The following is a 57,671-nucleotide window of genomic DNA, read 5'->3' as shown; positions in this document are numbered from 1 at the left end:
GTTTGACGTTGTTGCTGCGGCGATAATTCGTTCGTGATTGCGGTCAATTTCCTTTATACAGCGTGACGCTAAACGGGTCAGTACCGATGGATTGCCCTGCACGACATGTCGTGCATCACGTTGGGCTACGGTGCAAACGCGAGAGCCGACAAGCGCGCGTGCTTCGGTACGGTGTGGGCGAGATTCGAGAAAAGACCGAAACCCAATGATTTCCCCCGGATACGCCAGCCGCATCAAAGTTGATGTTCCGTCATGGTGTTGGGTGCGTAGCGCAATTAAACCTTTGGAGACGCAGAACACACCACGGTTGTCGTCGTCTTGATAATACAGGGGTTGTCCTGCGGTGAGATCCCTGCGCAAAAATCCTCGCGACAGAACGGATACGCAACTGGATGACACTGGCTGCCATATGCTGTCCTTGTAAAATGCGCAGTTTCCACAAGGGTGTGAACGATTTGATTGGTCCAGCATCCCGCTCCTCGGATCAGATATCATACAGCTGAATAGGCATAACTGCCTGACCTGTGTTTGATGCTGGTCAATAACACCTGCGGTTCGGCCTGATTTTGATAAGAAAACCAGCCACCGAGCCAAGATTTTGATGATCGTCAATTACAAAACCCAGAGGCCAAGGGAAAATCGTCCAACTTTGACCATTTGCACAATCGGGGAAACCGAATTGCTGGACCATGATTTGATCGGACTGCCAGATGTACCGCCTAAGCCTGCGTCACGACAGGGTCGGGTCTCTCTCTGGACCTATTTCCGGCAATTCAAAAAGGACATTCTGTCGTCCCAGCCTGCGCATTTGTATCGCGCCTGGATGGCTGAAATGCGAACGCCGTTCTTTCGATCATACTTGTGCAATGATCCGGCATTGGTCGATCTTGTTCTGAAACAACGTGCGCAAGATTTTCCAAAATCCGAACGTATCCGGGTTGGTTTGAAGCCGCTGTTGGGGGAATCGGTTTTCATTTCGAATGGTGAGACGTGGGCGCGTCAGCGTCGGATCATAGATCCCGCATTTGAAGGAGGTCGAATTCGCAAGGTGTTCCCGTCGATGTGGGACAGCGGCGTTGCGGCTGTTCAACGGCTGAAGCCCTTGGCGGATGGCTCCCCGGTGGAAATTGAGGCTCAGGCCAGTCACCTCGCAATGGATGTGATCTTTCGCACCTTGTTTTCGGTGCCCATTGAACATGAAGTTGCAAACGCAGCGTTTGAGGCCTTTCGCCAGCATCAGGCGGCACAACCGGTTGCCAATGTTGCGGCGATACTACCGCTGCCGCAGTGGTTTCCTCGTTTCCATTCACGCGAAACCAAGGAAACGGCCCGTAGAATCCGTGCGCTGATTGGACAACTGACCCAGCAGCGTGCCCGCGACATTGCCGATGGTACCGCCCCAGATGACTTGGCAACCAAGATCATGACCACCCCGGACCCCGAAACGGGAAAGGTGTTTGAAACCGAAGAGATGATTGACCAAGTCGCGATTTTCTTTCTTGCCGGGCATGAAACCTCGGCTGCTGCACTGGCCTGGGCGCTGTATCTGTTAGCGCGCTATCCTGAGTGGCAGAATAAACTGGCGGCGGAGGCACTTGAGACGATGGAGCCCGAGAAAATTTATTTCTCAACGCTGTCCAAACTCCGCCATTCTCGTTCTGTCTTTCGCGAAGCAATGCGTCTGTACCCCCCAGTGCCGATGTATGTCCGCGAAGCGGCCTGTCCGGAACAGTTTCGCGGCCGTGAAGTCAAGCGCGGCTCTCAGGTTATTCTTAGCCCATGGCATCTGCATCGTCATGAACGGCTGTGGGAGCGACCTGATGAATTTGATCCGGGCAGGTTTGATACCCCTAACGGCAAGGAATGCATGCGGTCGGCCTACATCCCGTTTTCAGCAGGCCCCAGGGTTTGCCCCGGTTCGGCCTTTGCGATGGCGGAAGGTGTGTTGCTTCTGTCGATGCTGGTGCGGGCCTATCGGTTTGAGCTGGTCGAGGGGGATACGCCAATACCTGCCGCTCAGCTTACCGTGCGTTCGGCCAATGGTATTCGGTTGCGCCTGACCCGACGGGCGGAAAAGATCAACAAGGAGAGCGGCACATGACACTGTCCACAACTGATGGCAAGGGACGGCTAAACGCCTGGCCCTATTGGATGACACTCACCTTTGTTCCACTGGTGGTTCTGGCGGTTCTGTTTGGGGGGTGGACCATCCTTCTGATCCCAATCTATGGCTGGGTGCTGATGCCTTTGCTGGATGCTGTGGTGGGTAAGGACCTGCGCAACCCAGACCCAGAGACCCCGGACGCCGAATTGTTTTGGTTTCGTTTGCTCACCTACATTTGGTTTCCAGTACAATTCGCCTTGGTATTTGGAACGCTCTATTACCTTACGCGCGTCGGCCAGTATTCAACATTGGAAACGCTGGGCATCATGTTTGGCATTGGCGTCACCACTGGCACCGTTGGCATAGTCTATGCACATGAGCTGTTCCACAAATCCAACCGGGTCGAGCGCGGGTTGGGGGACCTGTTGATGGCACTGGTGCTATATGGGCATTTCCGAACCGAACACCTGTTGGTCCATCATCCTTATGTTGGCACACCGCGTGACACTGTGACAGCCCGCTATAACGAGGGGTTTCACCGGGCCTACGCGCGTATCTTGCTGACAGGCTTCGGATCGGCATGGCGTGCGGAAAAGGCGATGTTGGCCCGGCGCAAACGGTCTCCATGGCATCTGTCCAATCCTATTTGGAAATATCTCGGGCTACAGTCAACGTTTCTAGCCATCGCATTTGGTATTGGCGGTTGGGCCGGTGTGGGTCTGTTTGTTTTTCAGGCTTTTGTTGCGATTTGGCAGTTGGAGCTGACCAACTATGTCGAACACTATGGGCTGACGCGCAAACATCTGGGTGATGGAAAATATGAGCCTGTACGGCCGCATCATTCCTGGGATTCAGCGCACCGTGTTTCAGGGTTGCTGTTGATCAATCTGCAACGTCATGCTGACCACCATGTTCATCCAATGCGGCGTTTTCCGCTGTTGCAGGTCTATGACGAAAGCGAAGTTCCGATGTTGCCAACTGGTTATCCGCCGATGACAGCACTGGCAATGATCCCGCCTCTGTGGCGCCGAGTGTTCAACCCGCGCGTCCGGGCTTGGCGCAAAAAGTTCTATCCCGAGATCGAAGATTGGAGCGCATACAAAAACGGCACGTTACCGAAACCGAAGGGTGCCGGGTGATCAAACATTGGCGATCAACCCACGGGGATCGCGTTTTCCATTGAGCCAGTTCAAATCACTGTCGCGGCTTAGGTGATGGTAGGTGAGTGGCTGTAGGATGTTTTTTTCCCACTCAACACTGGTCGAACAACAGGTCCACAAATTGCAGGAAGAAACCCGGCGATAAAGACGCCCCAACTTAGGCACCAGAGCATTGCGGCGATGGTCAAGATTGTATGTGAGTTGTGTGGAGCAAGAGGAGCTGCCAGTCGGACACAGGTGGTGACCCACATCATCAAGGCGCCAAGCATAAAGCCTTTGCCGGCTTGCATGTCGCCATTGCCCTGATGAGCGGCCGCGCGTCCTGCAATTGCCATGATCAGACCAGACATCGCGCCTATGGTAAGGGTATGAAGGGTAGTCGTCAGTGGATAGATCTCGGGGAAGAACCACAAGATTGCGATGGCGATCTGGCCGACAGGCAGCCAGAGAAACGCCAGATGCTGTGCCGCCAAAAGCGGGTTGCGCAATGAGGTAGCGGTTCGCCATCCGCTCATGATCCACAAAAGGGTCAACGCGGCACAGATCAGTGCCCCATAAGCCAGATCGAACTGCGTGAGCGTCATTCCGAGCATCGCCAGTACCATCAGCCCCGTTGTCAGGTTGCGCGCGGCGGGCATCGCTGGGATCAAAAGTTCAGTGCGCCCGCAGCGCATAAACCAGTTGTTGGTGAAGGCGGGAATGGCCTGTGATCCGATAACTGTCATCAAAAGGGTGATCCCGATCACCGCCGTACGGGCCAGATCGAGACTGGCTGAATGAGACCTTTCCAGTGCGGTATGCAAAAACAGGGCCTCGGCATATCCGATGGCTAAAACAACCACCAATATCCAGCTCTTATGAAAGCGTCTCGCCAACAGGAACTGGTGACAGAGCACTCCCGCTAGCAAAAGGAAAAAGCCGGTGTTGAATATGTGAAGCAACCAAAGAGGCAGATGGTCGGCCAGTGCGATTGTCAATCTAGACACCAGCCAGAACAGCAACAACAACTTTAAGGTTGCCCTGCGCAGCAGAGGCAAGCCCGTCCAATTGGGCAGGGCGGTGAGCAAATAGCCGGCCATAGCAGCGGCCACAAAACCGAAAACCAATTCGTGGACGTGCCACAAGACCACAGGTTCAAACTGCGGGGCAGGCAATCCAAGGCTCACTCCCAAAGGCCACCATGCTATAGTAGCCAATGCGCAAAAGAATGCGGCCAGGAACAACGGCCGGTGCGGGGCCTCCCAGAAATGGCTAAGGTCCCAGTCCGTGCTCGCTGTGGGCATCATATCCGTAGCGTAGGCTGCGCTTGTTCACCTGACCAATCCACTCCACGGTTGCCAGTCAGGAACCCATCGGAAAGCCGGACATTATCATCCATACGGGTGAGGGTTTCGACGGCATCCGCGCCGCTGATATCCTTATCCAACACTTGCCGGTACAGCTTACAAAGCTCAATGAACCCATTGGATTGTGGCGACAGGCGAAGCGCCGACACCCCGGCCTCGCTGAGTGTATCAATTTGATGGAGGGCGGTGGCATAAGTGTCGGACAGGGTCTGCACCCCATTCATGGCCAAAAAGGGTTTGCCCTCTAGGGTGGTCACGTCCAAGCCATCAGGGTCATCTTCGCAGGCGAACTGGCAGTTGTCTTTGGTTCGTTTGTGTAGACGAGCATGATAGCATCGACCGGAAATCGCCAAGGGCAGACGCCCGTGGCCCCAAATTTCGATTTCAACGCCTAGGTCAGCTCCTGCAAAGGCTAGGGTTCTAACGGATGCTAGGGGCAGTTCCGGTGTCAGGCAAATACGTCTCACCCCTTGGGAGGCAAGCCAGACCAGAGTGCCTTCGTTATAGACATTGACCAGTGGCCCAACTGAGAGTTTTGCCCCCTTGGGAAGGTGGGGCAGGGCGGTCAGGTCATTGATCTCAACCTCGACACCCATCTCTGCCAGTTCCGCCGTTTGCTTGCGCTCGCGTTTTAGGGTGATCAGGGCAAGACTGGTCAGGGCCACTTCTTTGCCAGCCTCAATTAGGGTGGAAACTGCTTCGGGAATCCGATCCTGATAGAAGGGCAGCCGCTTGGAACACACGAGCTCGCCTAAAACCACCCGGTTCACCGGCGTACTGGCTAGGTCGTCATAGAACTCTGTCCAGCGATCCGCTGACCAGAAAAACTGATTTGGTCCAACAGTCAGTTCCATCTAGTTATCTCCACGTCTTTTTATAGGCGCCGGTTGTCATTGCCTGACCTTCGGAAAGACGTGCCAGCATGCCTTCGGGCATTGGCCGCCCTGCCTCCAGCGCATCGACGGCGGTTCGGAAGTTGCGCACAACCTGTGTTACATAAGACCGCGATCTTTGGCGGCCTTCGATCTTGAGCGCGGTGACACCAGCTTTTTGCAATTGCGGGATCAATTGTTCAGCGTTCAGGCTGACTGGATCTTCAAACAGATGACCGCGTTTGTCGCTGGCGCCAAAGCATCCTTTGCACAGGGTTGGGTAGGGGGCGGGCTCGTTTTGGCCGACGCGGTGAATGGTATAGCCGCCCAAACGGGCATCAAGTACGCCTTTATCCTCACGGTATTCGACGTGGCTCGCAGGAGAGCAGACACCATTCATGTTGGGTGACAGCCCAGTGGCATAAGACGAAAGCGAGCAGCGTCCCTCGGCCATCACGCACAGGCCGCCAAAAACAAAGACTTCGGTTTCTACCTCGGTTTCTGCGTTGATCGCAGCAATTTCCTGCACTGACAGTACCCGTGGCAGGACAACACGTTTCACGTCAAAGGTCCGGGCGTAGAAGTTTATGACATCGGCGTTTGCTGCCGCCGCCTGAACCGAGAGGTGGCGGCGCAGGCCAGGATGGTTGCGGGCCGCATAGTCCAGCAGGCCCAGATCCGCCAGGATCACCGCATCAACGTGACAAGACTCTGCGTCCGCTACAGCGCGGTGCCAAATGGCTTCATTGCCAGCCCTTGGGAAGGTGTTGATCGCAATCAGAACCTTAGAACCATGCGCGTGGGCAAAGGCGATCCCCTCGCGCATTTCTTGCCGGTCAAAGTTCAGGCCTGGGAAATTTCGGGCATTGGTTTCGTCATTAAATCCACAATAGACGGTGTGGGCTCCGGCTTTGACTGCTGCACGCAAAGCCGCCGGTGTCCCAGCCGGGCAAACGATTTCCATCACCATGCTTCGGCCTCTTCTGGTCGGGTCAGATAAACTTGGGTGTGCCGCTGGATAAATGCAGTCAGGTGTAGCAGAGGGCCTGAAAAGGGGCCTGATATTGCTGCAATCTCCTGTGCCAGATCAAGTTCGGCATCATCAATCGCGTTGCGTAGGGCAAGGGCTGCCCCGGTATCGCCTTCAACCACCAGATCGCGGGAGAAAAAGAGCGCGTCGCCGTCATATGCGCCATGGACCAAGCCAATCAATGCGGCAAGTGGGCCGGAAATCCGTGCTACTCCGTCTCCTTTTCCCCGAGTCACTGTCACACGCGGCACGCCGCCATTTGGAGCTAGACAGATCACAAAGGGCAGATCGACCGGGTCCAGTACAAACTTAACATGGTCAAACTCACCAAGACGCCGAAACAGGCTGGGATGGGTTTTTGCGATCTTTCGACTATAGGCCGTCAGCGATAATGACAGCGGCGCAAGGGGGATCACCCTGAGCACACGCGCAAGGCCCGGTGGAAACAGCGGGATTAAGGCCTGGGATTGGGACACATGAGTTTCCTGTAGTCTCGATCTTTATTTCTCTGAGGCCTTCGTAAGAGCTTTTTGGGTGTCGGAAATTGACGGGTGTCAATTTTTCAAACGATTTTGTTGCTAAGGGCTGCGAGCCTTAAGTCTGGAACCGTCCCATTCGAGCTTTACCTTCATATCCCAGCCTCCGTAGTTTCCTGGATTGGTGTGCCGCATCTGACCAATTTCAGCGAGTGCCAGACCCGGTCTCGGTGACCCATCAAATGACCGCTGTGCATCGTGCAGTGCTGGAACGTCGGGGACCGGTTCTGCAGTTTGACCACCCGGTGCTGCCAGGGGGGGCTAAGTCGACAGTTCCCGTGGTGGTGAACCTGTTTGGCACACCCGAGCGGGTTGCCGCCGGGTTGGGCGTGACATTGGACGGATTGGACGATCTGGGGGCTTTTCTGGCGGCACTTAGGGCACCTACGCCACCAGATGGATTGCGGGATGCATTGGCGCGTTGGCCGATGCTTAAGGCGGCATTGGCGACGCGCCCTAAGATCGTCAAATCTGCGCAGGTGCAGAGTGTTGTCTCAAAAGGTGATGACGTAGATCTGATGGCCCTGCCGATCCAGACGCATTGGCCACAAGATGCAGGGCCGCTGATAACCTGGCCAGTGGTTGTGACGCGCCCCTACGGAACCGAGGCCGCAGAGGTCGGGACCTATAACGCGGGTGTCTACCGGGCGCAGGTTCTGGACCACAACAGGTTGATCATGCGCTGGTTGCCGCATCGTGGCGGTGCGGCGCATCACCAAAGCTGGGCGCGGCAAGGGGAAAAGATGCCCGTTGCTGTGGTCTTGGGTGCCGGTCCTGCGACGTTGCTCTCGGCTGCACTTCCCTTGCCCGAATCCGTGTCCGAGCTGACATTTGCAGGCGCGTTGACTGGCAGTCGCCCCCGTTTGGTGCCTGCAAAAACAGTTCCCCTAATGGTGCCCGCCGACGCAGAAATCGTGCTGGAGGGATGGGTCTCACCTAGTGAACTTGCTCCGGAAGGACCGTTTGGCGACCACACCGGATATTACAACCCGGCAGAGTCTTTTCCGGTTATGGAGGTGAGTGCAATCACCCATCGCAAACACCCTGTTTACCTGTCCACCTATACCGGGCGCCCCCCAGATGAACCGGCGATTATCGGAGAAGTGTTCAATACACTGGCCCTGCCAACCATCCGCGCGCAGATCCCGGAAATTCATGATCTGTGGTTGCCACCAGCGGCGTGCTCCTATCGCATGGCCGTTGTCAGTATCTGCAAACGCTATCCGGGCCAGGCGCGCCGTGTGATGATGGCACTGTGGGGGATGTTGCCACAATTCAGCTATACCAAGATGATTGTGGTTGTTGACGAAGATATCGACCCCAGAAACTGGGATGACATTGCTTGGGCCCTGGCCACCCGGATGGACCCGGCGCGTGATGTGATGCTGCTAGATAACACACCGATGGATTATCTTGATTTTGCCTCTCCGCAACCGGGTCTGGCTGGGAAGATTGGCATTGATGCCACCACCAAAATTGACAGTGAAACATCCAGAGAATGGGGTACGGTTATGAGAACGTCAGAGGAAGACGCAGGTTTTGCCGCTGATTTAGTTGCGCGCCTGATGCCGGGGGCAAGGGGATGAGCGAGGCACGTGTTGTTCTTGGCGTGGCGGGGGCCTCGGGCGCAGCATTGGGGTTGTCGGTTGCGAGGCAACTGTCAGATATGCAGGTCGAAATTGATCTGGTCACCAGTACCGCAGCAGAGCGCACCCTCGACGCAGAATGTGGCGCGCAGGCGCTTGCCACTTTGCACGGCTTAGTCACACGCTGCCATGCCATCGATGATATCGGGGCCAGCATTGCCTCAGGTTCGGTTCCCGTTGCAGGCATGATCGTGGCCCCCTGTTCGATGCGGTCGCTGGCGGCAATTGCACATGGCTTGGACGATAACCTTTTGACCCGCGCGGCGAGCGTACAGCTCAAGGAACGTCGACGTCTGATCTTGTTGACCCGTGAAGCCCCGCTAACACTGGCACATCTGCGAAACATGACGGCCGCAACAGAATTAGGCGCCGTCATTCTGCCACCCGTGCCGGCTTTTTATTTAAAACCCCAAAATGTAGCGGACATCGTTGACCAAATTGCAGCCCGGGCGATTGATATGCTGAACGTGGCTGCGCCAGTTGCACAACGGTGGAGAGCAACAGGCTAAACGTGAATGCCAGAGCGGGTTGTAACTGTAAGTCGGGAAACAGTCCGACTGTGGGCCAATCGGTTTGGTTGACACTTTGCAGATTGCATCCGACGGAACAAGTCTAGACCGAGCGACAAGTTACACAACGCCTTCACACTGATCTGACACCCCCGTCAGATGTCTTTGATTAAAATTGCCCTGGCGCACATCCAAAGGCCCGCCTGAACTGACGATTGAAATAGGAAACGTCGTTGAAACCACTGGCGTAGGCAATTGTGGATACAAGCTGAGTTCCGGGCTTTGAATGGCGCGCGAGCAACAGCTGGCAGGCGTGTTCTAACCGTTTTTGGATCAGGTAATCCGTTGGCGTGGTGCCAATAAGCGCAAAGCTGCGCTGCAGTTGTCGCATCGAGGTGCCCAAGTGATCCGCAACCTGAGGAATTGTGAGTTCATTGTTAGAGAAACACTGATCAATAAAATTCAATCCCCCCTTCAGGGTCTGCGCACCGGAAACATCCGCATCAATCCCAGCGGCATTGGGAACACTGGCCTGTTCAAACAGCATTGCCCCAATCAGACCAAACAGCGCCTCGCGCAGGTAGTTTGATTGCATTTCATTGGAATTATGCGCAAATGCCTTTGAGACAACCGCGCTTAGGGCTTGCGCAGTTTGGTCGTTCTGAGTGAGAAATTTGCCGCCGTGAATAAGTTCGCCAAATCGCTCTGACATCTCTTGCCGAGGGAGGTGAAGTGAGAGCTGGCGTTGAAATTTGCCAAAAAAGGTGAACTCAGAGGGTTTCGCGCTATCGATCAGGATCAGATCGCCAGGCTGTAGCATACAGGTTGTGTCATTCTGCGACATCAACGCGCGGCCCTCTTCCTGGAAAATCAGGAAGAAATTTTCGCCGTCGTCCTGCCGGACATCCCGGTTTGAGCGGCGGATCGCGTGTATGTCTGTCGCGACATGTGCAAATTCCAAACCAAAGCGTTCTTCGACCTGAAGCGCCCCCCGGTGTTCGGTTTGTTGCTCCATCGCCTGAGTTTGAAAGGCCCCACAGATGTCGCGCAATTCAGTGTTGAACTGTTCGACCGGCAGTTTGGAGTGAGCGATGTTTGCAAGCATAGTGGCCTAGGATGCAGATAAATTGGATTCGCGCCAACTATTTCTGAACGCCGCTTTGGTCGTCGCCAGAGTCCAAGTTTTTTGTCGCCAGCCCCCAAGACCTCACCACAATTCGGTCCTTAACTTGTAAAGGAGACAAGTTTCTTGGGAGGGAAACATGCCGGACTTTGGTATGATGATTAACGGCCAATCAGTATTTACAGCTGCAAATTTCAGCGTGGAAAATCCATCCACGGGTGACGTGGTGGGGCGTGTCCCCAACGCCAGTCTGGGGGATTTGAACCGTGCGGTAACAGCAGCCAAAACCGCATTTGAGACTTGGTCAAAGCGTTCGGATGACGAGCTACAGGCAGCATGTGCGGCTGTAGCTGCAAAAATCGAAGAGCATGCAGAGGAATTGGCGCAGCTGGTTACACTGGAGCAGGGCAAGCCGTTGAATGGGCTTGGCTCAAGGTTTGAACTGGGCGGAGCGCAGGCTTGGGCCGGGTATACTGGCAGTTTGTCACTGCCGGTAAAGGTGCTGCAGGATAACGAAGAAGGCCGCGTTGAACTGCATCGTAATCCTATTGGGGTTGTCGGGTCGATCACCCCCTGGAATTTCCCGGTCATGATTGCAGTTTGGCATATTCTGCCAGCGCTGCGCACCGGCAACACAGTGGTGATCAAACCATCCCCTTATACCCCAATGTCGACGCTTCGCCTGATTGAACTAATGAACGAAGTTTTGCCTGCAGGGGTCGTAAACATTGTGACCTCAGATGATGTCTCGGACAATATTGGCGCGGCCATGGCGGCGCATCCTGACATCGGCAAGATGGTTTTTACCGGGTCCTGTGCAACAGGAAAAAAGGTGATGACCTCCTCGTCGGAGACAATGAAGCGCCTAACCCTAGAGATGGGTGGCAACGATGCAGGCATCGTGCTGCCGGACGTAGATCCAGCGGCGATTGCCGAAGGGTTGTTCTGGGGTAGCTTCATCAACAATGGGCAAACCTGTGCGGCAATGAAGCGGCTGTATGTTCATGAAGATGTCTATGAGGCTGTCTGTAGTGCGTTGGTCAACTACGCTCGCGATATCCCGGTTGGTGATGGCCAGGATGAAAGTGCGGTCTTGGGTCCGATTGGCAACCAAATGCAATTTGACAAGGTGGTACGACTTGTCGCTGATGCCAAAAGCAAGGGCCGTGTCCTGTTGGGGGGAGACCCCGGTGAAGGGCTGTTTTTCCCTCCTACAATCATTGCCGATCTTTCCAATGGGGACGCTCTGGTCGATGAAGAACAGTTTGGTCCGGCACTTCCGATCATCAAATATACTGACATCGATGAAGTCATTGTCGCTGCAAACAACAGCGAAAACGGTTTGGGCGGGTCGGTCTGGTCAAATGACGTTGAAAAAGCCCGCACCGTTGCGCGCCAGCTTCAATGCGGATCGGTCTGGATCAACAAACATGGTGCGATCCAGCCAAATGCACCCTTTGGCGGCGTGAAGTCCTCCGGTCTTGGTGTCGAATTCGGCGAAGAAGGTCTGGCGGAATACACCAACATTCAGGTTGTCTTTAGTTGAGGTAAGCCCATGGAAAAGTTTGATTACATCGTTGTCGGTGGTGGTTCGTCTGGCTGCGTGATGGCAAGCCGATTATCCGAAGATCCCGGGGCCCGGGTGTTGCTGATTGAAAGCGGGCGCCGTGACGATGCGGCTTTCATCAAAATCCCGGCCACCTTTTTCAAAGTAATCGAAAAGGGCAGGGATATCGTGGCCTATGTCGGTGAACCTGCTGAAGGGGTGAACGGACGGCCATCAGTTGTGTTGCAGGGCAATGTGATCGGCGGCGGATCTTCGGTGAATGCGATGCTGTATGTGCGCGGGCAGGCCGAAGATTACGATGGCTGGGCGCAGGATGGCAATCGTGGTTGGGGGTACTCTGATGTCTTGCCCGTATTCCGGGACCTTGAAACCAACATGGAGCATTCCGGTGAGTTTCACGGCACCGAGGGGGAATTGCATGTATCCGAGACCGGATTTCATCATCCGTTGAGCCGGGCATTTATTCGGGCGGCTCAGGAAACTGGGATCCCCTACAATCCAGACTTTAACGGCAGTGACCAGACTGGTGTGGGGTTCTATCAAACCACAACCCATAACGGGCGACGCTGGTCAGCGGCCGAGGCATTTTTGCGCAAGGCAGAAAAGCGTAAAAACCTGAAAATCATAACTGAGGCGCGGGTTGCACGGATCCTGTTTGAGGGCACCCGAGCGGTGGGGGTCACGCTTGAAGATGGGTCACGCTATGGGGCGGCTGGCGAAGTTGTTTTATGCGCTGGGGCAATTGAAACACCCCGGTTGATGCAACTGTCCGGCATCGGAAACGCCAAGCACCTGTCGGATCACGGTATAGAGGTGGTCGCGGATCTGCCGGGGGTAGGAGAAAACTATCAAGACCATCTGGAAACCACAGTACAGGGCGTCACCAAAGATCCAATCTCGTTCTATCGTCAGGACAAAGGTCTCCGGGGGGCATTGCATATGGCGCAGTACCTGGCGACGCGGACCGGCATGCTGGCGTCAAATGTGGTTGAAAGTGGTGGCTTTATCGATGTTTCGGACGTTGGGTTGCCGGATCTGCAGTTGCATGTCTTGCCCTTTATGGTGGGTTGGGCGGATAGAGAACCCATCGAAGAGCACGGCATTGCCATTGGCCCTTGCTTTTTACGCCCGAAGTCTCGCGGCTCGGTCAAGCTGAGATCAGCTGATTTCAAGGACGCGGCTCTTTTTGACGCCGGTAGCTTCTCACATAATGACGATCTCGAAATCCTTGTGCGGGGGGTAAAGAAATCAATCGAGATCCTTGAGGCCCCGTCGTTGGCCCGATTGATCAAACGGCGGGCCTTGCCAGAGCCGGGCATCGAAAACAGCGATGATGCGCTAAAGGATTTTGTTCGCCAGACAGCCAAGACCGTCTTTCATCCGGTTGGTACCGCCAAGATGGGCCCCGACAGTGATTCAATGGCAGTTGTCGATACAGAGCTACGGGTGCGCGGGGTTCAAGGTCTGCGGGTTGCGGATGCGTCGATTATGCCCCGGTTGGTCTCTGGCAATACCAATGCTCCAACGATGATGATCGCCGAGCGGGGAGCACGGTTCATCACGGGCAAAGAGACGCTGAATTGCTGATCCAGTTTTAGGTAGCAGGGGTGAAGGGAAAGCAATCGGTAACAAACCATTCGCTGTTGGGGATGCCTGTGGAGGGTCGTCAGCCAACTTGGACGCAGTGGCAGTGTTAAGCGCGAAACAACCGGCAATCAAAAAATTCTAGGGAGAAAATCATGAAGAAACTGAACATCATGTTGTCAGCAACGGTAGGATTCGTGGGCGTTGCCATGGCTGGCCAGGCTGCTGCGGCACCGTCTTGCGGCAGCAATACTGGCGAGGCAGCAACCGGTGAACCCATCATTGTTGGTGGTATCCACGGCAATGCCGCTCCCGGAGATTTCTCGGCGTCCACTGATGCCGCTGCGGCCTATTTCTCATGCGTCAATGACAATGGGGGGATCAACGGTCGTCCCATTGACTACCGGGTCGAGAATGACCAATGGAACCCGGAATTGGCATCACAAGCGGCTGCCAAGCTGGTTGATGATGCTGGCGCTGTGGCCTTGGTTGGCAATGGGTCGTTCATGGAAATGGCTGTAAACGCAGGCACCTATGCCAAGGCCAATGTCATGGTCATGGCATCGGCCTGCGCCATTTCGGAATGTTTTGAATCGTCCAACATTGTGTCGACCAACCAAGGTCCACTGCCGTCGAACCTCGGCGCAACACAATATGCGCAAGAAGAGCTGGGTGCGACCAATGTGGCCTGCATCGGTTTGAATATTCCCAACAACGGCCCTTGGTCTTGTCAGCCTTCGATCGACTTGATGAAGGCCCGCGGTGGTGATGGTTCGATGGCGCTGCTCAACCCTGGCGCTCCTGATGTGAACTCGGCTCTGTTGGAATCGATTGCGAATGGTGCGGACACAATCCTGATGAACCTGCCAGCGGGTCTGGCCATTGCGGTGCTGAAGGCCGCAGAAGAACAGGATCTGCGGGACTCGTACAACTGGATTGCGCCGACACCATTGTATGACCTGTCGGTCCCCGAAGCCTTGGGTGAGTATTGGGATGGCAAGGTTTGGGTGAATGCGGAACTTGCCCCCTTCCACCTGAATGGTGCGGATGCGCAAAACTGGCTTGCTGTTATGGATAGCTATGCCAACCCCAATGATCCGCGCGATACCTTTGCGCAGTCGGGTTATCTCTCGGCTCGCTTTTTCACAGACACAATGCTGGCCATGGACCCCGCAGAGGTTGGTGACCGTGCCAAGGTGACCGATGCGATCAAGTCCATCAAAGGCCTGACCTCGGACCTTATGTGTGGTCCCTATTACGTCGGTGACTCCGATTTCCACATGCCAAACCATGCGGGCTATATGCTTCAGATGGTTGGCGGCGGTTTCAAGGTTGTGCGCGACTGCTACGAATTCGACAGCGCCTATTTCGAACCCCATATCGCTTTGGAAAAAAAGCTGGGCCTGCGCTGACACCAAGCATTTGTGTATCACACCCGCCGATAGGTTCGGCGGGTGTTTTTTTGACCGGAAAGAACCGTTGTGATGAAGACTAAATACATCAACTGGCTGATCTATGCCGTGCTCATGGTGGTGGTTGTGACTTGGCTGGGCTGGGGCAAGCCAAACAAGATCATCGGGATGTTTTTCGTCTCTGGGCTGGCAGTGGGTTCGCTATATGCATTGGGCGGAATTGGTCTGGTGGTGCTTTTCCGTGCTACCGGCGTGTTGAACCTTGCCAATGGAGCGGCGGGTGCCGCCGGCGTGATGACGGCCTGGCAATTAGGCCAATGGGGGGTCTGGGCGCCTCTCACTTGGGCGGCCTGCATTCTTGTTGCTTTGCTCATTTCCTTGTTTTACGGCCGAATGATAGCGCCATTGCTAGCTTGGCGTGAACCGGTGGTTAAGGCCGTGGCCACGCTGGGTTTTGCACTGATCATCCTTGGCTTGGTCAGCTTTCTCTGGATTGATGACCCTCGCTCTATCTCGCTGCCAACTGACAAAATTGGGATCAAGCTCTTAGGGTTGCGTGTGACAGCCACCCGGATGATCGTGTTTTTGTCTACGATTGGGCTGGTCATCGCTATTTATCTGTTTTTGGGTCAGACCAAAATTGGTTTGAACATGCGGTCATTGGCCAATGACCGAGATCTTTCTGCCCTGATTGGCATTCCAATTCTTAAGGTCGAAACTATTGCCTGGGGTCTGTCAGGGCTGATTGCTGGCTTTACCGGGCTGATGTTCGGCGATCTGATCCGTCTGGAACCGACGGTTATCACGTTTATGGTGATACCTTCGATTGCTGCTGCCATCTGTGGCCGCCTGGACAACCTGATGGTTGTGCTTGTTGGTGGCCTGTCGATGGGGGTGATCGAAAGCCTGCTGACCCTGTCACCCGGCTTGAAAGGCGCGCGCCCCATTGCCCCATTTGTTATCGCCTCTTTGGTCTTGTTGTGGTCCCAGCGTGGTACACAACTCACCTTTGGCGGAAGGGATTGATTTAATGCTGCCAAAACTTTTTCATATCACGCCGTCGGGCGCTGCCGGGCTTCTGTTTGCGGTCTTCGCCTTTTTTGTTGTGCCTACTCTTGCTGGCAGCCTTTGGCTGAATGTCTTTACATCTATGGGGTGCTTTACGCTGGCAACTGCTGGGGTGGCCTTCATGTATGCCCGTCTGGGTATGGTTAGCTTGACTCAAGTTGGGCTTATGGGTGTTGGCGGTTGGGTCATGCTGCGATTAAACCATGGGTTTGCCCTGCCGTTTGAGGTCAACATGGTGATCGCTGGGTTTGCAACAATGGTACTGGGGTGGGTGTTGGCGCTGCCAGCCCTGCGGCTACGAGGGTTGTATCTTGCGCTAGTCACACTGATGGCAGCCGGTGGGTTGGAGATTATTCTCTCGACCTTTCAGTTTCCCAATGGTGGTTCCGGGTTTTGGGGTGTTCAGACAGGGTCGGGGGCAGCGTTCCGACGACCCGCGTTGGCACAAAGCCCCGAGGCCTATCTACGATATGTCGTTGCCATGGTGACCTCAGGTTTTCTATTCATCGAGTTGCACCGGCGACTGGCCCCGGGGCGGGCCTGGGCGCTTATCCGGCGGTCCGAGGCGGCGGCAATGGCGGCTGGCGTTAACGTCACCTTCTACAAGGCTTGGGCTTTTGGAATTTCGGGGCTGCTGGCTGGCGGGGCTGGTGCGCTGTTGGCGGGTAGTCTGGGATTGTTGGACGGTGGTACATTTAGGGCCAGCGAAAGTGTCATGCTTTTTGCTCTTGCTGTGGTCGGCGGTGCACGGTTCTGGTTGGGGGCTGTCATTGCTGCCGCGTTGTTCCGGGTTTTGCCAGCGTTGCTGAACAACTGGGGGGTGGATGCTGACCTGTCGTTTGTCATTTTTGGCGCAGGGTTGCTGCATGCTGTTATCGCGGCGCCAAACGGTATTGCCGGTCAAATCATGGAGCTTTTCGCCGGGTTAATTCAGAAGCTGAGCAACAAACTGGGCTTGGTCGCGTCTATCGTTATTGAGGGCAGTGCAGATGATTGAGGTTCAGAATGTAACTGTGCGCTTTGGCGGTGTGGTGGCCCTTGACGGGGTTGAGGCTCAGTTTGCCAACCCCGTGAGCGGCATTATTGGCCCAAACGGAGCGGGTAAGACCACACTGATGAATGTAGTTTCGGGGTTTGTAGCAGCACAAAACGGTCAGATAGTCAAAGACAATCAAAACTTGATGGGGCTAGCCCCATACAAACGTGCACATTGGGGTCTACGACGGTCTTTCCAAAAAGAAGAAATTGCGGATGACCTGACGGTTGCAGAAAATGTGCTTGTCCAGGTGGATCACTCGACACTGACCGCTGCGCACAAAAACAAAGACGTTGCCCACGTGTTAGAAATCGTAGGCATGGCTGATCAAGCTGATAGGCCCGGAGCGAGACTTAATTCATTTGAGCGGCGTTTGACCGATGTCGCCAAATGTCTGGTGGGCGATCCCAAATTGATCATGTTTGACGAACCGGCGGGGGGGCTGTCGGTGGAAGAGACGGCCCGTCTGGGTGATCTGATCCTAGATATCCATGCAAGAACCGGGGCGCAGACGCTGGTAATTGATCACGATGTCGATCTGATTGCGCGCATCTGTTCCGAAACATTGGTTTTGGATTTTGGTAGAAAAATCGCCTTTGGCCCAACAGCTGAAGTGCTGTCAGATCCCAAGGTCAAAGCAGCCTATCTTGGTACCGAGGATATTTGATCATGGCGTTGGAACTTAAAGATATTGTCGTCAAAGATGGGTCTCGTACATTGGTTTCGCAGGCCTGTCTGACTCTGGAACCTGGTCAGGTCACCGCAGTGCTGGGATCAAATGGGGCGGGTAAATCCGAATTGGTACTGGCCATCGCCGGAATGTTGCCAATCGCGTTCGGCACAATGATTGTTGATGGTGTTGCGATGACCGGGCGAGGCCCCGATATGATTAGAGCTGCTGGCGTTGCTGCGGTCCCTGAAGGTCACCGTGTTTTGACCAAGTTGTCCGTTGATGAAAACCTGCGGGCTGCTGGTGCGATTTTGCCCGAGGGGCTGAGGGAAACCCTGACCGATGTCTATCAATTGTTCCCTGAATTGGCAGAACGCAAAAGTCAGATCGCCGGAACTTTGTCTGGAGGGCAGCAGCAGATGGTGGCCTTGGGGCATGCGTTGATGTGCCGCCCGCGGTATATGTTGATCGATGAAATGTCGCTTGGTTTGGCGCCCTTGGTGGTGAAACGCCTGATGGGCGTAGTGAACAGTCTAAAAGCGCGGGGTGTTGGGTTGTTGCTGATAGAGCAGTTTACCGATCTTGCCCTAGGAGTCTCCGAGCAGGCAATGGTGCTGCGTGGCGGGCAAACAAGCTATAGCGGTTCGGCCGCTGCTTTGCAGACTGATCCTGTTCTATTAGAGACCGCCTATTTCGGAGCAGATCACGTGCAGACTGATCCCAATCGGACAACAATGGAAAATGGCGCCTCGATGCGGGGTAACTAAAGCCAGCAGAGGCAGGCACCGTTACCGCACAAGTGGATCAGAAACGGTGCCTATTCTCGCATTAGACATTCATACCGCCATCCACCAACAGCACAGTTCCAGTGGTATAACTGCTTTGATCTGACGCCAAATATAGAACTGATTGTGCAATTTCTTCGGGCTGACCGTGTCGCCCCATGGGAATGATCTCGTCAAAGAATTCGGTGCCATCACGACCGATTTCTTCGGATAATTCGTCCTCGACCCGCTGTTGAAAGCCGTTGTTGACGGGGCCAGGATTGATAGTGTTTACGCGAATTCCCTGAGGAGCCAGCTCCTTTGCCATCACCCGCATCAGACCGGTCTGCGCATGTTTGGCTGTGATGTAGGCATAAACACCGGGATCCCCCCGTAGCCCCGCAACACTGGAGGTGATGATAATGCTACTGCCACGGGTCATATGTGGCACCGCATATTTGGCTGCCAAAAATGCCCCGCGAACATGGACCGCATAAACAGCGTCAAAGGCCTCGGTCGGATAGTCCTGAATTGGAGCGATTGTGCCAAAGTTGCCTGCATTGCTGAACAACACATCAATTCTACCAAAGGCCTCGACCGTTGCATTTACATATTTCTCCGCGTCTGCCTCGACCGAAACATCAGCGGTCAAAAGCAACAGGTTGTCCGGCAAGCAATTCAATTTTTCTGCGGCTTTTTCCAGCGCCTCGGCATCACGGTCTACCAGTGCGACCCGTGCACCACTTTCAATCAAAGATTGAGCAGTTGCTAAACCAATCGATCCGGCGCCACCGGTAATCAAACACACTTTATTTTGCAATCCATACATCTTTACTCAGCCTTTGATTTTTAGGTGAATTGCTACACATGTGTATAGCTTGAACCAATTGAACTAGCTAACTTTTTGTTGAAAAAAACCACCCGATTCTGTTACAAGGTTTGGAGCTGTTATGTGAGTGACTTATCGTAGGTGATTATACGGCTATCGACTGATGAAATCTCCCGCATAACGGGCATAAGTAGGGTCGGAAATCGAAACACTTTTCCTGCGAGAAATGTACATTTCTGTATGAATGACATGCCGTTTCGCAATGTGATCAGAACGGACAAATTTAGATCCTGCTGCGCTGCAATGAAGATCATTGGCAATGCGGAAAATCACGAAACCAGTGACTGGTTAAACAAGTGATGTAATAATTCACATCGGCCGTTTCGACAGCGATAAGGGGTAAAGCATCGCTTGCATTGAATGCGGATCCGGTTGAAATTTTCGTCCATATAAATGTCCGATTTCAACCGCTTAAGTCAAAATGCAGTCTTTTGAAACGTGAGTATTTTGAGCTATCTAGAACCGCTGTTCGAATGGAGTTGTGTCATGTCGATGTGGGACAAAGGGCAGTGGTGTTGATTTAGTTAAGGCGAGTTCAAATAGGTCTGACAACACCACCAGCAAGGCCGAGGTTTTTTTGTACCGAGGCTTTAAGCAAAGAACTCAGTAAGTTTTACTGGAGGCTGCTCAAGCATTTTTTCCAGTCACTTTCGAACCGGGTTGCTTCCATATTGCTGTTTGATCGGTTGTTGCGACTGTTTTTGTCCAGGGTCTGGGTTGCTTGAATTATCGCCTGTTTCCACGCAGCAATACTATGATCATGAACATTGGTTGCGCCCGCCTGAATGTGGTCTTTCAGGCCGTCTGTCGTCGCAACAATGACCTTGCGACCGGCTGAACGGGCTTCGTGTGCAACCAGCCCATATGCTTCCCAGCGGGACGGCATCAACAAGGCATCAATGGAGCGCATGGGTTCCAGCGGATCGTCGCAATGGCCATGGAAGGTGATCCTGGGATCACAAAAGGCAAGCGCTTCCAGTTCTGACCGCAATGGACCATCGCCAAACACCATAAGTCGCAGATCTAGCCCGCTGCATTCGCGAAAGGCGCGGATCGCAATATCAAATCCTTTCTGTTCGTGTAGACGCCCTACCAGTCCAAAGATCCGAGGGCTGGTGGCAGGTTTGGGTAAGGTTTCAAATCCGGTCAGGTCGACCGAAGAATGGATGACTGACAACCTGTCTTCGTCGATCAGGTCGCGTCGGATCAGCCAGTCTTTTTGTGCATTGCTGACTGCGACCACGCGGTCGAACAGACAAAATGCGCTGCGCAGCATGGAAAAAAACCGATTTTTGTTCAGGACTTTCTGCGCCACGAAGCCCTGAGTGTAACTGTGTTCGACATGGATCATTGGTGTATCTGGGTACATTGCCCTGAGCCGAGCACGGGCTGCAAAATTGCGCCAGTTCAACGCTAAATGTGAAACAATAACATCAACGCCACCTTTGGGCAGTGTCAGCTTGCTGTTCTCAACAACTGCCATGCGGTGCTTGCCGGTCTTGGCAAGATATTTTGACGAAAGAATTGTGTCGATAACTCTCATGACGCCACCTGGCGTTGTATCGTCGGTTAAGTGCAGAATGGAAGCATGGCTCATTGTGGTCTCCTATGTTTGTTTCTGTTGACGCGGTTCTGTGGCTCCGCGCCGTAGCATCGCGGCAAATCGCATCGGGTCATATCCGGTCCTGGAGAGACACGCGGTAGCGACGAGTGTGGTTAGTGTTTTCAGTGGTTCCTCAAGCAGCGGAGAAAAAGAGGCCTTGAGGAATTCACGCGCATATTTTTTAGCTTTGAGTTCATCGCCTGCGCTAACAGCGCGGCGGGCGAGATAGCGCAACTGATATGCACGGGCCGCGGGTTCGTGTTTGGCAAAGAAAATTGGGGACAACGGGCGCAGTTTTTCGACCATGCGGTTCCAAGATGCCAACTGCTTGTTGGTGTTGGCCGACAAACCGCCGCCTGCAATCCGGTACATGGTCAGATGACCACGAATGCCTTCGATTTCCCAATCAGTGGTCAGTGCCAGACGCAACCAGCATTCGATATCTTCGGACTGGCGAAATGTTTCGTCAAAGAACCACTGCCGTGGCCGATCTTTCTGCGGGGTATAAGCTATGTCCATTAGCGCGGCGCGGCGAAAGATAGCCACCGAGCCGTTGCCCACTGGGTTTCTTTTGAACACCTCAGCAGCGGTTATCGCGTGCAGTCGTGGGGACTGTTTCAGGCCCAGAGGTTGGCCTTCACCATCAATCAGTATCGAGCCTGCATAGCTCAATCCGACGTCCGGTGATAAATCCAGATGCAGGATGTGACGCGCCAACTTGTCTGCTACCCAGAGATCATCCGAGTCACAAAAACCGATGTAGTAGCCTGCTGCTTCGGCAATTCCGGTGTTTCGTGCCCCTGCCAAGCCCCGGTTTGGTTGGTTGACGACATGAAACCGGCTATCTTTCAAGAATGGTTGGATGATGTCCACTGTGTGATCCGTGGACCCATCGTTCACCACGATTACTTCAAAATCGCGAAAAGTTTGGCTCTGGAGAGAACTCAGTGTCTCCGCGATAGTTGCAGAGGCATTAAAAGCGGGGACGACAATACTTGCTCTGGGCATCAGATACTCCTTTGGGAATTAGCGATTGAACAGAGAACGGCGCAGGGATTTGGGCAACAGCGGTGCACACAGCGAACCGATCGCTGTCAGCAATCCCCGGCGCAGCGGAAACAGAAATGCGCGCGGACTTTGCATAAGGCCTGAGAACGTTAGGTAGATGGCCGAAGACCCATAGTGACCCAACCGAAGGGCGCGGCGTGCCAGGTAGCGCATATAGATTGCTTCGGCGCGCCGGTCTGGTTGGAAGCCAAAGCTGCGTGCGGTTGCTAAAACCCGCTGTCGTGATCGGGACATGGCGACCAGATCAGACGACAACCCCTGTGGATTGGTGCGATACCAAACATGTAATTGATCAAGTCCATTGATGGATGCGCCGCTGCCAACAAGTCGGATCAGCCATTCCAAGTCTTCGTTATGGACCATATTGCTGTCGAAACCGCCACTTTGCAGAAAGACTTTGCGCCGCAGCGAGATATTGGAGGTAGTACAGACCGGATTTTCACCCAACAGCAAAGGTACAGACAGCGGCGCCTTGGGAACGGTTGAATGTGCGTCGGCTTTGCCGCGTCGGCGAAAAAAGGCAACGCGGCCGAACAGACCATCTGTACTGTCATCCAAAAAGGCCCGGTGCAGGGTTTCCAATTTGGATGGCACCCACAAATCATCAGCATCACAAAAGCAGAGTATTTCCCCGGTGGCGTGATGTGCCCCCATATTCCGTGCGGTGCTGGGCCCCTTGCCGATGTTGCGCAACATCTTGATACGCGGGTCAGCGTCCTCCCAACCCTTTAGCAGTTTGGGGGTATCATCTGTTGACCCGTCATCGATGCAGATCAACTCCCAATCTCTAATCGTCTGAGACAAAAGCGCTCCGATGGATTCATTCAATGTTTTTGCGGCGTTGAAACACGGCATGATGATTGTAAATTCTGGCATGGCTTAGACCTTTCTCAGTTCCTGGGGGGAGGGTTTCATCAGGTGCGGCAGGGCCGCAGCGATCAGTATGATGGTGGTGGTGAACACATAGGCGGTCGCCATGGTGCCCAATCCGTAGGGGGCGGCGATGATGGCCGAGATAACCAGCGCAATGGTCAGGATCAGGGTCACGATGAACTCGACCTTGGGGCGACCATTGACCCGCAGGCTGGCCGCAACGGCGGTCCAGATGGTCAGGGGCAGGGCGGCAAAACACAGCACTGCAACGGTGGGGGCAATATGGGCCCACTTTGCCCCCAATAGCAGGGGTACATAGATCGGAGCAAACAGGGACTGCAGTAGCACAAAGGGCAGAATACAGGCCAAGGATAGTTTCACGGTGCGGCGTAGGGCGGCCTGTTGATCAGCCTCTTGGCAGAGATGCGGGAACAACACGATGCTCAGCGCGGCGCAGAAAGACGTGGCCAGGCTCAGGCCCGCATTGAAGGCCAGGAAATAGATCCCCAGAGCTTTGGGGCCCAGCAGAGCACCAACCACAATCTTGTCGGCATGTAGCCGCAGTGCCTTGACCAATTCGATACCTGTCACGGGCAGACCGTAAGTCAGGAAAGGGTGCAGCGGAGCCAGCAGCGCGGTGTTTTTGCGCTGCCATGGGCGCAGATGGCGTACGGCGACCAACCAGACCGGCGCGGTCAAAATACGTGGCAGGATCAGCACTAGTGGCGAGGCCCAGGTGAAGGCCAATGCAACGGTGATCAGGTTTGCCCCCGACACCTGCGTGGCAGAAATCATTGCAACCCGCTTTAGTCGGTTCTCGCGCATGGCCAGTGCGACCTGCACCAGACCCGCCGGCATAAACAGATATTCGATGGCCATCAGCCCAACCAGTGCCCCAACAGTGGTTTGGCTTGATAAATAAAGCCCAAGACCGATGGCCATCTGGAGCAGCGCCAGTCCAACGCAATAGCCCCAAAACAAACGGTGTGCCGAATGGCATACCGCCTCAAGATTGTCTTTGTGCGCAGCGATGATCCGTTGGCCAATGCCGTTTTCGGTCAGCGACTTCAACACTTCACCTATGGCCAACGCGGCGGCGGCATAGCCAACGTTTTCTGCGCTCAAATTTCGTGAAATAGCGACAACAACCAACAGCCGAGTGGCCTTGGCCGAGATTTCCGATGCCCCAAAGGCCAGCAAGTTTGCTAGGAGGGAGGAGGGGCCTGAAGAGACGTGGGACATCGGAAACTCATCTGTTGTTTCCTCCAACCTAGCGACGCACGCCCGTCGAAGATGGACCCACAAACGGAGAGACCCGGGCAATTCTGGTGCGCAATTGACCCATTGGGATAGGAAAACGATCCACCTGCATAAGGCGAACTAGACTCAGGCTTGGTCTATTGTTTGATTAAGTGAAAAAAATAACGAGGTAGGGCACGTTTTGGTTGATCAGTGGATGAAACGTCTCAGCACGCTTTCTGTTGTGCTGCTTGCCAGCTGTGCAGCAACTGGCGACCCTGACAACATTGAAACCAAGTCAGGTGATTACGGCTATCAAGCGCAATACCGTGACATCGAGGTCAGCCGCGCTGATGCTGGGTTCCTTAAATCAGCTCGACTTAATTCAGAGATCTGCCTGCCTTATCGTGGCGGAGCCTATGGCACAAAGGTCAGTGGAGTCGCCAATACTCTGTTGGGTGAAAGACTGTCGCGTAATGATCTGGTCGAGGTCCGAATTGGTAATGATGAAGATCTTGGCGGCAACTACGTGGTCTCGCGCGATGGCACGCTGAAAATACCTTACTTACCGCCGATCCGGGCGCAGGGCCGCAGTACCGCTGATGTTGAACGGGATCTCAACACCATACTCGTAGAAAAACAGCTCTATGATACAGCCCCTTTGGTTTCGGTCCGGGTCATGGATGTTGCTTCGGCCCTGGTTGGGGTATCTGGCGCTGTGTTTGAACCGCATCAGGTTGAACTGGGTGGCATTGCTGGCGATCAGCGCGATGTCGGCCGACAAGAGGCGCTGGGCGCGTCAACCGAGGCCCGAAACCTGTCGGCAGCTCTGCGCGCAACTGGTGGGGTTCGCCCGGATGCTGATCTGTCTGCGGTGGAGTTGCGGCGCAATGGCAGGCTGTACACGCTGGATCTGCGTGGTGTTTTTCAGGGCCACAACATGGTGGATGTCATGTTGCTGACGGGTGATCAGGTTTTTGTGCCATCCCGCCAGTGTTTCCAGGATGATCTGATGCGACCCAGCCCAGTCAGCCCTCCGGGGGTGACTGTGTTTATGTCGAACCTGACCCAACCGGCAACCGGGAACGCCATTTCGGCCATTGGCCGTAACGTGCGGGAAATGCCTTATGGCACTCGGTACCTGCAGGCCATTTTGGATTTGAACTGCGTTGGCGGTGCGCGCGCCAGCAGCGCCCATCGGTCGGGGTTGTTATTGTCGCGCAACCCGATGACAGAAGTGTCGGTCGCTATCGAACGCGATATCGAGGACATGCTGCGCCGGGCGGATCGGGACGACTATGATCCCTATATCCTGCCGGGTGATGCGGTGGCCTGTTATGACAGCACCTTGACCAATGTTGCCGAGGTTGCCCGCGTGCTGGGGGTGATCGGCGTGGGCCTGTTGCTGAACGAGTAGCGCTTACTCGGCAACAGGCGCTGACGTGCGGTTTGGATCCAGCGTTTTGCGTGTTGCCGCCCACACATCAGATAGCTTGGCAATCTCGATCAAGCTAACCACCGTGTCTTCCTGCTTGGCGGCGGTCTCAATATGTCCAAGGCTGGTGGCAAAATCTGTGGCGCCAAACAGGCTGGCGGTGCTGCGTATCTGGTGGCACTTTGAAGCAATGGTCTCCAACCCCAGCGTTTCCAACGGCTCCTGCGCCAGTTCGGCCAACAACGCATCGCCTTCGGCCAGAAAGCGGCCCAGAAAGGTGTCATATTCGCTCTGGTCCAGCAGATCCTGAGCCATCGTTGCGTTCTCGTCCACTGAATTGGGCTGTGGGTTTTCCGGTGGGGCCGAGTTGATTGAAAGGGATTTCTCAAGCACCGCCTGCAGCGCCCGACGCAGCTCCGGCAATTGCAACGGCTTGCCAATAAACCCGTCCATACCACTGACGCGGAAATGGTCGGTCTGTTCGGGCAGCACATTTGCCGAGAATGCCAGTATTGGGATGTCACAGAAGGGCGATGGCGCATTTCGTATTTCCTGCGTGGCCTGAAGGCCATCCATGCCGGGCATGCTGATATCCATCAATATCACGTCAAACAGTTCGACTTTGGCCCTTGCGACAGCAGATAATCCATCGGTGACAATCGTCACTGTGTGGCCGTCCCGCTCCAACAGTCGGCGCGCAACAAAGGCGTTGGTTTCGATGTCCTCGGCAATCAAGATCGAAAGCGAGCGGTCAGAGGCTTTGACCTTTTCCTCGCCTCCGACGCTGGCGGGTTCTGCAACCGACAGGAAAGGCAGGCGCAGCCAGAAAACGCTGCCTTCGCCCGGTGTGCTTTCGACACCTATCTTGCCACCAAGCAGTTGAACCATGCGTCTGGCAATGCCCAGACCCAGCCCGGTTCCACTGCTGTCGCGGGTATAGGTTGAATCGCAGGTCTCGAAGTCTTCGAAAATTCTGGCTTGATCCGCTTCGGAGATGCCAATGCCGCTGTCGATGATCCGCAATTCCACATTGCAGTCGCCGTCATGTGGGGTCAGCTGCTCTACTTCAATACTGATGCGACCGGCATGGGTGAACTTGATCGCATTGCCCACAAGATTCAACAGGATCTGTTCGAGTATGGTTTGGTCAGCCTTGACCCAAGCCATACTAGACCCGAGCCATTCCCATTCGATGGTGGTTTGGTTGTGCCCCGCGTGACCGCTTTGGCTGTCGATAATTTCCTGCAGAAAACGTCCAAGATGAAAGACCGATTGAGTCACCGATGTTTTACCGGACTCGAACTTGGCAATATCCAAAATTGAATTAACGTGATGCATCAATTGCCGCCCAGATACCTCCATGTTACGTGTGAACGTCGTTTGATCCGCATCTAACTGAGTTTTGCTGATTAAAGTCAGGTTGCCCAGCAGGCCATTTAGGGGGGTACGAATTTCATGGCTCATTACTGCTAGGAAATTCGCCTTGGCTTTTTCACCGGCCAACGCTTGATCTCGTGCCTTGCGCAGTTCTGCCTCGGTATTTAACTGTTGAGAGATATCCCTGAGAAAACCAATAATCACATCGCCATCTTCAGTTTGGGCTGACTGCATGGCAAGGTCGACAGGAAAGCGCTTTCCATCGGCATTGCGGGCGTCAAGTCGAACACGGCCTGTTCCTATTAGCTGGCTTTTCCCGGTGCGTACCATGCGTTCAAATCCCATTCGGTGCGCTTGTTGTTGCTCAGCAGGGACTATCAAATCACCGATACTCTGGCCCTTGGCCTCAGCTAATGAGTAGCCGAATGTAGATTCTGCTGCAGTGTTCAAATCCACTACATTTCCCATGGTGTCGGCAACAATTACGGCCTCTTGTGTGGTAGAAAGGATCGTCCGCATCCGTGCGTTGGCGCGGGTCAATGCACGCCCTCGGGCCTGGATTTGAGCGTTGGCCATTAAAGAATAAATAAATAGCACCCCCAGTCCGACCAATATTGTGAGTGAAACAATCGCTAGCTGTGTCAGGGTTGAAAATACCTGTGACCGCTGCATGTCGGAATCACGGGCAAATCGCGCAAGCCCCAAAATAAACAGGCTTCGCACTTCTGGGCGCAACGTAGCAGTTTGTTGTAACAGACTTGGGATAGCTGAGCGCAGTGTGTCGTCTGGCCCATCTATAAAAGCAATGGTCTGATCCAGAAAGAGTTGTAATTTATCAACTGAGTTCAAAAAACTGTCAATTTCACGTACAGAGGCGAATAGTTTTCCGTTGGAAAGTATCCCCAAGCGGCTGTAAAGAATGTCAAAATCCTTTCGAACAACAGAGAGGTCAGCTCTTTGTGGATCACTGTTTCTTTCTAGCGTCAGCAAAAAGTCGAGATACTCGATCTCGACCTGCGACAATGTCCATTGAACTGAGTCGGTATCGGCTGACCGCAGCAATTTCAGATCCCGGTAAACCTCTTGGCCCAGCAAGACCAAAAGCGGCAGGCACAGGACAACCAGGGGTAGGAAAAACCAATTCTTGAGGAAGAGAAATAACCTAGGATAACGTGGCAAATTGCGATACTTTCTAACCGATGTCGTGATCCTACTATAGCATCATTCAATAATGTTTAATCGATTGAGCTGCCAAATGCTGCGGGAATAGACTGTTTCTGTTCGGAACTCAGGCGACTGATCGAAGGGGTATATGATCCACAGTGGGCCTTTTTCGCGTCTTGGGATCGGTTGCCCGTCGATAGCAAAGGCCACTATCGGCCCGCCTTCCCGCGCATCACTTATTGGGATGAATACAGAGTAATCGTTAAGTGCGATAGCTTCGATTGTGCTTCCTGTTACGTCTAGATGTTGAAGGAGCGCGTAAAGTGGCACACCAGAAAATTCATTTATCCCATCGGTCCAGATGGTTGATGTGATGATGTTCCGGACGGCAATGTCGCGAAGATCCTGAACACCCAGCGAGACAGGTTGATCAAGAAGTTGGCCTCCGGTTACTTCAAGCACTGGGGGTTCGGCAGCATCCGTCGTTCCTGCCGAACCCTGTGTTGCGACAATTGCAGCAAAAAACATCGCACGGGCGAAAGAGAATATTCCGTTGGTTTTCATGATGCACCTTTGTGTTTTCATCTTGAGTTTTGCACATTGCCTGCAGATCTTTCTGCCTCCCTCAAGTATCAGGACCTATCCGATCGGATAGGGGCAATGATGGCTGTTCGGGAAAAGTTGGCCGCAGGGCGAACCCCGCGACCGGGGGGGTCAGTAAGCTCCGCGACCTTTGAAAACCGCCTGAAACGTCACCGCGATCAGGATCAGATCCAACAGGATTGAGCGGGAGCGGGCATAGGCGATGTCCATATCCACCATGCGGTCGAAATCGATGTCCGCGCGACCAGAGACTTGCCAAATGCCGGTCAGTCCGGGTTTGACGCTAAGGCGGCGATGCGCGCGTCGGGAATACGCGGCAACTTCTTCGGGCAGCGCAGGGCGGGGGCCGACGATTGACATCTTACCGGACAGGATATTCACAATTTGCGGCAACTCGTCCAACGAGAACCGGCGCAGGAACCGGCCAACCCGTGTCACCCGCGGATCATTACGCGCTTTGAAACAGATGCCTCCGCGATCCGAAGTCGCTAGCAACTCTTGGCGGCGCGCACCGGCGTCAACATGCATGGAGCGGAATTTGTACAGGGTGAACGGTTTGCCATTTCGACCGACGCGTTTTTGGCTGAAAATCGCAGGACCGGGGCTTTCTAATCTGATGGCGGCACAAATCAACAACAGGAGCGGTGACAGTGCGGTCAGTGCCCCAAGGCTGAGCACGATGTCTAACACCCGTTTGTGGATAGCGTATTGGGAACTGGAGCGTACTGCATGTCGGGCTGCACGCCACATGAAGGCAAAGTTTCCAAGCAGGTAACGCTGTGCCAGTCGGCGTGGCTCCATTGCAAGCCGCCAAACCCACTCGCTTTTGAGTTGCCGCAACCACAGTGGCGCGCGTTTTACATTCCCGGCCCAAAAGTCAAACAGCCCGCCAACCGCCATCATGAGATCCGCGTCAAGCTTGTGCCCATGGCGGTCCAGCCACAACTCTTGCATTGGGACCCCCATGGCGACCAGCAAGATGTCGGCCCTCGAGGCATTGATGACAGAGATCGCAGCTTCTGCATCTTCAGCGCCGCCATACCCATCGCGAGTACCGGCAATGTGAAGCCCAGGAATGAGGGACTGAAGGTGAGTAGCAGCCTTTTGCGCCGTACCTGGTCGCCCGCCGAGCAGGAAAACACTTTTGTTTTGCTTTGCAGCTGACGCCAGAAGTGACGGTAGCAAGTCAGTGCCATTTAGGTTGGACGTCAGCGCATTACCGCGCATCCGAGCGGCCAGCTCTATGCCGATGCCGTCGGGCAGTATCAAATCAGCGCGCGTCAGTGCCTGCGCATAGTCTGCATCCGTGGCTCTCAGGTTCGCGCAATGGGCGTTGTAGAAAAAGACCCGGTTCCGTCCTGGCTGGAGTAAAGTGTCGATCACCGCTCCAGCTGTCGCATCGACCAGATCAACATTCATGACAGAGCATTGATCCAACTTAGGAAATACGGGTTTGGCCCCCTGGGCGAAAAACTTTTCAAGGCTGCTGGATCGATGCTGCATGGCGTGGCTCCTCGTGGCTTGCTTCACGAACAACTGTGCACGATCAATGGGGTTGGCAGTTCAGGGCATCAGGATTAAAGGTGAGACGAATGTGCCCAAACGGCGCGACCGGTTGTGAAATTACCCGCTTGCGGGGGAGGATTATCCATTTGGATAGAAATCTGGCCTAAATTTATACCTACCCCCTACCATTTGCTCTTAGAGTGATGGCTATAGAAGCTATATTTTGATGAGGTTTTGTAGTGCGAATTCTTATTGCAGATGACCATGAACTCCTGCGGGATGCGCTGGGTGCGTTCATGCAAAGCGAAGATGGAATTGAGTTGCACACAGCAGCCGATTTTGACGAAGCCTGTGCCCTGCTAAAGGGGGAGTGGACCTACGACCTAGTTCTCTTGGACTACAATATGCCAGGTATGAATGGTTTAGATGGCATTTCTGTCGCTAATGAAATCAACGGGGTCCACCGGGTCGCGCTAATGTCAGGCGAGGCCAGTCGCGAAATTGCTGAACAGGCACTTGAGATGGGCGCCATTGGATTCATCCCCAAAACACTGCCGGCGAAATCTCTGGTCAATGCGATCAAGTTCATGGCTATGGGTGAAAAATATGCGCCGCTGGATTTCATGACCGCAGAAGAGGATAAGGTCAGTCATCCCATTTTGGATAAATTGACCGAACGCGAACGACAAGTGTTGCATGGATTGACCGAGGGAAAATCCAATAAGGAAATCGCTCGCGATCTGGACTTGTCCGAGCCGACGATCAAACTGCATGTCAAAACGCTCTATCGAAAACTTGAGGTTGGCAACCGCACACAGGCGGCTCTTGTTGCAAGGGATGCGGGAATTTTTTGAGTTTAAGCTATCCCAACGGATAGGCCAGCATCCAACTGTGACAGGCGCAATGCGAATGGGATCGCCGATCCACACCTGACGCGCCGTATCATCCATTGAAACAGTTTTTCAGTGAGATGACATAATGGCGTATTTGGCTGCATCCAGCAAAATTTTCGGAAAAAACGAAGCGACCAAAGTACCACTGAAGCAAAACAAGGCGGTCAACAACGGCTATCCAAACGCCCAGTTTTTGCCACGCAAACCACGGAATTTCTTCTGGCGCTGCAGTCGCTACACGACGTTTTTCCTGATGTGGTGTGCTGGCATCTGGATGCCGATTTTTACCTATCTGACAACCACTCCACCCAAGTATACCTCCCAAATGGCGTTGATCCTGCCGGGATCAGGGGCTTCAGCCTCGGTCAATCTGGAAAGCATCGGTCAGGCCTCGTCTTATGCTTCGTCAGCCTTTGCAACAGATTCCGTCAGCCCCACCCAGACCTACAAACGGTTGATTACAGCCAACCGGATCAGATTGGCCGCAGCCCTTAGTCTGGATCTGCCGGTGACTGAATTACCGGCGCCAGTGATTGATCTGGTGGATCAAACCGGCCTGATCCGGGTTCAAATGAAAGGCCCCAGCGCACAAGAAGCACAGCTGCGGGCCGAGGCTATTCTGCAAGCCTTTCAAAGCGAACTAACCTTGCTTAGGAATGATGAGCTCAGCATGCGCGAGCAAAGCGCGGTGTCCGCGATTGAGGAATACCGGAGCTCAGTTGCGGCCACGCGTATTGATATTGACCGGCTGCAACAGGAAACCGGTTTTTTGTCCAAGGATCAGTTCTCCGCCCAGGTGCGCGACAATGATGCCCTGCGGGTTTTGACGGAAAATGCTCAGGCCCGGTTGTTGGAGAAGACCGCCTATGTCAGCGCGCTTGAGGCAACCTTAGGGCTGCCAGCAGCCAAGGCCGCAAGGGTTCTGAACCTCTATTCCGACAACAACTATCTCACTTATGTAAAAGATGCGTCAGACAAGGCGGCCCTGCTGACCGAAATGCGTTCGCACTATGGCTCCCAGCATCCGCGCGTACTCGAAGCCAAAGCGCAGCATGACCTCGCGCTGGGGACACTGGTGACAATTGCCGTGGCCCGTACCGGATTGACCGAGCCTGAAGTCATTGGGCTTGAGATGTCACAAAGGGGCGACCGCACGGCCCTGCTGGCAGATCTGGTGCGCGCCGAGGCTGAAAGGCAAGGGGCGAACGCTGAATATCAAACCTTGCACAAACGCTGTCTGGAAGAACGCCAGAAACTGGAAATCATTGCCCCCATGGCGGCGCGTCTGGAAGATCTACAACGCGATTTCCGCGTATCCGAGGCGGTCTTCACCTCAGCCATTGCACGGGGTCAGTCGTCCAAGATTGATGTCTATGCGTCTTATCCACTGGTACAGGTGCTCGAAGCCCCCTCGCTGCCGCTGAAACCGTCATCCCCCCGGCGCATGCTCACCATTGCAGCCGGTGTTGCCGCCACGCTTTGCGTCATGGTTGCGTTGGCACTGGGTTGGGCCCGCTTTGGAATGATCAACTGGTTGATTGCCCGCCGCGAAGAGCGCAGCGCATGAGCGATACTGCCCCCCAAAACCCGGCTGAAAACATCGTCTACAAAGCTTTGATCTGGACCTGGCCGTTCTATGCCGTAGGTGCTCTGTATATTGTTGGTCCGGTGCTGGGCTGGATGCTGGGTGGATTGGCCGCGCTGGTGGTCTATTTCGGGGCAGCGGTGCGCGAGGATCTGCGGTGTCACACGCCCATACCAGCCGTTGTCTGGGCCTGGATTATCGGTATGGCCGCCATGCTGATCATCCTTTGGGTTGGGTTGATCAATTTTGATTTCGGCACGAAAACGATTATCCGTTCGACCATCGGCTGGGCCAAGGGCTGGGCGTTGATGGCACTGTTCCCACTGGCCGGAGCTGTCTTGCCCATCCGGCGCGCAATTCTGGTTCGGGGTCAATGTGTTGTTGGCCTCTGGGTTCTTGTTCTTGCGCCCCTGATGCTGGTTGCGCCCTATATTGGCCTGCCTGAAAAGATTTTCACGTCGCCGCTCAAGGTGGTTGGAGGGCCGGGGCCCGAGTATTTCACCGTGTTCCTATATACTCTGGACCCCGCTAGCGGCACACCACGTTGGCAATTCTACGCGCCATGGTCGCCTTTTGCGGCCCTATTGGGGGTGTTGATGGTGCTGTTTGCGCTTGAAGAAAAATGTACGCGCTGGAAAGCCATCGGTGTGACGGCTGGTATTTTCCTGATCCTTGCCTCTAAATCGCGCATGGGACTGGTTGGGTTGATCGTCTGCCCGGCGATCCCACGTCTGTTACGTCTGTCTGCTCAATCCTGGGCCTGGCAGGGGTTGGCCGGTTGTTTGGTGCTGGCCTCGATGGTCGCTGACGGGCTGATCACCTCGGCCCAGTCTAGTGTCCGCGCCTTCAAATCTGCCCGTGCCGACAGCTCCCGCGTGCGCGCCACCCTGCAACGTATTGCAACTGAACGCTGGGAGAACGAAGCGGTGTGGTTTGGCCATGGCAGGGTCGCGCCGGGGTCTCACATCGTTGAATACATGCCCATCGGCAGCCACCACACCTGGTATGGGTTGCTCTTTGTAAAAGGCATCACCGGGTTTCTTGCCCTATTAATCCCACTGCTGTGGCAATTGGCGTTGGCGGTGACAGACACCATAAAATCGAACCGTGGCACACTGCCCTTTGGGATCATTCTGGTCTTTGTGTTGCTGTCCTTTGGTGAGAACATAGAGATCGAGGTCTATCTGCTTTGGCCAAGTCTCTTGCTCTTGGGAATACACGCCAAAGAACTGACGAAATGAGCAGAGCACACATTTCCACATGAGAATTTCAGCTTAGCCGCATCGCCATTCTCGCAGGCAGGGGCGGGGTGAGGGAGTACTATGCTGTCTTGTCGAAGTTGATTCGCGCCTGAAAGATTACATGCGCACTAATTGCAACGATCACCACGAAACAGTTCTGACATGCTAGGTATTCTGTTTCCAATCGATGAAATCAGCCCATTCGTTTCAGGGCTTCTATTGTCGAAACCGCGCCCTCAATTGGCGAAATAAGGCCTCTTTGCCCCATTTCGCCGCAATTTTACCTTAAATTGGATTGCCCGAACACGATTTTACGGGCACAAATGAACCGAAGCGAATGAAGGTGTTTTCCTGCCACGATGGGCCTTGCAGCGCTGGACCTCCCGGTCCTGATGAAGATTTTTCCCGAAAGCTGGCTGCACAGTTACTGGAAACGATCCCGCTGACTATGTGTATCGTGCCGCCTCTAATCGCACTGACTTAGGAGCTGCCCCTATGTGTACGAAGACCCATACGATTGCCAAATCTGGTCATAAAACCATTGATATGGTCGATAATACTGTGATGAAAATCATCCCAAAGGATGGCAAGCGCTTTACCAGCAATGTGCATGCATACAGAGAAGGCAATGATCTTGTGCTATGCTACGCGGATGGTACTGCCGTCACGATTGCCAATCTTTGACGGAAGCTTAGTTTTGGATTGAAATTCAAAAGGGCTCGTAGTGATACGGGCCTTTTTGCTGCGCATTCCTTAAGGAAGATGCTAGTCGATTGCCGGCCTATTAGATTGCTCGCGCAACGCTGGGTCGACCTGGCTGCGCGATGACCCAACTGCGAATTCGTCATAATACACGACCAGAGTTGGCTTGGGTTTTGCGCCATGTGTTTTTGTCCACCGTTCTGTGTAGCTGGAAAAAATGCCACGGCGATGGCCTGGTTTGTGCCCCTTGAGCAAGCTGTCGGGAGAGACAATTGCGCCGCTATAATTACACCGTAGCTCGCCGTTTACCCAAATCCGCAGGTAGCCGTCTTCATTGTCTGAAAAATTTGTATTCATGACCAGATCGACCCAACGGTTCTGCTGATCCTGCATCTCAAACAACCGGCATACATAGCCTTCATTCTTGTCTTTGCCCCAGCTAAAGGCACGGTTCATGTCCGCGAGCTGCACGACAATGTCGCCGTGTTTTATTGCTGACCCGGCACAGGTGGTGTTTTGGCAGGCCGCCCAATTGCCTTCGTCCATGCCCAATTGGATTAGCCGGATCGCAGGTGTTGCCCCACTAGGCATGCCCCATTGACCAAAGACAAGTCGCAATGAGTCTTCGCGTGTAAAACTGGGTACGCCGGAGTTTAAAAAGCTCCAGCCATACCAGATATCTTTACCGACGTTGGCAGGGTTAGACTTGGTCGGCATCTGAATTTCGGTGCGGTAGCGGGGATTGCCGCAGTCACTGCCACCACAATCACCGTCACGCAGTTCGAACCGCTCGCTGCGGATGCCTCGGCGGGTGGGTGCCTGGTGCTCAGCAAAGGCGTATCGGAAGTTGTGGTCGGCTGAACTGTAAAACCTTTCATAGCCGTTTCCAGGCGTAAACACTTCGTTGCTTCCGCTGGTCGAATTGGGAATCGCACCGGTGCAGCCGGTTAAGAAAACGCTGAGAAAAAGTGCATTCCGGGCCATTCCCTGCATTGGTCATCTCATTCTTCGTTGATCCTAAGTCTAGATGACATTCTATAGTGGTCAAAAATGGGAGGTGCAACAAAATGATCTAACATATTGTAATATAACGTTAAAAATTAGTTTTCGTCGGGTAATGATCAGTTATGAAACGTGCTTGAAATAAGGCGTTAACTGTAGCGAACGGGGCACAGTTAACAAAAAGTTAATGCCAGAAAACCCGCTTGCTTGTCTGAATTCGATTCTCCTCCATACATTGCGAGTCGAGCGCTGCATCAGATGGCGCCGATATTGAGAGGCAGAACGATATGGCAAAGATCAGTGTCTTTGGCATTGGCTATGTTGGCGTCGTGTCCGCTGCGTGTCTTGCGCAGGATGGTCATGAAGTCATTGCAGTTGATGTAGACCAGGGTAAAATTGATGCAATCAACGCGGGCATGTCCCCCATTGTTGAGGAAGGGATCGATGATCTTGTCCGAGATATGGTGTCCAAAGGCAAGTTGCGCGCAACCAGTGATTTTGGCAGAGCAGTTCACGAGACGGAGATGTCCTTTGTCTGTGTAGGAACACCTTCAGCAGCTGACGGATCTGTAGGACTATCGTACGTAACCAGTGTCTGCGAAGACATTGGCAAAGCACTACGTGAAAAAGATGTCTACCATTCGGTCGTTATCCGCTCGACCATTGTCCCGGGCAGCACTGAAAGCGCCTGTATTCCGGTTTTGGAACAGACATCTGGCAAAAAGGCTGGAGTGGGATTCGGAGTCGGCTATTACCCGGAATTCCTGCGTGAAAGCACTGCCATTGCCGACAGCTATGACCCCGGCCTGGTGGTCTTTGGCTTTATGGATGAACCGACTGGCCAGATCCTGGCGGATCTGAACAAAGACATGCCCTGTGCGGTCAACAAAGTTGATATTCGCACCGCTGAAATGGTGAAATACACTTCCAATACGTGGCGCGCGGTGAAGGTGACCTTTGCCAACGAAATCGGTAACATTGCCAAGTCCTGCGGGATTGACGGTCAAAGCGTCATGGAAATTCTGTGCAGTGACAAAAAGGCGGCGATGTCGCCCTATTTCATGCGCCCGGGCTTTGCCTTTGGTGGTTCTTGCTTGCCGAAAGATGTGCGTGCGTTGCGCCACCTCGCCAGCCAGAACGATACGCCAGCGCATCTGTTGAATGCAGTCTTAGAGGCCAACGAAGCTCAGATTGCCAAGGCAGAAGCCATGGTTGAAAAGAGCGGTGCCCAGAAAGTTGGCTTTGTCGGTATCAGCTTTAAACCAGGTACTGATGATCTGCGCGAAAGCCCTCTGGTTAGCCTTGCGGCACGCCTGATCAACAAAGGTATTGAGGTCAATATATACGACCCCTTTGTCAAAGAAGCCTATGACAGCGGTACCCCTGGTGCGGGGCGCGGCAATGAAAGCGTCCCAAATCTTGAAAACCGACTGGTCGGCGATCTTGATGAGCTAATCAATGATGCCGGTGCGGTTTTGGTGGGGAACTACTACAACGAGACCGTTGAAAAGCTAAAAGAAGCGGCCAAAACCCAGACGGTTGTCGACCTGACCCGATTGCATCGCGATATGGTGTCAGACGAGAACTACGAAGGCATTTGCTGGTAAAACTGCAATGACAATGGTCCTTACTCATACGGCGTATTTTGCGGTCATCTATCTGTTGGTGACCGTGGTCCCCCAGGGTTTCCTGGGGGAGTTGCATCACGCATCTAATGCGGTGTTCATCGTCGGATTTTTGGGGACTTGGCGCTATACTTGGGCGGTGACCAATTTTGGTCGGGCCGTTTTTTTTCGCCGCATCGCCTATCCAATCTGGAAGCGGCGTCACCACAGGCGCTTTTGGGCCAGTAACGTTAAATCGCACTGCTACTTTATGCTGACCAGCTATATGGTCGATAACGAAGTGACGATCATGGTCTATCGTCGTTTGTTTGAGGCAGCGTCAAAAGCTCGCGATGGCGCGACGATTGTCGCCTCAGTTGTGGATGGTAAAGATGAGCGTCTGATCCAGCAGCTTTATGCGTCTTCGAAGTTTGATATGAGCAACGTCGAACTGGTTATCGATAGAATCAAATCCAGCGGCAAACGTGACGCCATGGAAAAGGCTTTGCGCATTTTGGCCGATAAGGCCCCGACCAAAGATGACATCATGGTGTTTGTCGATGGGGATACCGTGGTTCCGGTTGATATCTGGGCCCAAGCGGCTCCCTTCTTTTCGGATCCGCGCATGGGGGCGCTGACCACCGATGAGGCTGCAATCATCGACAAACAGAACCTGTTCAAAGACTGGTTCACACTGCGCTTCAACCAGCGTCAGGTGATGATGTGTTCAATGGGATTAGGCAACCGAGTGCTGACGCTGACGGGGCGTATGTCAGTGTTTCGCGCTTCCCTCGCGACAGATCCAGGCTTTATCAAAGGTGTTGGTTTTGACTTTCTTGACCATTGGCGCCTTGGTCGGGTGAATTTCCTAACCGGTGATGACAAATCCACTTGGTATTGGCTGCTTCGTAATGGCTATCAGATGGCCTATATGCCCGATATTCAGTCACAATCTGCGGAAGACCAACCGCGTGACACGTTTTATGACAGTGCCAAAACGCTGATGATCCGATGGTTTGGCAATATGATGCGCACCAATGGTCGGGCACTACGCGAAGATCCGCGCAAAATCGGATTTTTTACCTGGTGGTCGATCCTTGATCAGCGGGTTTCGATGTGGACCACACTTGTTGGCCCGATTTCAGTTATTGTCGCAGCGGCAACAGTTTCACTTTCGGTGATCCCACTCTACATCGCTTGGGTTATGGCGACCCGCTATATGTTTTGTATCTTTATCGCCCTGTTTAACAAAGAATGGTTCCCCGTCACTCATCCGCCGATCTTGTATTTTGGGCAGGTTGCTGGGGCCATCATCAAAACTTTTGTTCTCTTTCGACTGGATAAACAGAAATGGACGCGGCAAGGCAGCGGCGGTTCGGGCAAGGCTATGGCCCTGCAGGACCGTGTCAAAGCTTGGGAATCCTTTGCTCACCACGCGCTTGCCCTGTCATGGCTGACCATCGCCGTAATGTTTCTGAACACTTTCTAATAGGCACGACGAGGTACCCTCATGGACAACAACCTTTTTCGACTAACACCCTCTGACAAGCTTGAAACACCTGAACCACGGGCCGAAGCCCGACGTCCTCTTGTCCAGCGGACTGCCAGTATGAGTAAGAACTATAACCCGGGCGAAGCCAGTCCCCCGGAACCTGCGCCCCAGCCAGTTCATCGCCAACCTCAGTCTCTGTCAGGCACAACACAGAGCCAGCCCTTACCGGTAGATTTTGGCTACGATGATGAGCATCCACTGTTGAAAATTCCGTATTCGGTGACGGTCGCCGGGCAACGATATACCGGTGACAGTATCTCGCTTATGCAGATCCATGCACAGGCGACGGAAGGGGGGATGCTCGGGAATGGCACGCGGCATATCGCAATTATCAACTTTGCATTTGAGAGCTTTGTACTCTCGCTGCATCCCGAAGTTATGGTGATTAGTGAAGACGTTCAGGGCAAATCAGTCTTTCAGTTTACAGATCCCACCGGCGGGCACCTGCCACAGCTACGCTATATAGTGAACAGCCATATTGGCGGGGATTTTGTATCCGTCGACGGTATGATCAGCTATACTGGCCCGACCGCACCAAAAAAGCCAAAAGGTGAGGCGAGGGGGCATTCACTCATGAACCGGGTGCGCTCACTTGGTGTGGCTGCGCTGTCGGTTTTGCTTATCGTTGTAGCAGCCAGCGTGCTGCTTCAACGCTACTCAACGAGTTACGAAATGCACCCGGTGTTTGTGGAGCGAGCCGGTCAAAAAATGCGCGCTACAGCCGCCGGGCAAATTTCTTACCTAAATCCTAACGCCGCCAAGGGCGAGGTGCTGTATTCGGTTAACGCCAATACTGGCAATGTATTGAACTTCACGATGCCATGTGACTGTGAAGTGGTTGTTACAAAAGGAATTTCAGATGGCACAACTGTCCTTCAAACGGACTTAATTCTGACAATTTATGTTAATACTTCATTAATCAGAGCACAGACTCTGATGAGCATAGAAGGGCTGAATCGGGCGATGAACGGAGACCAGGTTCATATGGATCTCAATGACGGGAGAAGTATTCCTGTCGAGGTTATCGCCAGTGAGGCAACCACAGCAGCGAGCCTGCGTGGTGACGTATTTGTCCCTGTCGAACTTGTTTCTGAAGAGGGTGCTTTGACAACAAAGGATATCGGCAAATCCGCAAGATTGCGGCTGTCGAAGGGCCTGTTGGGCCTTTGAGATTGAAGCGAGAGGCAATTACAATGACCACGATTTATCCACTGATCATCTGCGGCGGAAAAGGCACCCGCCTTTGGCCTTTGTCACGAACTCAAAGCCCCAAGCAGTTCCAAAAAATCAGCGGCCCTGAGTCAATGACCTTTTTTCAGGTCGCTGTGCAGCGCCATCGTGGGCCAGTTTATCAGGATCCTGTGATTGTCACCGGTGGCATTCATCGTGGTACCGTGGTGAAACAACTGCGTGAAATTCAGTCCAAGGCGCAGATAATTTGCGAACCAGTTGGACGCAACACCGGTCCAGCTGTCCTCGCTGCTGCCCATGCTATTGCGCGCAAAGATCCAGACGCCTTATTTGTCGTGATCCCTGCGGATCACGTGATTGAAGGTCGTTTGACGGAAACAATCGAGGCCTGCATTCCAGCGGCGCAGGCTGGTCATATCATCACCTTCGGTATCCCGCCGCGTTATGCGGAAACCGGGTTTGGTTACATCACCGATGCCGGACCGCTGGCAGGGTTTGACACAGTTCGGCAGGTTGGCGGCTTTGTCGAAAAACCTCCGCAGGAGGAAGCTCAGGCGTTGATTGACAGTAAGTCGGCCTACTGGGCGTCAGGACTGTCGATGTTCTCGGCCAAAACTATCATCGAAGAATACCAGAAGTTTGATCCAACGACAGCGGGCCATGTGAGTGCGTCTGTGGAATTTGGTTCTGATACGCCCGAAGCCTTGTATCTCGACGAGGCAGAATTCGCCGAATCCGCAGCCCAGCCCACCGAAAGTGTAGTGTTTGAACAAACAGACCGCATCGCGCTGGCGCCATTGGATGTGTCGTGGAATGACGTTGGCAGCTGGTTGGCTATGTACAATATTTCGCAGCCCGACAAAGATGGCAATGTCCTGCAAGGCGATGTTGTCGCGCTGAATTCGATAAATACGATGGTCTCTACGGATACTCGTTTGGTCAGTGTGGTCGGTCTGAGCGATATCATTGTCATCGACACGCCAGACGCATTGCTTGTGGCAAAAATGGATGAAACCCAGAACGTCAAAGCGGTTGTTGATCTGCTCAAAGCCAGCAAGCGCTCTGAGGCAGAAGTTCACGCCAATTCCATTCCGGCCATGGTGCCGTTCCACAAACAAGATCAGCTGGAAAAGATAGTCGAAACAGACCGCTTTCACTTGGGAACCGCCGAAATCGAAGTGGGGCGAACGATTTTGCTCGACCGTGGTTCGCGCAGTCAACAGGTAATCGTGGTTCAGGGAACCGTTCATGCCACGGGCCCAGACTGGAGCAAAGCAGCGGTTGAGGGCGGGCGTATCTATGCAGATGAGACCGGTAGTGTTCGCATCCTTAACAGTGGCGATACCACGGCGGAACTCCTGTTTGTGACGCTGGAAAATGCGGACTTAGGCAAGCAAAACGAGCCTATTGTGATCAATGGCTGACAGGCAGGTACAAAAACAGATCCGGGCTCTTTGGGTTGCGTTGATGTTCTGTGTCTCCTTTCTGGTGCCCAGCCCCTCTTGGGCTGGGCCCAACTCTGATTTGATGAAATTAGATCAGCAACTGACCGAGCTGTCCGATTTTTTGGTTCAGGACAGTGCTACTTTGCGCTTGCCTTTAGGTCAGTTGATGCATCGCACTGGATTGTCGGGCCTGACGCCAGACTTGCCGTCATCGTACCAACTCCCTGTGACTGCTGCAAAAACCACTGATGTTCCGACCCAGTTGGCCAGCACAAGCGTTGAAGATTTTCGCACAGCTCTGGCGCTGCTGACGCAGGTGCACGGCGGGCAAGATAATCTTGATGTCTTGAACGCACATCCAGGTGAAAGAACCCAGGCGCTGACATTTCGGTCCGGGTTAGTGACGCTGGACCACCTCCGCGCCAGCCTGGCACAAACTTTTCCACAAGCCCAAATGCAGCCAAGGAATAACACTTTGCGTGTTCCGATCATTCTCTGGGATGACACGGTGTTGCAATTGGGCCCAGAGGACCATCTGCAACTTAGCCGTGGGGATGGGGCGTTTATTATCAGCTTTGGCCGCGTGGAGATAGCCGGCAGTCGCGTTAGCGTTGTTGGGGAAGCCTCTCCAAGCAGCGGGGATTTTGTACCCTTTATCACCATCGGTGGTGGTGGTGCACTGCAAGTTGACAAGGCTGTCTTTCTGGGGCTTGGCTTTGGCAAGTCACCAAAGTTTTCCGGCCTGTCGGTTGTGGCTCATCCGCTTTTGCCAACGGTCGGGGAAACGTGGATCACAGATACTTATTTTGATGATGTGCAGACGGTGTCATTGACTGGGATATCTGGTGGTGAGGTCTCTGGTAGCCAGTTTTATAATATGCGTAACAATGCTTTGCTGCTGTCGACCTCGTTGGGCACCAATGTACAGGGTAACCTGTTTTTTGGTTCGGGTCCGACAAATGCGATACGGGTTTTGCGCGGGTCCGACCACAGCACTCTCCAGGGGAATGTTCTGCTACAAGGTGACCGCTCTGGCATTTTGGTGCAGGGCCAAAGCAATCACGTCCTGGTGTCAGGGAATGTGATTTGGCGGCGCAGCGGCGGTGCAATCAAAATTTCCAGCTCAAATTGCGCTGTTGTACGCCACAATGTGATTCTGAACAGCCGCCAAAAGGGCGTTGATATTCGTTCCAGTAGCCAAACTACGGTTCAGAAAAATACAATCAGTGGAAGCCGTAGCGCTGGGATTTGGGTTTCAGATCAACCCAGAGATGCGGTAACTTATGTTTCAGACAATATTCTGCGCCAGAACAAAGCAGGGCTCTCTACGGCCACAGGCGGGCAGCTTATGCTGGTAGGAAACGACTTGTCAGATCAACTCCCACGTTTGATTGACGGTGATATTGCGCTGCAAAACAGAGCCGTCGCCACCAATTTGAGCGGCGAGACTCCGATGTTGATGTCAGCCGGTGGTACTCAATACCCAGTGCAGGCTGGCTTGGCCGATTGCGAGTCATGACCATGATTTTACGCCTTTTTCTATGCCTTTGGGTGTTTTGCGCCACGGCAGCAGTCGCGCAAAACATACCGCTGCCGTTTGCAGATGATACCAAGGCCTCGCGGATCACCGTCACGATTACACCTGATCCTCTCAGCATGAAGGGGCTGTCGCCATCGCTGGTCGCCGCGCGTCAACAGATGCATGCACATCAACCTGTAAGTGACGCCAATCTGATAAAACTGAGCGAGGCCGGCTACGGACTAGCGGCTCAGACCTATGCGCGTCGCCTGATCTCCGCCGGCGCGACGGTGAACACGCCGTCAGACGTGGCCTATTACAGCGCAATTGCGGTTGGCACTGGGCGGGTCTGGACGTTGCCGGACATGATAAAGGCGATGAAGCGTCTTGATCCAGCATTAGAGCCACGCGACCGCCTTCGAAAGTATATTCAGGTGCTCTATCCGTATGCTTGGGCCGGAAATACACTGGCCTTGGATGCGGTCATTGAATTCAATGGTAAGGGCAGGCTGTTCGGTGAGCTCAGTGATAGTACAAGAGAAAAAATCCTTGAACAAAGCCAACGCAATGGTGACGGCAGGGTTGAGTTGCGCTTGGCGGTGGCTCTTTTGGAGCAAGTTAACCTCACTAAAGAACAGCAAGATTGGGCGAGATCCTATTTGCAACGTGCGCAGACGTCATCGCATCTGGGTATCATGACGTCAGCTCAAAATCTGGTGGCACTGATGGACAAGACATACGCAGCTAATGAATAGCTTAAAGAATAACAGGGCAGCAGAGGCTAGCTTATGACGGGCAACATGGTCAATTTTTTCAAATGTAACGCACGGGTTCAGTGCGCTGCGTTGTTACTTTCACTATTTGGTGCACCTCTGGCCGCGCAAAGCTCTGAATATGCGTGTTCTGGGCTGATGAATTCGGGAACCAGCCCGAGTGTGGAAGGATCGCAGGGCATGTTCTACAGCGTGTCTCCTGACCTGATGATGTCACATGAGATCACCGAAGAAATTGCCCAAGACCTTGCAGAACTGTCTGACATTCTCGCAGCACAGGGAACAACGCTAATCTATCTGGCAACGCCAACTAAGGCCCTGGGACAACCCCAAAACCTGCCCTGGGCCGCAGTTGATTTGGGCTATGACATTGATATTGCTGCTACGGTCTATGATGAGAACATTCAGCGCCTGAACCACTATGGGGTGGCTGCTCCAAATGTCCGTCATATCCTGGCGCGCGCTGCTATGGATGCCCCGGTATTTTTTGGACCTGACCCACGGCTGAACTCGCATGGTGTGCGTACCATGGTGCGGGCTGCGGCGGAAATGGTTGCAGGATCGCCCGGGTATGCTGCATTGCCGCAAACGGCGTTTCGCAGCGGGCTTAGTGGTAAAGCAGCTATGCACTCAGACAGGCGCCTTGATTTGCAAGAGCATTGCGAAAAAGACCTGCCTGGTTTGATATTTGATCAAGTTCTGATGCGCCAAGGGGCGGCCCCGCAGGATCTGTTCAACTCGGTTGCGCCCATTGAAGTTGCAGTGGTCAGTTCAGAGATGACTGGTGGATCGACATTGGGCTTTGCGCATCATTTGCAAGAGGCCACCGGCCTGTCCGCTGGTCACTACAGCCTTGCCAAAGGTGGCTCCCTGGCGGCGATGACCGCCTATCTGACTTCACAACAGTTTCAGGCCAACAGGCCGTCATTTCTAATTTGGGAACAGCCGATTTGGAAAAACTCTGGTGAATTTGGAGAGCAACCCCTGCGGGAGTTGATTACAGCAGCCGGACCGAGCTGCGAGATTGTCTTACCTTTGCGGTTTGATAAAGGCCGCAAGGTTTTTCAGGCGGATCTGAGCGGCCTTGATCCAGCCAAACACCACACTTTGTTCTTCGATAATGATGGTGTTCAGGTACAAGCGGCTCGCTTTATTTTTGCCGCCCGGAACAAGAGTGTTCGTGCCCGAACAGTCTACCGCACTCCTGATCAGGTTCTGACCGGGCGGTTCTACATGCCGGTGTCAGGGCTGTGGCCTGAGGGGGCATCTCATGTGGACGTCCAATTGGGAGGTGGTTCCTTTGGCCCTGCCGCCAGTCTAACCGCCTGTCAGCAAGAGGAGGCATACTGATGCTGCGTAAACTTGCAGGTCTGGAGATAGGACTGAGTTTAGGGATACTTGGCATCCTGTTGCCATTAGGCGCCTTGGCCAATCCCCTTCCGATCGATTTTTTGCCGCCCAGCATTTCGTCACGCGATTTGTGCAATGCCCCCGCGGCTGGTGAGGCAGAGTTTCACACTGAGCATGGACTGGGCGATCTGGTTTTGACCGATGAGTTGCGTCTGAAATTTCTGGTCCGTGACATTCATCGTCTGCAACGACAGGACGCGGATCGTTGGTTCGAATTTATCAACGCATTAATCACTCGCCGCGCTCAGTTGGACGATTCATTCGCTGGGGTGAGTGAAGAGTTTGCTCGTGTGGCTTTGCATGTTAAGGCCAGACGCCTTGAAGAATTGCGCAGCATTAATCTGATCGGGCAGCTGCGTGTCCGGTCTGACGAGCTATCAAACAATCAGCAACTTGTACTGGCGCGCTACTATCGCGAAGGGATTCTGGTGCCCACTGACCTTCCTTTTGCCCAGGAAATGCTGCGTGAGGCAGCCTTTGGTGGCAATGCCCGCGCTTTGACTGAGATCGCCCGCATGCAAATACGCGGTGAAATGCTCGAAGGTTGGGACGCACCGTTGGATTTGACGGTCACGCTGGCCTTTGGTGGATTGCTGGGTGAACTGACCCCGAGTGTTTGCAAGCGTGCTGAACGCATTGCGCAGGAGTATCTGAAGGGTGATCTTGTGGTAGCCAATCCCGATATGGCACATGCGTGGCGCAAGTTTGCCGCAGATATGGGCGGGGTAAAGGCTGCGTGGCGCGTTGTGGAATACCATTTGAACGCCGACGCGGATCGCAAAGATCTGGACGAAATGCGTACCTATCTGCAACGTGCTGCTCAACTGGGCCTGTCGCCTGATGAACGCCAAACCAGTCAGCTTCTGGCCAGCGGCGTGATCACAGCGCAAGAAATCGAAGACATTTTGGGCTTCAACCAAAGTCAAGACCGCCGGCGGGTCCAAAACTCTATGATCCCCTATTTTGACCTTGGGGTGCGTAAGAATGATGTCGTTGTCAATGAAGACAGCGTTCGCCTGCAGTATCTTCGCGAACTGTCCGCGATGCCAGAGGCTCCGGGGTTTGTTTTCACGGATCTCGCCGAAGAGGTGATTGCCCGCAAAGGTCGCTGGGCTGGTGAGGCTGAGGCTATGGACCTGCTTGAGGTTGCGGTCACCCGTGGCGACGAGACGGGCATGCAAATGCTGGCACGTTTTCTGATCCGCTATCGTGATGATCCTGTGCGTATCAATCGGGCGGAAAACCTTTTGCTTGATACGGTGTCGCGCTTCGGCATGGCCAGTTCCATGCAGGTTCTGGAAGGTTTGTATCGTTGCCAGTTGAATGATGCGCCACATAAAGACGCCGCCGATCTGTGGGCCCGCAACTATGCCGCAACCGGGCAAGCGGCGGTGCAAGCGTCGGCCACCGACATTTTGACACTGAGCCCGTTTCGATCCCCTGAATTGCTGGCACGGATTCAAACGCAAGCCTTGCAAGGGCGCACACAGGCACGGGCAGAGCTGGCGCAACTGTTGCAGTCAAGCCCACTGACGTCAGAGGCGGCGCTGCGACTTTGGGCCAAGCGCATTTCGCCATCTGATAAAGCGTTGGAAACCTTTGTTCGCATGGAAATGGAGCTGTCCAGAACGCCAGCAGAGCGGGCTTTGGCGATCGAGTTTTTCCGCAGAGTATATTTGAACAATGGTGTGACGTCGGCCTTGGATTTGTCGGTTGCTTTACTTGAGGATCAAGCGCGCGAACCTGATGTGGCAAAAGACATCATCAAGATGTTGACCATCGCCGGGAACCGCGGTGAAGGGGCCTCAATTCGGTTGAAGTCACGGCTGTTGGCGAAAAGCACCAGCCCAGAAGACTACGCCGCCAGTGCATTTGTTATATATAATGAATTCAAGGATGTGATCGAAGAGCGTGGCGATTTTCTAGGGCTGATCTTTGCTATTCCGTTTCTGCCGGCAAACCGGGTGGATGACTATTTTGACCGCGCGGCATCTTTGATGGGCTGTGAAAACAAAGACGCCGATGAAATGGGCGATGCCTATGCCATTCGCCAGGACCCGGAAATGGTCTATCATTGGCGCAACGTGATACTGGATTTTGACGGCGGGCACTTGTTGTCGAAATTGAAGCTGGTCGACAGTCAGGTCAGACTGTTTGATGCGGGTTCTGCGCCTGATATGCAGGGTGTCGCGGCCCGCAACCTGACCGAGCGCGAGCCCAATGTCAATTTGCGCCTTTACCGTTTGACCGGAAACCCTGATTTGCCGGGCTTTGATGCGCAGACGGCGGCGAGCCATCTGTTGGCCGTTTTGGAAGAGGCTCAGGGTGATGAACTGGTCTGGGTGATGTCCAGTTATCGCACTGCGCATGAAGATGTGCGTGCACAGATTGATCAGCGCCGCGATATGGCAGCTGTATTGCGTAACGCGGCCAATGCTGGCGACAACAGAGCGCGATTCGAGTACGCGATGCATTTGCGAGACCGTGCACATACGCCCGAAGATCTGCGCCAGTCTACACAGTGGTTACAAAAGGCTGCCGAAGGCGGGTATGATGAAGCCATGGTCGAGCTGGGCTTTGCCCTGGGCTTTGGCCTTGGTACCCAAAGTAACATCGGTGTTGCACTGGATTGGCTGGCACGCGCCGAAAATCTAAGTCATCCGCGTGCCGCTGAACTTGCCCAGTTGTTAGGGGCTGCTCATGGGAAGTAACGCACTCAAAGGGTTTGAGACAGGGGCGCTTTTCATAGGTCTATCCTTTGCCGTATTATCTGGGGCAGGCGCAGCTGCGGCTCAAGACACATCGATTTGTGCCCCGGCGCCACCAGCCATACAAAGCCTGTCAGTCCAAAGCCGTTATGAAGGCAGTGACGCCAGCCGCGCGACGCTGAACAAAGACGCGCAGGCGAAAGCTGAGATCTCGCTAAAACCACTGGATGATTTTCTGCGCGATCTTGCCGAAGGGCTTGAGACACTGTTGAAATCTGAGATGAGCCAACGCCCCGATCAAGCCGATTGCCTTATCCGGCAGCTCGCCGTCTGGGCCGAAGCAGATGCGTTGTCTGATCTGAGCACCCAAACTGCTCAGTTGACTATCGGTGCCCGGTTGGCCGGTCTTGCGATCGTCGCAGGTCAAGCGGAGCAATTTGCCACCGACGCACAGGGATTGGAGACAGTTGGCGTCTGGCTTTCCCGTCGTGTCGGCGAGCAAATGAAGTTTTGGGAACAGGCTCCTAAGGGGGCTGCTTCGGGGAATTTACGGGCTTGGGCTGGGCTTGCCGCAACAGCAACTGCAGAGTTGAGAAATGACATAGTCATGCGTTCCTGGGCGATTTGGTCGACGACATACGTGCTCTGTTCTGCCAATCCGGATGGAAGCCTGCCCCAAGAAATGACTCGCGGAAAATTCGCGTTGCATTATCAACTTTACGCGCTGGCCCCCTTAGTGACCTCAGTTTTGTTGCTGGAACAACAAGGTACACCAATAGCCGATCAATGTGATCAAGCCCTAAAACGGGCAGTACATTTTGCTCTGTCCGATCTAGAAGATGGCGCACAGACTGAGGCAATGACAGGGCAGGTGCAGTCATTCTTCGATGGTAGCGCGGAGCTCGGCAAACATCATTTGGCGTGGCTGGAGGCCTATCTGACGTTAACATCGGACCCCATGGCCGAAGATTTCGCCGCCCCACGTCGGCCTTTGTCCTTTTCTAAACTGGGCGGCAACCAAACACTGATCTGGGACAGATAACGCGAGTTCGGGTTGCTTTCTATATCAACCGGTATTTGAGCATTGTCAGAGGATATCAGCATGATGCGGGTAGGGTAATCTACTAGCATCAAAGCCTGCTGACCCTTGATCCCTGTCGGCAGTTCAAAACCTTGCTCGAAGTTGTTTGTACCAACCGCGATTCGGAGTGATGGATGCCGCCTTTGACTGGGGGCAAAAGGTGAGGACTGCCCACAGGCTATCTGTCAGCCTTTTTGTTATTCGTGGCAGTCCATACCTGCCAAAGCAAAAAGCGACGAAGCCTGTGTTCTCTGGCAAGGTAACCAAAACAGATCGCTATCTGCGACTGGCTGGGCGGCTTCGGAAAGCTCTGCAGAGTCAGGATGCTTTCCTTATCTTGCCATGGAACGCCAAGATAAACAGCCAAGCGCTTACGTAGGTCTCATCGAGATTGTGTTTCAACTCTAGGACATTGGTTCAACCGGTGGGCAGTGCCGTGCGTTTGGATTTTCGCGGAACTATAGCATCCGTTTCGGTTCCATCCTTCGTATCCTTTGGTCGCAATCAAACTCAAACTGCGCTGATGCCCAAGTGCAAATGATGGACAGCGGACGAGGTATTGCCCGCCGTCCAGATGTGAAATAAATTTCACCTTATGATATTTTTCTAACAGCTCGTTGACCGGTTTCATTTTGCCTCCTACCAATCAAGGGCGAAGTTTCTTGCGGTACCTGAAATAAATACCGCAGCTCGGCACATTCGTGCCATCGTGAAAAGGATCTTCAATTCAGATGCTCTAGGGAGGAGTAAGATGATGAAGCATAAAGTTACTGGAATTCTGGCGTCTCTCGCCATGACGGCCTCGGTTATTTCCGTTTCCTCGGCACAGGCCGAAGGCGGACTGCGCTGTGAACCGGGAGAGACATATATCATGAACGTCATGGTCTCGGGGCACCCTTATTGGGTTCCGGTCTACCAGGGGTTCAAACAGGCCGCTGAGGCCTTTGGCTGTGAGACCGTGTTCTCGGGTACTCCGGACTATGACATCACCAAACAGATCGCGTCGTTTGAACAGGATATGGTCAAACAGCCGGCTGGCATTCTGGTGCATCCGATGCAGTCGGACCCGTTTATTGAGCCAATCGATCGTGCAATCGACAGTGGCACCGAAGTGGCAACCTTTGCGGCGGATTCGCCCAAGTCAAAGCGCACCGCCTACATCACGTCGGATAACCTGGCTGAGGCCAAGTTTGCTGCTGAAGAGATCGTAAGCCAGATTGGTGACAGTGCTGAATTTGCGGTGTTGGAGAACCCAGGTCAGTCCAACCACGATCTGCGCGTCACCGCATTGCTGTCCTATATGGAAGAGCACTATCCCAACATGAAGTTGGTGGGACGTCAGGCTACCAATCAGGACAGCACCGCTGCCTACCGCGCGACTGCATCTATCTTGCAGGCCAACCCAAATCTGGGCGCGTTGTGGATCCCCGAGGCAGGTTCGGCCGAAGGTGCAGTTGCCGCCATTCTGGAAGCCAAAGCCGAGGTTTTGGTGATGCATGCAGATATTACTCCAACCACGCTGGAGCATATCAAGGCAGGCAACATCCACATGGCGCTGAATCCGAACCAGGCCATGCAGGGGTTCATGGGCTTTATGTCCACATTCCTGGCGGCACATTCCGAAGTCTTTGATCCGTTCAACGACTACAAGGTATCAGGATATAACCCGATGCAAATTCCTTTTGTTGACAACGGTTTCTCCGTCATCACCAAAGAGAATGCAGATAGCTTTGATTTGAATGTCTACATGGATGGTCGCGATCCCAGCTGATTGTTGACCAAAATATTCTTGATGGGCCGTCTGCCAATTGCGGCCCATCACATTCTGAAATTTAAATGGACTGAATTCCGCCCATGCCAGACAACGTGATCCTCAGAATTTCGAATGTCAGCAAGTCCTTTGGTGCCATTCGCGCCCTTCGGGGTGTTGATTTCGAACTGCGGCGCGGTGAAATCCATGCATTGGCAGGTGAAAATGGGGCAGGGAAGTCCACCCTGATGAATGTCATCGACGGCATTTTGAAGCCTAACAGCGGTGAGATCATCTGGGATGGAAAACCTGTACGGATCAGCTCTCCGACCAAGGCGCAGAAGCTGGGTATCGGCTTCGTGCATCAAGAGATTGCCCTGTGCCCGGATGTTTCTGTAGCTGAAAATATATTCATGTCGACCACCAATATTAGCCGATCGTTCTTGATGGATTACAAAGGGATTGAGGCCAAGGCACGCGATGTGTTTCGACAGCTCAGCGATATTGATCCCTCTGTTTTGGTGCGGGACCTGTCGATTTCGAACCAGCAACTAGTTGAGATCGCCAAGGCGTTAACGCTGGATTGTAAGGTCTTGATCCTTGATGAGCCCACGGCGGCGCTGACTGAGAAAGAGGCGCAGGTGCTGTTTGGTATCATGCGGCGGCTGGCCGACAGCGGTATCGCAATCATTTACATTTCACACCGCATGGTCGAGATTTTTGACAATTGTGATCGGGTAACGGTATTTCGCGATGGTCAGTATATCACCACGCGTGATGTGGCCGAGATTGAACCTGCGGATGTGGTCAACGCCATGGTGGGGCGGGTGATCGAGAACCTGTATCCGGAGAAACAGGCGCTTGCGGAGAGGTCTCAGGAGATCATCCTAGATGTGCAGGGGCTGACGGATAACAAACGATTCAGCGATGTCTCGTTTCAGTTGAAAAAGGGTGAGATCCTCGGCATTGCCGGGTTGATCGGCTCGGGGCGCAGCGAGATCGTCAAAGGCATTTGCCGGTTGGATGGTGATGTTTCCGGTGATGTTTACTTGAATGGCGAGCCGCTTGATCTGAAACACTATCAAGACAGCATTGCCGCTGGCATGGTCTACCTGTCCGAAGACCGCAAAGGCGACGGTATCTTTTTGGATATGCCGATCTCTAACAATGTGTCCGCCCTGAAACTGGACCAAGTGGCTAGCCCGTTGGGACTGATCAATCGCGAATTAGAGGACGGACAGGCCGAACGACTGGGCAACAAGCTGAACCTGAAATGCGGTCAGTTATCAGACCCAGTGTCGTCACTGTCGGGTGGCAATCAGCAAAAGGTCGCAATTGCCAAGATGCTGTCGGTGAACCCTAATCTTATCTTTCTGGATGAACCCACGCGCGGTGTTGACGTCGGCGCTAAGGCTGAAATCCACCGCATCCTGCGCGATCTCGCCCGCAGTGGAGTGGGCATTGTGGTGATCTCGTCTGAACTGCCCGAGCTAATCGGGGTCAGCGACCGGGTGCTGGTGGTCCGCGAGGGGCGCATCGGCGGGGTGGTCGAGGGCGACATGATTACTGAAGAAAACATTATGCATCTGGCCTCGGGCCTGGATGCCCAAGAATTGACGGGCTGAGGGAGAGCACGGTGGATAACTCGATGGAAATAACAGCTTCGGCACCTGCAGAGCCAACGACCAGCACGTTGCACAAATTGCTGCGGATGCGCGAAACAGGGTTGATTGCAATCATTCTGGTGATGTTTGTGATTATGTCCTTTGCCTCGCCGTATTTTCTGACCTGGGTGAATATGCGGGCCATGGTGATGGCATTTGCGGTCGAAGGCATCGTGGTGGTTGGAATGACCATCTTGCTGATTTCGGGCGGGATCGACCTGTCGGTTGGATCTGTCACAGCGCTGTCGATGGTGATTGCCGGGTGGCTGTTCTTGCAAGGGATTGACCCTTGGGTGGCCTCGGCCATTGCGATTGCGGCCTGTACTGCCATTGGGGCCTTTATGGGGTTCTTTGTCACCCGGGTTGGTCTGCATCATTTCATTGTATCGCTGGCCATCATGGTGATTGCACGGGGGGCCTGCTTGCTGGGCACAGGCGGGCGACCACTGGGGCTGTACACCCTACCGCCAGAGTTCAAATTCATTGGTCAGGGCACAATCGGGCCAATCCCGCTGGTGATTATCATTTTCCTGGTGGTGGTTCTCGTGTTCGACTTCATGCTGCGCCGCACCACTGTATTTCGCAAAGTTTTCTATACCGGCAGCAATGAAAAGGCCGCTGCCTATTCCGGTATCCGCACTAAAAAGGTGATCTTTCTGACCACTACCCTGTGTTCAGCATTGGCTGGGTTTGCGGGCATTATCTACATGGCGCGGTTTGGCTCGGCACAACCCACCTTTGGGCTGGGGATGGAACTGAACGTGATCGCGGCCGCTGTGATTGGTGGCGCCAGCCTGACCGGCGGCTCCGGCACCATATTTGGCGCCATCCTCGGTGTGGTGCTGCTCTCGGTGGTGTCCAGCTCGCTCGCTCTGTTGGATGTTTCGGTCTACTGGCAGGACATCATTCGCGGCTCGATTTTGTTGGCGGCGGTGTCGGTTGACCACTACCTGCACAAGAAACGCGGATAGGGGAGGGCAGAGACATGTCAGAACGTATCCCAGATTTCGAACTCTCTCGGCAGATCCATACGGTATTGGTGTTGCATTTCGTCGAAGGCCTAAAGCAGTCAGAGATTGCTAAGCGGCTGAACCTGTCAACGTCCAAGGTGAACCGGTTGATTGCGCAGGGGCGCAAGCAGGGCATGGTCAAGATTGACGTCACAAGCCCGTTTCAGCGGCTGGCAGATCTGGAAAACCGCTTGGTTGGGGCAACCGCGCTTAATGGTGCGATGGTGACACCAACAGTGTCGGGCAATCCGAACACCACGCTACAGCAGGTTGGCCGGGCGGCTGCAAATTTGCTGCTTGAAACCATCCGTGATGGTGATGTCATTGCGATCACCGGCGGCAAGGCGGTGAGTGCGGTGGTCGAGAACCTGTCACCTGAGCGTAATATAGATGTGACTGTCGTGCCGCTGACTGGCGGGGTGCAGGGCAAGTTCTATACCGATGTGAACCATCTTGCGACGCAAATGGCCGAAAGGCTGGGTGGCACACCGATGCTGATCCACGCGCCGCTGTTTGCCGAAAGCCGCAACCAGCGCGACATGCTGAAAAGCATGGCCTCGACCAAAGAGGTGTTCGATCTGGCGCGCCGCGCCAATGTGGCGCTGGTTGGGGTTGGTTCGGTCGAACCACGCGGGTCCAGTTATTACGACCTGAACCCAGTACCTGAGGCGGACCGCAAGATGCTGGTCGGCATGGGGGTGGCGGCAGAATTCATGGCACACCTGATCGGGGAAAACGGACGTCTTGCTGAATATGAGCTGAACTCGCGTCTGGTGGCATTGGATCCGAGCGAGCTGGAAGCCTGCCGCACCGTGATCGGCATTGCCGCCGGGGAACAGAAAACACGGCCCATACGGGCAGTCCTGAACGGAAATTTCCTGGATTCACTGGTCCTGGACGAAGAGACCGTCAACGCGGTGCTCGAGACTATGGAAAGGTCAAAACATGTCGCATGAAATGCTAACACGCCCAATTGGGGCATCCGGGATCGAAGCCTCGGTGATTGGTCTGGGCACGTGGGCCATTGGCGGCTGGATGTGGGGCGGCACTGACGAAGCGAAGTCAATCGAAGCAATCCAGACCGCAGTAGACGAAGGTGTCACTCTGGTCGACACTGCGCCTGCTTATGGTCAGGGATTGGCCGAGGAGATTGTCGGCAAGGCCCTTGTTGGGCGCCGTAATAAGGTTGTGTTGGTGACCAAATGCGGGTTGGTCTGGCATAGTCAGAAAGGCAACCATTTCTTCGACTATGACGGTCAACCTGTGCACCGCTATCTGGGGAAAGATGCGATCATCTATGAAGTTGAGCAAAGCCTGACACGGCTGAAAACCGACTATATCGATCACTACATCACCCACTGGCAGGACCCGACCACCCCCATCGCCGAAACGATGGAGGCGCTGGAAACGCTGAAGCAGCAGGGCAAAATCCGCTCGATTGGGGCAAGCAACACCAGTGCAGAAGATGTGGCTGCCTATGTTGCGGCGGGGCAGCTGGATGCGATCCAAGAAGAATACAGCATGGTCAAACGCGACATCGAGACCTCGCTGTTGCCATTGTGTGCCGAGAATGGCGTGTCGGCGTTAAGCTACTCGTCGCTGGCACTGGGGCTGCTAAGTGGCAAGGTTGGACCGGACCGGGAATTTACGGGCGACGATCAGCGCAAGGATAACCCGCGCTTTTCAATGGCAAACCGGCAAAAGATTGCAACCTTGATGGTAGAGATCGCGCCTGTTGCCGATGCCCATAACGCGACCTTGGCGCAGACGGTGATTGCCTGGACTGTCCAGCAACCCGGCATCACCTTTTCACTCTGTGGTGCCCGCAACGCGGACCAAGCCCGCGAGAATGCCGCCGCAGGACGCATCAGACTTTCACAACAGGACATCGCAACCATTACCGCAGCCGCCGGGACACATTTGACCAACCTCGACGGCTAACCAGAACTGAAAACCAAAACCAAGAAACGTCAGAGGGCTACTCTGGCGAACGGAGAAGTTATGTCTGCGCAACGACACAACAGCTTTCAGCGCATCCGCGATAACGGTGCCTTTGACGTCATCGTCATCGGCGGCGGTATCAATGGGCTGGGCGTCTACCGCGAGTTGGCCGTGCAAGGGCTGCGGGTGCTGCTGGTCGAGCGCAAGGATTTCTGTTCAGGCTGTAGCGCGGCACCGTCGCGGATGATCCACGGCGGGTTGCGGTATTTGGAGAATGGCGAGTTTGATCTGGTACGCGAGTCACTGGCAGAACGGGATGCGCTGTTGCGCAACGCACCGCATATGGTGCGACCACTGCCAACCACGATACCGATCACCTCGTTGTTTTCCGGGTTGTTTAATGCGGCGGCCAGTTTTTTTGGCGGCTCGGGCAAGCCGTCGAACCGTGGCGCATTGCCGATCAAGGCCGGTTTGACCCTATATGATTTGGTGACCCGCAAGCGTCGGATCTTGCCCAAACATAAGTTTCGCAGCGCCAAATCAACCTGGAGGCAGTGGCCAAATCTGACCCGCAAGCTGTTGTTCTCGGCCACCTATTACGATGCCTGGATTTCACATCCCGAACGGTTAGGGGTGGAGTTGATCACTGATACTGAAAAGCTGGCTCCAGACTCAGTTGCAGTGAACTATGCTGAATTGAACCCAATGGATGGGGCGTTTTCAGTAACCGACCGGGAAACTGGAGATCAATTACCGGTGACGGCGCGGGCGGTGGTGAATGCTTCTGGGGCTTGGCTGGACGAAGTAATTGCGCAGCTGTCACCACAGGAAGCCAAACCAACACCCCTGGTGTCCGGCACCAAGGGGTCACATCTGATTCTGGAGAACCCGGCACTGCTGAAGGCGTTGGATGGTCACATGATGTATTTTGAAAACACTGATGGCCGGGTTTGCATTGTGTTTCCCTATTTGGGCAAGGTGCTGGCTGGCTCGACTGATATCCGGGTGACCGCTGCCTCGCGGACCCGCTGCGAGCCGGAGGAAATGGACTATATCCTTACGTCACTTCGATTGATTTTTCCTGATGTGCCGGTGAGCGAGGATGAAGTTGTGTTTAGCTACAGTGGCATTCGACCGCTTCCGTCCAGCGATCATGATTTTACTGGTCGCATTTCACGTGGGCATTTCACCCATAAAATTGACGGCACTGTGCCGCAGTTCTGTATGGTGGGGGGCAAATGGACGACCTTTCGCGCCTTTGCGCAACAGACAGCGGACGAGGTGCTGGCCGAACTGGATGAGCCTCGAAAGCGGGATACAATTGATCTGCCCATTGGTGGCGGGGCTGATTACCCGGCGGGCGATGGCGCGATGGCGCGGGCGCTGATGCATGAGTTTTCACCATCGGCAGACCGGGCCGAGCATCTGGTGCAGGCTTATGGAACCCGATCACGTGAGCTTATGAGATATAGCATTGCCGGTGGGGATGATCAGACGCTGGCGTCGGATTGTCCCTATACAGCCTCAGAAATCAGGTTTCTGGTGCAACGGGAACATGTTGTGCACCTGTCCGACATCGTGCTTCGACGCACCGATCTGGCCATTACGGGCCGGTTAAGCCTTTCACTGATTGATACCATCGCAGACCTGATGGCTAAGGATCTGGATTGGAACCAAGATCAAATGGCCGCTGAGCGGGCAACGTTGTTGGATGAGTTGGTAAAATTCCACGGTGTCTTGCTGTCAGAGCAAGAGCCGAATGCAAAATCAAGGAGAATGGAATGCGTGTAAGCACCAAAGCCCGCATGAATCGGATGTTCACCAATGGTGGCTGTCTGGATGTCGCGATTGATCACGGGGTCTGTAACGAACCCAGTTTTATGGTTGGGCTAGAAGACATGGGCGGTGTGGTGAACACTCTGATCGATGCCCGCCCTGATGCGATTCAGATGGCCTATGGTCAGGCTGATCTGCTGCAAGCTCGGCCTGAGAAGGACAAACCGGCGCTGGTGATGCGGATCGACATGGGTAACCCCTATAACGATCAACGTCACCGGGTGATGTGGTCGCTGCTGCAAAACGCGGAAGAGCCGATTATTGGAGCGCTGGAAATGGATGCGGCTGCGGTGGTGGTCAACCTGTTCATGCTGCCGGATGAGCCCGAGCTGTTCCGCCAATGCGTCGAAAACATCTCAAAGGTGCGGGCGGCTTGTGAAAAATACGGCATGCCATTGATGATCGAGCCTCTGGTGATGCTGCCCAATGACATTCGTGGTGGCTATCAGGTGGATGGCAATGCCGACAAGATCGTCACGCTGACCCGGCTGGCCAGTGAAATGGGCGCGGACATCATTAAGGCCGATCCAACCGAACATGCCGAGGATTTTCATCGAGTTGTCGAAGCAGCCCGTGTGCC

General features: G+C 54.1%; 47 protein-coding genes (2 of these 47 cut by a window edge). 32 read left to right on the top strand and 15 right to left on the bottom strand.

Features of this window, described 5'->3' with window-relative positions; genetic code table 11:
* Positions 1–360, bottom strand: partial view of a Crp/Fnr family transcriptional regulator gene (locus tag FEE96_RS05895; protein WP_246079306.1) — the 5' portion only. 240 nt of this gene lie to the left of the window's left edge; only the first 360 of its 600 coding nucleotides appear in the window; it begins with the start codon at positions 358–360; the stop codon falls past the left edge of the window.
* A 295-nt stretch (positions 361–655) separates the two neighbouring features.
* Between FEE96_RS05895 and FEE96_RS05890 the strand changes: the two genes are divergently transcribed.
* Both FEE96_RS05890 and FEE96_RS05885 read left to right on the top strand, forming a co-directional pair.
* A complete protein-coding gene (locus FEE96_RS05890; RefSeq protein WP_246079320.1) occupies positions 656–2,101 on the top strand; it encodes a cytochrome P450 in 1,446 nt (481 codons plus the stop codon).
* The gene (locus FEE96_RS05885; protein ID WP_138162076.1) at positions 2,098–3,243 is read left to right on the top strand and encodes an alkane 1-monooxygenase; all 1,146 of its coding nucleotides are present in this window, start codon (positions 2,098–2,100) and stop codon (positions 3,241–3,243) included. Before FEE96_RS05890 ends, FEE96_RS05885 begins: the two co-directional genes overlap by 4 nt.
* Positions 3,244–3,311: 68 nt before the next feature.
* On the opposite strand, the gene FEE96_RS05880 is transcribed toward FEE96_RS05885, so the two are convergent.
* The 4 genes from FEE96_RS05880 to ubiT are packed head-to-tail and all read right to left on the bottom strand — an operon-like array spanning position 3,312 to position 6,988.
* A complete protein-coding gene (locus tag FEE96_RS05880) occupies positions 3,312–4,547 on the bottom strand; it encodes an NnrS family protein (RefSeq protein WP_171021620.1) in 1,236 nt (411 codons plus the stop codon).
* Positions 4,547–5,464, bottom strand: coding sequence for a ubiquinone anaerobic biosynthesis protein UbiV (ubiV, locus tag FEE96_RS05875; protein ID WP_138162074.1), 918 nt, complete (start codon positions 5,462–5,464; stop codon positions 4,547–4,549). Before ubiV ends, FEE96_RS05880 begins: the two co-directional genes overlap by 1 nt.
* A 4-nt stretch (positions 5,465–5,468) precedes the next feature.
* On the bottom strand, positions 5,469–6,446 hold the full coding sequence (ubiU, locus tag FEE96_RS05870; RefSeq protein WP_138162157.1) for a ubiquinone anaerobic biosynthesis protein UbiU: 978 nt from the start codon (positions 6,444–6,446) through the stop codon (positions 5,469–5,471).
* The gene (ubiT, locus tag FEE96_RS05865) at positions 6,446–6,988 is read right to left on the bottom strand and encodes a ubiquinone anaerobic biosynthesis accessory factor UbiT (protein WP_138162073.1); all 543 of its coding nucleotides are present in this window, start codon (positions 6,986–6,988) and stop codon (positions 6,446–6,448) included. The genes ubiU and ubiT overlap by 1 nt, the downstream gene beginning before the upstream one ends.
* 137 nt (positions 6,989–7,125) lie before the next feature.
* On the opposite strand from ubiT, the gene FEE96_RS05860 reads away from it, so the two are divergent.
* Both FEE96_RS05860 and FEE96_RS05855 read left to right on the top strand, forming a co-directional pair.
* Positions 7,126–8,634, top strand: coding sequence for a UbiD family decarboxylase (locus tag FEE96_RS05860; protein ID WP_138162072.1), 1,509 nt, complete (start codon positions 7,126–7,128; stop codon positions 8,632–8,634).
* Entirely contained in the window at positions 8,631–9,203 is a 573-nt protein-coding gene (locus FEE96_RS05855; protein ID WP_138162071.1) for a UbiX family flavin prenyltransferase, read from the top strand. The genes FEE96_RS05860 and FEE96_RS05855 overlap by 4 nt, the downstream gene beginning before the upstream one ends.
* A 169-nt stretch (positions 9,204–9,372) precedes the next feature.
* Here the strand turns inward: FEE96_RS05855 and FEE96_RS05845 are convergent, their stop codons facing one another.
* Positions 9,373–10,308, bottom strand: a complete 936-nt coding sequence (locus FEE96_RS05845; protein ID WP_138162070.1) for a helix-turn-helix domain-containing protein — start codon at positions 10,306–10,308, stop codon at positions 9,373–9,375.
* Between the two features lie 157 nt (positions 10,309–10,465).
* Here FEE96_RS05845 and FEE96_RS05840 point away from each other — a divergent pair, with 157 nt between their 5' ends.
* The 7 genes from FEE96_RS05840 (at position 10,466) to FEE96_RS05810 (ending at position 18,430) form a co-directional block, all read left to right on the top strand.
* Positions 10,466–11,872 carry an aldehyde dehydrogenase family protein gene (locus FEE96_RS05840; RefSeq protein WP_138162069.1) on the top strand — a complete coding sequence of 469 codons (1,407 nt, stop codon included), beginning with the start codon at positions 10,466–10,468 and terminating at the stop codon, positions 11,870–11,872.
* 9 nt (positions 11,873–11,881) lie between these two features.
* Positions 11,882–13,480, top strand: coding sequence for a GMC family oxidoreductase (locus FEE96_RS05835; RefSeq protein WP_138162068.1), 1,599 nt, complete (start codon positions 11,882–11,884; stop codon positions 13,478–13,480).
* A 152-nt stretch (positions 13,481–13,632) separates the two neighbouring features.
* Positions 13,633–14,889, top strand: a complete 1,257-nt coding sequence (locus FEE96_RS05830; RefSeq protein WP_138162067.1) for an ABC transporter substrate-binding protein — start codon at positions 13,633–13,635, stop codon at positions 14,887–14,889.
* 72 nt (positions 14,890–14,961) lie between these two features.
* Complete coding sequence (locus tag FEE96_RS05825) at positions 14,962–15,915, top strand: branched-chain amino acid ABC transporter permease (RefSeq protein WP_138162066.1); 954 nt, start codon at positions 14,962–14,964, stop codon at positions 15,913–15,915.
* Positions 15,916–15,919: 4 nt separating this feature from the next.
* Positions 15,920–16,954 (top strand): branched-chain amino acid ABC transporter permease, encoded by a 1,035-nt coding sequence (locus tag FEE96_RS05820; protein ID WP_138162065.1) that lies wholly within the window; start codon positions 15,920–15,922, stop codon positions 16,952–16,954.
* Positions 16,947–17,660: an ABC transporter ATP-binding protein gene (locus FEE96_RS05815; RefSeq protein ID WP_138162064.1), complete on the top strand. Its 714-nt coding sequence runs from the start codon at positions 16,947–16,949 to the stop codon at positions 17,658–17,660. The genes FEE96_RS05820 and FEE96_RS05815 overlap by 8 nt, the downstream gene beginning before the upstream one ends.
* 2 nt (positions 17,661–17,662) lie before the next feature.
* On the top strand, positions 17,663–18,430 hold the full coding sequence (locus FEE96_RS05810; protein ID WP_138162063.1) for an ABC transporter ATP-binding protein: 768 nt from the start codon (positions 17,663–17,665) through the stop codon (positions 18,428–18,430).
* A gap of 61 nt (positions 18,431–18,491) precedes the next feature.
* Here the strand turns inward: FEE96_RS05810 and FEE96_RS05805 are convergent, their stop codons facing one another.
* From FEE96_RS05805 to FEE96_RS05785, 5 genes are all read right to left on the bottom strand, one after another.
* Entirely contained in the window at positions 18,492–19,256 is a 765-nt protein-coding gene (locus FEE96_RS05805) for an SDR family NAD(P)-dependent oxidoreductase (protein ID WP_138162062.1), read from the bottom strand.
* Positions 19,257–19,929: 673 nt separating this feature from the next.
* The gene (locus tag FEE96_RS05800; RefSeq protein ID WP_138162061.1) at positions 19,930–20,913 is read right to left on the bottom strand and encodes a glycosyltransferase family 4 protein; all 984 of its coding nucleotides are present in this window, start codon (positions 20,911–20,913) and stop codon (positions 19,930–19,932) included.
* 9 nt (positions 20,914–20,922) lie between these two features.
* A complete protein-coding gene (locus tag FEE96_RS05795; RefSeq protein WP_138162060.1) occupies positions 20,923–21,927 on the bottom strand; it encodes a glycosyltransferase family 2 protein in 1,005 nt (334 codons plus the stop codon).
* 18 nt (positions 21,928–21,945) lie between these two features.
* Entirely contained in the window at positions 21,946–22,863 is a 918-nt protein-coding gene (locus FEE96_RS05790; protein WP_138162059.1) for a glycosyltransferase family 2 protein, read from the bottom strand.
* 3 nt (positions 22,864–22,866) lie between these two features.
* Entirely contained in the window at positions 22,867–24,102 is a 1,236-nt protein-coding gene (locus FEE96_RS05785; RefSeq protein ID WP_138162058.1) for an oligosaccharide flippase family protein, read from the bottom strand.
* Between the two features lie 214 nt (positions 24,103–24,316).
* Here FEE96_RS05785 and FEE96_RS05780 point away from each other — a divergent pair, with 214 nt between their 5' ends.
* Complete coding sequence (locus tag FEE96_RS05780) at positions 24,317–25,516, top strand: polysaccharide biosynthesis/export family protein (protein WP_138162057.1); 1,200 nt, start codon at positions 24,317–24,319, stop codon at positions 25,514–25,516.
* A gap of 3 nt (positions 25,517–25,519) precedes the next feature.
* Here FEE96_RS05780 and FEE96_RS05775 read toward each other — a convergent pair whose 3' ends face one another.
* The 3 genes from FEE96_RS05775 to FEE96_RS05765 form a co-directional block, all read right to left on the bottom strand.
* A complete protein-coding gene (locus FEE96_RS05775) occupies positions 25,520–27,973 on the bottom strand; it encodes an ATP-binding protein (RefSeq protein WP_138162056.1) in 2,454 nt (817 codons plus the stop codon).
* A gap of 159 nt (positions 27,974–28,132) precedes the next feature.
* Entirely contained in the window at positions 28,133–28,639 is a 507-nt protein-coding gene (locus tag FEE96_RS05770; RefSeq protein WP_138162055.1) for a putative pterin-binding protein, read from the bottom strand.
* A gap of 150 nt (positions 28,640–28,789) precedes the next feature.
* Complete coding sequence (locus FEE96_RS05765; protein ID WP_246079304.1) at positions 28,790–30,181, bottom strand: WecB/TagA/CpsF family glycosyltransferase; 1,392 nt, start codon at positions 30,179–30,181, stop codon at positions 28,790–28,792.
* Between the two features lie 242 nt (positions 30,182–30,423).
* On the opposite strand from FEE96_RS05765, the gene FEE96_RS05760 reads away from it, so the two are divergent.
* The 4 genes from FEE96_RS05760 to FEE96_RS05745 all read left to right on the top strand — a co-directional run bounded on the left by FEE96_RS05760 (position 30,424) and on the right by FEE96_RS05745 (position 34,587).
* A complete protein-coding gene (locus FEE96_RS05760) occupies positions 30,424–31,038 on the top strand; it encodes a response regulator transcription factor (RefSeq protein ID WP_138162054.1) in 615 nt (204 codons plus the stop codon).
* A 124-nt stretch (positions 31,039–31,162) separates the two neighbouring features.
* A complete protein-coding gene (locus FEE96_RS05755) occupies positions 31,163–32,644 on the top strand; it encodes a GumC family protein (protein ID WP_138162053.1) in 1,482 nt (493 codons plus the stop codon).
* Positions 32,641–33,903, top strand: a complete 1,263-nt coding sequence (locus tag FEE96_RS05750) for an O-antigen ligase domain-containing protein (RefSeq protein WP_138162052.1) — start codon at positions 32,641–32,643, stop codon at positions 33,901–33,903. Before FEE96_RS05755 ends, FEE96_RS05750 begins: the two co-directional genes overlap by 4 nt.
* Positions 33,904–34,398: 495 nt before the next feature.
* A complete protein-coding gene (locus FEE96_RS05745; protein ID WP_138162051.1) occupies positions 34,399–34,587 on the top strand; it encodes a hypothetical protein in 189 nt (62 codons plus the stop codon).
* A gap of 81 nt (positions 34,588–34,668) precedes the next feature.
* On the opposite strand, the gene FEE96_RS05740 is transcribed toward FEE96_RS05745, so the two are convergent.
* Complete coding sequence (locus FEE96_RS05740; RefSeq protein WP_138162050.1) at positions 34,669–35,598, bottom strand: heparin lyase I family protein; 930 nt, start codon at positions 35,596–35,598, stop codon at positions 34,669–34,671.
* A 296-nt stretch (positions 35,599–35,894) separates the two neighbouring features.
* Between FEE96_RS05740 and FEE96_RS05735 the strand changes: the two genes are divergently transcribed.
* From FEE96_RS05735 to FEE96_RS05660, 16 genes are all read left to right on the top strand, one after another.
* A complete protein-coding gene (locus FEE96_RS05735) occupies positions 35,895–37,214 on the top strand; it encodes a nucleotide sugar dehydrogenase (RefSeq protein WP_138162049.1) in 1,320 nt (439 codons plus the stop codon).
* Between the two features lie 7 nt (positions 37,215–37,221).
* Positions 37,222–38,700, top strand: coding sequence for a glycosyltransferase (locus FEE96_RS05730; RefSeq protein ID WP_246079302.1), 1,479 nt, complete (start codon positions 37,222–37,224; stop codon positions 38,698–38,700).
* Positions 38,701–38,820: 120 nt separating this feature from the next.
* Positions 38,821–39,933, top strand: a complete 1,113-nt coding sequence (locus FEE96_RS05725) for a hypothetical protein (protein WP_138162048.1) — start codon at positions 38,821–38,823, stop codon at positions 39,931–39,933.
* A gap of 23 nt (positions 39,934–39,956) precedes the next feature.
* Positions 39,957–41,378 carry a mannose-1-phosphate guanylyltransferase gene (locus FEE96_RS05720; RefSeq protein ID WP_138162047.1) on the top strand — a complete coding sequence of 474 codons (1,422 nt, stop codon included), beginning with the start codon at positions 39,957–39,959 and terminating at the stop codon, positions 41,376–41,378.
* A complete protein-coding gene (locus FEE96_RS05715) occupies positions 41,371–42,918 on the top strand; it encodes a right-handed parallel beta-helix repeat-containing protein (RefSeq protein ID WP_138162046.1) in 1,548 nt (515 codons plus the stop codon). The genes FEE96_RS05720 and FEE96_RS05715 overlap by 8 nt, the downstream gene beginning before the upstream one ends.
* Before the next feature lie 2 nt (positions 42,919–42,920).
* Positions 42,921–43,673, top strand: a complete 753-nt coding sequence (locus FEE96_RS05710) for a hypothetical protein (protein WP_138162045.1) — start codon at positions 42,921–42,923, stop codon at positions 43,671–43,673.
* A 198-nt stretch (positions 43,674–43,871) separates the two neighbouring features.
* Complete coding sequence (locus FEE96_RS05705) at positions 43,872–45,041, top strand: alginate O-acetyltransferase AlgX-related protein (protein ID WP_171021617.1); 1,170 nt, start codon at positions 43,872–43,874, stop codon at positions 45,039–45,041.
* The gene (locus FEE96_RS05700; protein WP_138162043.1) at positions 45,041–47,812 is read left to right on the top strand and encodes an SEL1-like repeat protein; all 2,772 of its coding nucleotides are present in this window, start codon (positions 45,041–45,043) and stop codon (positions 47,810–47,812) included. Before FEE96_RS05705 ends, FEE96_RS05700 begins: the two co-directional genes overlap by 1 nt.
* Positions 47,802–48,851, top strand: coding sequence for an alginate lyase family protein (locus tag FEE96_RS05695; protein ID WP_138162042.1), 1,050 nt, complete (start codon positions 47,802–47,804; stop codon positions 48,849–48,851). The genes FEE96_RS05700 and FEE96_RS05695 overlap by 11 nt, the downstream gene beginning before the upstream one ends.
* A 793-nt stretch (positions 48,852–49,644) precedes the next feature.
* Positions 49,645–50,661 carry a substrate-binding domain-containing protein gene (locus FEE96_RS05690; protein WP_138162041.1) on the top strand — a complete coding sequence of 339 codons (1,017 nt, stop codon included), beginning with the start codon at positions 49,645–49,647 and terminating at the stop codon, positions 50,659–50,661.
* Positions 50,662–50,744: 83 nt separating this feature from the next.
* A complete protein-coding gene (locus tag FEE96_RS05685) occupies positions 50,745–52,265 on the top strand; it encodes a sugar ABC transporter ATP-binding protein (protein ID WP_138162040.1) in 1,521 nt (506 codons plus the stop codon).
* Between the two features lie 23 nt (positions 52,266–52,288).
* The gene (locus FEE96_RS05680; RefSeq protein WP_138162039.1) at positions 52,289–53,275 is read left to right on the top strand and encodes an ABC transporter permease; all 987 of its coding nucleotides are present in this window, start codon (positions 52,289–52,291) and stop codon (positions 53,273–53,275) included.
* Positions 53,276–53,289: 14 nt separating this feature from the next.
* Complete coding sequence (locus FEE96_RS05675; RefSeq protein WP_138162038.1) at positions 53,290–54,270, top strand: sugar-binding transcriptional regulator; 981 nt, start codon at positions 53,290–53,292, stop codon at positions 54,268–54,270.
* On the top strand, positions 54,260–55,255 hold the full coding sequence (locus FEE96_RS05670) for an aldo/keto reductase (protein ID WP_138162037.1): 996 nt from the start codon (positions 54,260–54,262) through the stop codon (positions 55,253–55,255). The genes FEE96_RS05675 and FEE96_RS05670 overlap by 11 nt, the downstream gene beginning before the upstream one ends.
* A gap of 60 nt (positions 55,256–55,315) precedes the next feature.
* A complete protein-coding gene (locus FEE96_RS05665) occupies positions 55,316–57,046 on the top strand; it encodes a glycerol-3-phosphate dehydrogenase/oxidase (RefSeq protein ID WP_138162036.1) in 1,731 nt (576 codons plus the stop codon).
* Positions 57,037–57,671, top strand: partial view of a class I fructose-bisphosphate aldolase gene (locus FEE96_RS05660; RefSeq protein WP_138162035.1) — the 5' portion only. It continues 208 nt past the right edge of the window; the window shows 635 of its 843 coding nt (coding positions 1–635); its start codon is at positions 57,037–57,039; its stop codon lies off the right edge, out of view. Before FEE96_RS05665 ends, FEE96_RS05660 begins: the two co-directional genes overlap by 10 nt.

The sequence above is a fragment of the Parasedimentitalea maritima genome, from assembly GCF_005771405.1.
GTDB lineage: Bacteria > Pseudomonadota > Alphaproteobacteria > Rhodobacterales > Rhodobacteraceae > Parasedimentitalea > Parasedimentitalea maritima.
Note: the sequence above shows the minus strand (reverse complement) of the source record. Positions and strands in the feature narration are given on the sequence as shown.

Coding starts and splice junctions, on each gene's coding strand:
- FEE96_RS05855 (WP_138162071.1), top strand. CDS start 8,631: ATGAGCGAGGCACGTGTTGTTCTTGGCGTGGCGGGGGCCTCGGGCGCA.
- ubiV (WP_138162074.1), bottom strand. CDS start 5,464: ATGGAACTGACTGTTGGACCAAATCAGTTTTTCTGGTCAGCGGATCGC.
- FEE96_RS05725 (WP_138162048.1), top strand. CDS start 38,821: ATGAGTAAGAACTATAACCCGGGCGAAGCCAGTCCCCCGGAACCTGCG.
- FEE96_RS05715 (WP_138162046.1), top strand. CDS start 41,371: ATGGCTGACAGGCAGGTACAAAAACAGATCCGGGCTCTTTGGGTTGCG.
- FEE96_RS05810 (WP_138162063.1), top strand. CDS start 17,663: ATGGCGTTGGAACTTAAAGATATTGTCGTCAAAGATGGGTCTCGTACA.
- FEE96_RS05780 (WP_138162057.1), top strand. CDS start 24,317: ATGAAACGTCTCAGCACGCTTTCTGTTGTGCTGCTTGCCAGCTGTGCA.
- FEE96_RS05880 (WP_171021620.1), bottom strand. CDS start 4,547: ATGCCCACAGCGAGCACGGACTGGGACCTTAGCCATTTCTGGGAGGCC.
- FEE96_RS05735 (WP_138162049.1), top strand. CDS start 35,895: ATGGCAAAGATCAGTGTCTTTGGCATTGGCTATGTTGGCGTCGTGTCC.
- FEE96_RS05815 (WP_138162064.1), top strand. CDS start 16,947: ATGATTGAGGTTCAGAATGTAACTGTGCGCTTTGGCGGTGTGGTGGCC.
- FEE96_RS05750 (WP_138162052.1), top strand. CDS start 32,641: ATGAGCGATACTGCCCCCCAAAACCCGGCTGAAAACATCGTCTACAAA.
- FEE96_RS05795 (WP_138162060.1), bottom strand. CDS start 21,927: ATGCCCAGAGCAAGTATTGTCGTCCCCGCTTTTAATGCCTCTGCAACT.
- FEE96_RS05755 (WP_138162053.1), top strand. CDS start 31,163: ATGGCGTATTTGGCTGCATCCAGCAAAATTTTCGGAAAAAACGAAGCG.
- FEE96_RS05700 (WP_138162043.1), top strand. CDS start 45,041: ATGCTGCGTAAACTTGCAGGTCTGGAGATAGGACTGAGTTTAGGGATA.
- FEE96_RS05720 (WP_138162047.1), top strand. CDS start 39,957: ATGACCACGATTTATCCACTGATCATCTGCGGCGGAAAAGGCACCCGC.
- FEE96_RS05705 (WP_171021617.1), top strand. CDS start 43,872: ATGTTCTACAGCGTGTCTCCTGACCTGATGATGTCACATGAGATCACC.
- FEE96_RS05695 (WP_138162042.1), top strand. CDS start 47,802: ATGGGAAGTAACGCACTCAAAGGGTTTGAGACAGGGGCGCTTTTCATA.
- FEE96_RS05665 (WP_138162036.1), top strand. CDS start 55,316: ATGTCTGCGCAACGACACAACAGCTTTCAGCGCATCCGCGATAACGGT.
- FEE96_RS05845 (WP_138162070.1), bottom strand. CDS start 10,308: ATGCTTGCAAACATCGCTCACTCCAAACTGCCGGTCGAACAGTTCAAC.
- FEE96_RS05685 (WP_138162040.1), top strand. CDS start 50,745: ATGCCAGACAACGTGATCCTCAGAATTTCGAATGTCAGCAAGTCCTTT.
- FEE96_RS05690 (WP_138162041.1), top strand. CDS start 49,645: ATGAAGCATAAAGTTACTGGAATTCTGGCGTCTCTCGCCATGACGGCC.
- FEE96_RS05770 (WP_138162055.1), bottom strand. CDS start 28,639: ATGAAAACCAACGGAATATTCTCTTTCGCCCGTGCGATGTTTTTTGCT.
- FEE96_RS05785 (WP_138162058.1), bottom strand. CDS start 24,102: ATGTCCCACGTCTCTTCAGGCCCCTCCTCCCTCCTAGCAAACTTGCTG.
- FEE96_RS05730 (WP_246079302.1), top strand. CDS start 37,222: ATGACAATGGTCCTTACTCATACGGCGTATTTTGCGGTCATCTATCTG.
- FEE96_RS05835 (WP_138162068.1), top strand. CDS start 11,882: ATGGAAAAGTTTGATTACATCGTTGTCGGTGGTGGTTCGTCTGGCTGC.
- FEE96_RS05790 (WP_138162059.1), bottom strand. CDS start 22,863: ATGCCAGAATTTACAATCATCATGCCGTGTTTCAACGCCGCAAAAACA.
- FEE96_RS05825 (WP_138162066.1), top strand. CDS start 14,962: ATGAAGACTAAATACATCAACTGGCTGATCTATGCCGTGCTCATGGTG.
- FEE96_RS05840 (WP_138162069.1), top strand. CDS start 10,466: ATGCCGGACTTTGGTATGATGATTAACGGCCAATCAGTATTTACAGCT.
- FEE96_RS05765 (WP_246079304.1), bottom strand. CDS start 30,181: ATGCAGCATCGATCCAGCAGCCTTGAAAAGTTTTTCGCCCAGGGGGCC.
- ubiU (WP_138162157.1), bottom strand. CDS start 6,446: ATGGAAATCGTTTGCCCGGCTGGGACACCGGCGGCTTTGCGTGCAGCA.
- FEE96_RS05745 (WP_138162051.1), top strand. CDS start 34,399: ATGTGTACGAAGACCCATACGATTGCCAAATCTGGTCATAAAACCATT.
- FEE96_RS05885 (WP_138162076.1), top strand. CDS start 2,098: ATGACACTGTCCACAACTGATGGCAAGGGACGGCTAAACGCCTGGCCC.
- FEE96_RS05800 (WP_138162061.1), bottom strand. CDS start 20,913: ATGAGCCATGCTTCCATTCTGCACTTAACCGACGATACAACGCCAGGT.
- FEE96_RS05740 (WP_138162050.1), bottom strand. CDS start 35,598: ATGCAGGGAATGGCCCGGAATGCACTTTTTCTCAGCGTTTTCTTAACC.
- FEE96_RS05820 (WP_138162065.1), top strand. CDS start 15,920: ATGCTGCCAAAACTTTTTCATATCACGCCGTCGGGCGCTGCCGGGCTT.
- FEE96_RS05805 (WP_138162062.1), bottom strand. CDS start 19,256: ATGTATGGATTGCAAAATAAAGTGTGTTTGATTACCGGTGGCGCCGGA.
- FEE96_RS05710 (WP_138162045.1), top strand. CDS start 42,921: ATGATTTTACGCCTTTTTCTATGCCTTTGGGTGTTTTGCGCCACGGCA.
- FEE96_RS05675 (WP_138162038.1), top strand. CDS start 53,290: ATGTCAGAACGTATCCCAGATTTCGAACTCTCTCGGCAGATCCATACG.
- FEE96_RS05670 (WP_138162037.1), top strand. CDS start 54,260: ATGTCGCATGAAATGCTAACACGCCCAATTGGGGCATCCGGGATCGAA.
- FEE96_RS05680 (WP_138162039.1), top strand. CDS start 52,289: ATGGAAATAACAGCTTCGGCACCTGCAGAGCCAACGACCAGCACGTTG.
- FEE96_RS05830 (WP_138162067.1), top strand. CDS start 13,633: ATGAAGAAACTGAACATCATGTTGTCAGCAACGGTAGGATTCGTGGGC.